Source organism: Kitasatospora sp. NPDC059146 (assembly GCF_042786665.1).
GTDB lineage: Bacteria > Actinomycetota > Actinomycetes > Streptomycetales > Streptomycetaceae > Kitasatospora.
On record NZ_JBHZCY010000048.1, the window covers coordinates 1 to 55,723 of the forward strand.

The following is a 55,723-nucleotide window of genomic DNA, read 5'->3' on the forward strand; positions in this document are numbered from 1 at the left end:
GCGCGTCCTGCCCTCCGGGTGGTCGGTGGACGCCGTGGACGCCGCCCGGCGCTCCGACTGGGTCCTGGTCGGCGCCTGCCTCGGCGGACTGCTCGCCCTGTGCGGGCTGCTGTTCGCCGCCTGGACGGCCCTGCTGGCCCGGCAGTTGGTGCGCGGTACGGCGGGGGGCGGACGGCCCGCCGGCCGTCGGCGCGGCCGCCCGCGGCTCCTCCCGGACACCCCAGGGGCCGCCGTTCTCGGCAAGGAGCTGCGCCTGTGGGCGCGCGACCCGCGCCGGGCCCGCTTCCTGCGGATCGCCCTGTGGACCGGCCTGTTCACCGGCCTGCTGCCGGTGCTCGGCGGCTTCCCGACCGTACTGCCGTGGACGGGCGTGGTCACGGCGCTGTACGCCGGTGCGCTCGGCTCCAGCCTGTACGGGCTGGACGCCGGCGCCCTCTGGCTGACCCTGGTCGCCCCCGGCGCCGAGCGGATCGACGTCCGGGCCCGGCAGCTGGCCTGGCTGCTGCTGGTCGGCCCGGCCGCGCTGCTGCTCACCGTCGCCGGGACGGTGGCCGTCCCGAACGGCTGGGCCTGGCCCTGGCTGCTGGCCGCCCTGCCGGCGGTGCTCGGTGCGGGCGCGGGGCTGGTGCCGCTGATGTCGCTGCTCGGCCCGGCGCCGTTCCCGGACCGGCCGGGCGGCAACCCGCTGGACGGATTCAGCGACGAGAGCGGCGACCAGGTCCGGATGCAGAGCCTCGCCGTCCTGCTGCTCCAGCTGTTCGCCGCGCTGCCGGCCACCGGCGTGGTGCTGGCCGGGACGCTGCTGCACAGCGCACCGCTGCGCTGGGGCGGCACGGCGGTCGGCCTGGCCACCGGGCTGCTGTTCGCCGGGTGGATGGGCCGGGCGGCCCGGCGCCGACTGGAGACCCGCGGGCCGGAACTGCTGGACGTGATGCGCAAGGGCGTCCGCCGGAAGGCCGGCTCGGCGGACCGCTCGCCGCGGGAGCAGGACCTGCTGGACCAGCTCTCCCGCCGCCGGACCGCGGTCGCCGGGCTGCTGGTGACGGCCGGGGTGCTGAGCACGGCCCCGCAGGGCGCAGTGGCGCTGGCCATGTCGCTGCTCGCGCCGGCCAACCGGAGCTGGTTCCTGGCCCTGTACCTGCCGCCCGCCTGGCAGGTGCCGGTCGCGACGGGGTTCATCCTGCTGGGCTCGGTGTGCTTCGTGGGGGTGTACCGGCTGATCCGCGCCAAGCAGGCGGCCGAGCGGGCGGCCGAGGGCGTAACGGGGGGCTGAGCCGGGCCCGTTGCGGGGCTGCCATCATGATCGTCCAGCACAGCACAGCACAGCACAGCACAGCCGCAGGGCAGCACAGCAGGACACCGCACAGCAGGACACCGCACAGAACCGTCGAGCCGACCGGAGGCCCACCCCGTGAGCACCCCGCAGTCCCGAGGCGCCGAGGCGCTGCGCACCGCCCTTTTGGCGCTCGGCCGCCTCGCCGTCCTCACCCTGCTGATCCCGGTCGGCGCGGTGATGGGCGTGCTCTTCGTGGTCTCGTTCCTGCTCTGGGTCGGCGCCGGGCTGGTCCCGTTGTTCCCGGTGACGACCCGGGTGGTCCGCTCCGCCGCCACGGCCGCCCGCTGGGCCTCCGGCCACTGGTCCCAGGTGCCCGTACCGGTGCCGTACGTGCCGCGCCCGGCGCTGGAACGCACCCTGCACGGCTGGTACTGGACCGGCCACGACTACCACAAGAACCGCTGGTTCGCGGGCTTCGCGCTCAAGCTCCGCTGGCTCTGGAACGACCCGGCGACCTGGCGGGACGCCGCCTGGCTGCTGGTCGACCCGCTGGTCGGCGGCGCCGTCGCGGCCGCGCCCGTCCTGCTGACCGGCTACGGCCTGTACGGGCTGGCGCAGCCCGTACTGCCCGAACCCGGCCCCGGCTACGGCCTGTTGCCGCTGCCCGGGCTGCTCGGACCGCTGCTCGGCCTGGTCCTGGTGGCCGCCGGACTCGCCCTCGCCGGGCCCGCACTGCACCTGCACGGCCGGTGGACCCGTACCCTGCTCGGCCCCACCGAGCGCTCCCGGCTGGCCCATCGGGTCGAGCAGCTCACCGAGATCCGGCTGGACGCCACCGAGGCCCAGGCCGCCGAGCTGCGCCGGATCGAACGGGACCTGCACGACGGCGCCCAGGCCCGGCTGGTCGCCGTCAGCCTGCGGCTCGGCGCGGTGGTACCGCTGATCGACCGGGACCCGGAGAAGGCGAAGCAGGTGGTGACGGACGCCCAGGAGAACGTCACCCAGGCCCTCCAGGAGCTGCGCGACCTGGTGCGCGGCATCCACCCGCCGGTGCTCGCCGAACGCGGCCTCGCCGAAGGGATCCGGGCGCTCGCGCTGGACGTGCCGTTGAAGGTCGAGGTCCGGGCCGAACTGCCCGGGCGGGCGGAGGCGCCGGTGGAGTCGGCGATGTACTTCGCGGTCAGCGAGGCGCTCACCAACGCGGTCAAGCACGGCGACGCCCGCCACGCCGGGGTGGAGCTCACCCACGCCGCCGGACTGCTCCGCGCCGAGGTCTTCGACGACGGTCGGGGCGGCGCCGACCCGGAGGGCGGCAGCGGCCTGCGGGGCATCCAGCGCAGGCTGGCGGTGTTCGACGGTACGCTCACGCTGACCAGCCCCCCGGGGGGCCCGACCAGGCTGATCATGGAGCTACCGTGCGTGTTGTCCTCGCCGAGGACCTCGTCCTGCTGAGGGACGGACTCGAACTCCTGCTGAGCGCCCACGGCCACGACATCGTCGCGGCCGTGGAGAGCGGGCCGGAACTGTCCGCCGCGCTCGCCGAGCACCGCCCCGACATCGCCGTGGTCGACGTCCGGCTGCCCCCCACCTACTCCGACGAGGGCCTCCAGGCCGCGCTGGCGGCCCGCCGCGAACAGCCCGGACTGCCGGTGCTGGTGCTCTCCCAGCACGTCGAGCAGCTCTACGCCCGGGAGCTGATCGCCGACGGCGCGGGCGGCGTCGGCTACCTGCTCAAGGACCGGGTCTCCAAGGCCGACCAGTTCGTCGACGCCGTCCACACCGTCGCCGCCGGCGGCACCGTCATGGACCCCCAGGTGATCACCCGCCTGCTGGCCCGCAACGCCTACGACGAGCCGCTCGCGATGCTGACCCCGCGCGAACGCGACGTGCTCGAGATGATGGCCGAGGGCCGTTCCAACGCCGCGATCGCCCTGCGGCTCCACTTCAGCGAGGGCGCGGTCAGCAAGCACACCTCCAACATCTTCGCCAAGCTCGGCCTCGGCGCCTCCGACGACGACAACCGCCGCGTCCTGGCGGTACTCGCCTACCTGAACGGAACCCGCGCGGAGTAGGGCACCGGAAGTCGGCGGGGCCGACTTCTGCTGCTGGGGCCGTACTGCCGGGGTGGGGGTGCTTGCCGGGGGTGGGGGCGGGGGCGGGCGTCGGTACGATCGGCGTATGGGCGGTGCGAAGGACGAGGCCTGGGACGCGGATGCGGCCGAGCGGGCGGTGGCGGTGTTGAAGGCGGTGGCCGACCCGTCGCGGTACCGGTTGCTGTGGGCGTTGAGCCGCCGGGAGCTGCCGGTCAGCGAGCTGGCCGAGCTGTTGGGCGCGCACGTGGCGGCCACTTCGCAGCACCTGGCGAAGCTGCGGGTGGCGGGGCTGGTGGTGGCCCGCCGGGAGGGGACGCGGATCTTCTACCGCGCCACCGAGGTGCGCGGGCTGCTGACCGAGGCGGCCGTGATCGCCAACGACCTGCCGGACCGCAGCGGTGGTGGCGGTGGTGTCGGCGGCGCGGCCGCGGCCGCCGACACGGCGGAGCAGCCCTTCGGCCGGGCCGCCCGGGCCGCCCGCGCCGTCCGGGGGGTGCGCGGCCGCCCGGCGGCCGGTCCGACGGGCTGAGCCGGGGCCGGCCCGATGGGCTGAGCCGGAGCCGGTCCGGGTTGTGCCGGAGCCTGTTCGGGTTGTGCTGAGCATGCCCAATTGGTCTGGACCACTGGCCGGAACGCGCGGGTCTCCCCGCCCTCGCCCCACCGGGTGACCGCTCCGCCCCGGGGGCCTGCGGGGCGGGGGAGGGTGCGGTCCTTCGCCGACGGACCGAGGGCTGGGGCCGTCGCGCCCCGGGAGTCCGCCGCCCAGGCGGCCCCGGCGGCTTCCGGCCGAATTGGTCTCGACCATTGCCCTCCGTCCACCGGTGCACGAGGCTGCTGCGCACCGGGCACCGGATCATCACGACCGGAGCCCTCGCCACCGGAACAGGAAGGCAGCAACACACCCATGCGCAAAGCGATTTCGACCCTGAGTCTGACCGGACTACTGGCTGCCGGCGCGCTGCTGGCCGCGCCGTCCGCGCAGGCTGCCAGTTTCGTCTACATCGGCATGTACCCGAGCGGCGCCGCGTGCGACGCGGCCGGCAAGGACTACGTGGCCCGGGGTGAGGCGATCACCTACTTCTGCGACGTCGCCCCGAACACCGCCCGGCTCTCGATCGTGCCCTCCTGGCGATAGGTCAGACCCCTTCGCCGAAAGGCCCGGTGGCCGCACGGTCGCCGGGCCCGCCACCACCACCGCGGATGACCTGGGCGCGGCGGAACAACTCGTCCGTCTCGGCGGCCAGCACCCCGCCCAGCAGCAGTCGCGGGTGGTAGAAGGAGTCGGCGGCCTTGGCCACGTCGACGGCGGACAGGTCGATCTGGTCCAGGCCGGCGCGGCGCAGCCCCTCGATCGAAGTGGCCCAGACGACCTGGCCGATGCCGGCCCAGGCGCAGGCGCTCATGCACATGGGGCAGGGTTCGGCGGTGGTGTACAGGGAGGTGCCCGCCCACTCGGGGCTGCCGTAGGGCTGCCCGAAGTCGTCGATGGCGACCATCTCGCCGTGGTAGGTCGGGCCGTCCTGCGCCGCGTTGACGCCCCGGGCCACCACCTCGCCGGAGCGCACCAGCACCGCCCCGAAGGGGTAGCGCTCGTTCCTGTGCCCCTCCTCGATCGCCGCCGCCATGAAGCGCTCGTGGTCGCTGCGCGCGGTGGCGGGTGCCGGGTGCGGCGCCGCACCCACTGCGCCCGCCGCACCCACTGCGCCCGCCGCGCCCACCGCTCCAGCTGCGCCGAGGAAGTGACGCCTGTTCAACACCACGCTGTGCTCCGTCCGGTCGGCGTACGGGGTTCCGGAGCATTCTCCCCGCCCTACGCCTCCTCCGACCGGTATTCCTGCCGGGCCGCGTCGTAGCCGAACAGGCCCGCGTAGCGGCCCCAGTCGGTGGCGGTCTCCAGCTGCCGGTCGACCTGTTCGCTGGTGTAGTGGTGGGCGAGGAGGTCGCGGAAGAAGCCGGCCCGGGCGGTGGCGCCGGGTTCGCCGCCGAGGCTGTTGGCGATCAGCTTGACCAGCGGGACGTCGAGGGCGGCGCCGGCGAAGAGGGCGCGGGAGTCCTGGACGTCGGCGTGGGCGAAGGCGGTGCCGTCCTCGGTGAGCAGGAGGTCGTCGCCGTGGATCTCGGCGAAGCCGAGCAGGTCGAGGGCGTCGACCTGGGGGAGCATGTCGTCGATGTCGAGGCCGAGTTGGTCGGCGAGGTCGGCGAGGTCGCAGCGGCCGGCGCGGTGGGCGATCATCTCGGCCAGGCCGGAGAGGCCGTCCACGCTGGCGCTGGGCAGCGGGGTGTTGGCGACGGTCCGGCGGTCGGGGCGGTCCGGGTCCGCGGGGTCCGGGTCCGTGCGGTCCGGTTCGGTGGGGCCGGGCTCGGTACGGTCCGGCTCGGGGCGCCCGGCCGCCCGGGGGTCCTTGGGCCGGCCGGTCATGATCCGGTAGACCCGGTCGACGAGTTCGTCGAAGGCGGCGGAGTCGCGGTCGCGCGGGCGTTCCAGGTCGACGTCGACGGTCTCCCGGATGGTGCCGTACGGGCGGGAGCCGAGGACGACGACGCGGTCGGCCATCAGCACGGCCTCCTCGATGTTGTGGGTGACCAGGACGACGGCGCGGGTGGGGAACTGGCCGGACTCCCACAGTTCCAGGAGTTCGCCGCGCAGGTTCTCGGCGGTGAGCACGTCGAGCGCGGAGAACGGTTCGTCCATCATCAGCACGTCGGGTTCGACGACCAGGGCCCGGGCGAAGCCGACGCGTTGGCGCATGCCGCCGGAGAGCTCCTTGGGGTAGGCGTTCTCGAAGCCGGTGAGGCCGATCAGGTCGATGGCCTGGTCGGCGGCGCGGGCGCGCTCGCGCGGGGGCACCCCGCGGGCCTCCAGGCCCAGTTCGACGTTCTGCCGGACGGTCAGCCAGGGCAGCAGGGCGAAGGTCTGGAAGACGAGCGCGGTGCCGGGGTTGGCGCCGGTGAGGGGGGTGCCGCGGTAGCGGACGGTGCCGGAGCTGGGCGGCAGCAGGCCGGCCAGGCAGCGCAGCAGGGTGGACTTGCCGGAGCCGGAGCGGCCGAGCAGGGCGACGATCTCGCCGGCCCGGACGGTGAGGTCGATCCCGGAGAGCACCGGGAGTTCGCCGTCGGCGCCGGCGTAGGACTTGGTGAGGCCGACGGTCTCCAGCAGGGTCGCGCCGTCCGCCACGGCGGGCTGGGTGACGGCGGGGGCGGGGCGGGAGGAGAACGGGAAGCGCATCGGGGGGAACCTCATTGGAGCGAGTAACGGCGTTCGGCCAGGCGGTACAACCGGCGCCAGACCAGGCGGTTGAGGGCGACGACGTACGCGCTCATCACCGCGACCCCGGCGAGCAGGTGCGGGTGGTCGCCGCGTTCGGTGGCGCCGGCGATGTACGCGCCGAGGCCGGTGGCGGTGAGGGTGGTGCCGCCGAAGGTGACCACCTCGGAGACGATGGAGGCGTTCCAGGCGCCGCCGGAGGCGGTGATGCCGCCGGTGACGTACGCCGGGAAGATGCCGGGGACGATGAGCCGCCGCCAGCGCTGCAGGCCGCGCACGCCGAGGTTGTCCATGGCCTCGCGCAGGTCGCTGGGGATGGCCATGGCGCCGGCGATGGCGTTGAACAGGATGTACCACTGGGCGCCGAGGGCCATCAGCAGCACGCCGCCGAGGTCGATCGACAGGCCGGTGCGCAGCAGCAGCCAGACCACCAGCGGGAACAGGAAGTTGGCGGGGAAGCTGGCGAGCACCTGGACCAGCGGCTGGGCGATCCTGGTCAGCCGGGGGGAGAAGCCGATCCGCACGCCGATCGGCACCCAGACGACGGTGGCGACCGCGACCAGCACCACCACCCGGGCCAGGGTGGCGAGGCCGAGCAGCAGGGGCTCGCCGAAGACGCCGAGGCCGGTGGTGCCGGCGAGGTAGCGGCCGAGGTCGACCAGGCCCCAGAGCACGATGCCGCCGGAGACGACGGCGAAGAGGAGGTCGCCGGTGCGCTGCCGGGCGCGGCTGACCGCGAGCGGCCGGTCGTCGGTGCCGAAGACCCGTCCGGCCCGGTCCAGGGCCCGGCCGAGGGGCCGCAGCACCCGGCCGAGCAGGCCGGGCAGCCGGGAGCGGCGCAGCAGGGCGAGCACGACGGAGCGCTGCACCTCGGTGGCCTCGGACTGCTCGTTCTTGAAGCGTTCGGCCCAGGCGGTGAGCGGCCGCCAGAACAGGAAGTTCACGCCGATGACCAGGACGGCCATGGTGGCGATCGCCCAGCCGACCCGGCCGAGGTCGCCGGCGGCGATGGCGGCGCCCGCGTAGGAGCCGACCCCGGGCAGGGCGTAGCGCTGGTTGTCGACGCTGATCGCCTCGGAGGCGACCAGGAAGAACCAGCCGCCGCCGAAGCTGAGCATGCCGTTCCAGACCAGGCCGATCATGCCGGAGGGCAGTTCGACCTTCCGGAACCGCATCCACCGGCTGAACCGGAAGGAGCGGGACAGCTCGTCGAGTTCGCGCGGCAGCGAGACCAGTGAGTGGTAGAAGCCGAAGGTCATGTTCCACGCCTGGGACGTGAAGATGGCGAACACGGCCGCGCACTCCAGGCCGAGCTCGGAGCCGGGGAACAGGGCGAGGAAGCCGGTGACGGCGACGGTCAGGAAGGCGAGCACCGGCACCGACTGGAGGATGTCCAGCGCGGGGATCAGCACCCGTTCCAGCCGGCGGCTGCGGGCGGCGGCGTAGGCGTAGCCGAAGGTGAAGCCGACCGAGAGGACCAGCGCCGCGAACATCCGCAGCAGCGAGCGCGCGGCGTCGTACGGCAGCCGGGCCGGGTCGGTGTCCACGGCGGCGTCGCGCGCGGTGGAGAACCGTACGGTGGTGCCCTGTCCGACCCGCAGTGCGAGGTAGAGCAGGACCAGGACGGCGGCGGCCACGACCACGTCCGCCCAGCCCGCCCGGGGGGCCCGGCCCGCCCGGGACGGGCGGCCCGCGGTCCGGGGCGGCAGCGGGCCCCGGGACGGGCCCGGGGCGGACTTCGGGAAGGACATGACGGGGACCTCCGGCGCAAACCCGGGCAGTCTGCTCCCTTCTGACGTCCGTACGCAAATGGACCGGTGTTTCGGTCCGGTGCTCAGGCCGGAGGGGGCCTACGCGGTTTCGACGAACTCCAGCAGGTTGCCGACCGGGTCGGTGGTGTAGAAGCGGCGCCGGGGCGGGAGGCTGTCGTCCCAGACGACCTGGGCGCCGAGTCCGGCGAGGCGTTCGGCAAAGTCCTCGATCTCGCAGACCGCCATCCCGGGGTGGGCCTTGACACTGGGGCGGAAGCGCTCCTCGATGCCGAGGTAGAGCCGGACCCGGCCGCCGTCGGCGGCGAACCAGCAGCCGCCGCGGCCGGTCAGCGGCTGGGGCTTGGGGATCTCGGCCATCTGCAGGACGTCGCCGTAGAAGGCGCGCAGCAGGGGCTCGCTGCCGGGTGGCGCGGAGAGCTGGACGTGGTCGAGGGCCGTGATCACTTCGGCTTCCTCTCGGAGGGGTCGGACGGGGTGGACGTGGCGTGCTGCCGGGCCGCGGTGACCAGCAGCCGGGCGGTCGGGGTGGGCAGGCCGAGGTGGTGGGCGATCCACTGGGGGTCGTGCCCGTGGGTGGCGAACACCCAGGCGGTGTAGAGCCGGTTGAGGCCGGGGGCGTCGGGGCCGAGCAGGAGCGGGCGGACCTGCTCCATCGGGAAGCCCTCCAGCGAGCGGGCGCTGAACCACTGGGCGTCGTCCTCCGGGGCGGGAGGTGCGGCCAGGCCCGCCCGCTGCCGGCTGTGGGCCAGCAGCAGGGCGAGCAGCAGCCCGACGGCCGAGCCGCCGATGAGCACGCCGGAGAGGAACAGGCGCAGCGGAGCGGGCGCGGCGCCGAGGGCGGCGACCTGGAGGGCGAGGAGGAGCACGGCGACGCAGAGCGCCGTACCTCGGCTCGTCCAGGGGAACAGGGCGGTCCGGGTCATGCGGTGTCCTCCTCCGGTTGGTGTCGGCGCTGTCGGTGGTGCCACTGGCGCTGCGGCGGGGCCGGCCTCAGGCGGCGCGGACCAGCCGGGGGTCGTACTTGTAGCCGATCTGCCGGACGGTGGCGATCGCCTCCCGGTGGCCGGGGCCGAGCTTGCGGCGGATCCGGGCGATGTGGGTGGCGATGGTGCGGGTGTCGCCGGTGTCCGGCCGGCCCCAGACGGACTCCATCAGCTGGCGGCGGGAGTGCACCCGCAGCGGGTTGCCGACCAGGTGGGCGAGCAGTTCGAACTCCAGGTACGGCAGGTCGAGGTGCTGGCCGTCGACGGTGACGGTGCGCTGCTCCTGGTCGACCACCAGGCCGGCCGAGTCGAGGACGGGCCGCGGGCCGGGGACGGTCCGGGCGGCGGGGACGGCCCGCAGGGCGGGGGCGGCGGTGTGGTCCGAGAAGATGGCGTCGAGCCTGCGGTAGCGCACGGCCATGGCGGATGCTCCTTCGGCTGGTGGGGTCGGTCGGGTCAGTGGCCGGGGTGCCAGGAGGCTTCCAGTCGGGCCGTCCCGTCCGGGCCGGTGACGGAGTGCCAGCTGGCCCGCATCCGGGTGGGCCGGTCGTTCGGAAGTCCCGGGGCCGGGCTCGGGGCCGGGGCGCCGACGGCGCGCAGCACGGTGTTGTCGAGCGGGCTGGCGGCCAGCCGTCGGCCCACCGCGGCGAGGGCGGCGCGCAGTCGGCCGCGATCGGTGGACGGGAGGGCGGGCTGGAAAGCGGCAACGATGGACATGGCTGGTCACCTCCGTGACAGGACAGGCAAGATCTGAACAAGTGCGCCGGTGCGCAGGGGAGTTGATGATTCAGGCGGCGGCGGGCGCGGGCGTGGTCGCGGCGGCGGCCCGGTGGCGGGCGGCGGCGAGGGCGATCCGGTGCGCGGCGGCCGGCGGAAGGTCCGCGGTGGGGGTCCCCCCGGCCGGAGGCTGGGGGAGGGCGAGCCAGTCCGGGCGGTGGCCCTGGCGGGCCAGCAGGTAGGCCAGGTGGACACGGGGCTCGTACGCGGAGGCCGGGGTGTTGCGGGTGCCCGAGCGGGGGCAGCTGCCGGGGTCGTCGAGGCGGTAGGCGCGCTCGACGCCGTCGTGCAGGGCGAGTCGGACGCTGGGGCAGTGGTGGAAGAGGTGGTGGAAGGGGGTGGTGGTGCGCATGGCCGTACTGCCTTCCTTACCCCGGGTGCGGGGTGGTCGAGGGTTCCGGGGCGGGGCCGGGGGCGGCGGGCCGTGGTGTGCGGCGCCGCCCCCGGCGTCCGGGTCAGTGGTTCAGTGCGGTCTGCACGATCTTGACGATCACCATCACCATCGCGACCAGCAGGTAGACGCGCAGGGCGCCCATGCCGAGCTTGCGGGTGGTGGACATCACCGGCTTCTCCAGGGTCTCCAGCGGGGGCATCCGCCAGTTCTCCCGGCCGGTGCGGTCGATCGGGTCCTCCTTGGTGCCGCGGCGGCCGGAGAGGAAGGAGTACCCGGCGACCAGGACGCCCGCCACCCCGCAGCCGGCCATGATCCGCAGGATCGCGTCCGAGCTGATGTCCGGCCAGACGACGGCCGCGGTGAGGATCAGCGACAGCGTGACCAGCACGCCGACCACGGCGGCGGTGAAGGCGTTGGTCTTGGGACCGTTCACCCAGGGGCCGAGCACCGCCTTGTCGTTGCAGAGCAGCAGCAGGAAGACGGTGGCGGAGGGCAGCAGCACCCCGGCCAGCACCTGGACGAACTGGGTCATCAGGCCCTGCATGTAGCCGGTGGACAGCAGGGTGATGGCGGCCGCGGCGATCACCAGGCCCGCGTAGATGCCGTAGAAGCCCTTGGCGCCCTTGACCCCGCGGTGCAGCGAGTGCTTGATGCCGAAGACGTCGCCGATGGCGTAGGCGGTGGAGAGCGAGACGGCGAAGGCGCCGATGATCGAGGCGTCCAGCAGGGCGATGGCGAACAGCACGCCCGCCAGGTGGCCGGCCTTGTCCTCGATGCCCTTGGCGACGGCCCCGGCGTCGGAGAACTGGCCGAAGCCGTCGGTGCCCGCGAAGGCGGCGGCGGTGAAGCCCATCATGGCGGCGGCGCCGATGATCACGATCGCGATGCCGATCCAGAGGTCGGCCTTCTCGTACTTCATGAAGCGCGGGGTGATCCGCTTGTCGATGACGTACGACTGCTGGAAGAACAGCTGCCAGGGGGCGACGGTGGTGCCGACGATCGAGATGATCACCAGCATGACCGCGGCCAACTCGCCCGCGCCGCCCGGCATCTGCGGCACCACGAAGTCGTGGGCCATCTGCGAGGTCTTCGGGTGGACCATGAAGTAGATCGGCACCAGCAGCAGCGAGCCTATGCACAGGGTCACCGCGACCCGCTCGAAGCGCTGGAAGGAGCCGGTGAAGGCCGAGGCGATGATGATCGCCGCCGCCAGCACCACCGAGGCGACCTTGGGCAGGCCCAGGTAGCCGGCCGCGAGCGTCACGCCGATGAACTCGGTGACCAGGGTGAGGGCGTTGAGCAGGAAGAGGTCGATGACGCTGAACGCGCCCCAGAACTTGCCGAAGCGCTCCAGGATCAGCCGGGCGTGGCCGACACCGGTGACCGCGCCCAGGCGCAGCACCATCTCCTGGTTGACGTACAGCACGGGCACCAGCATCAGCAGCGTCCACAGCAGCTGGGTGCCGTAGTTCTGGCCGGCCTGGCCGTAGGTGGAGAAGGCGCCGGCGTCGTTGTCGCCGACCATCACGATCAGGCCGGGGCCGACGATCGCCAGCAGGGTCTTGAGTCTTGCCGACAGGCCTTGGCGCGGTGCGTCGTCATCGAGCTTGATGGTGCCGAGCGCACCCTTGATGTCGCCGACGTGGGCGTCGTCCAGTACGGCCGAACGCTGCTTCTGCGGCTTGGAGTTGAGTGTGGCGTTGGTGGTCATGACGTTCCTCCCGTGGACCCCGGGACAGGCGGGGTGATGGGGGCGCGCAGCAGTAATTCCCCCTGCGTGCGGGCACGGCGCACCGGCCCGCGGCGGGGCGGTGCCCGGGCGGGCACGGCGGAGCCGCGTGCGTGCTGGCGAACGGTGCGACGACGTCGCCGCCATGACGTGACGGTGCGTCAGTTGTACGCGCAGGGAAGGTTGTTACCGCGTGCCGGAGGTGTACGAGGGCAGGCGGGGGCAGGGGCTACTGTGGCCCGGACTACTGCAATCCATGTCTCTCGCCTCCTCCCGGTCGACGCACCCCGTGGTGCGTGTCATCGACACGGCAAGGAGTTCACCGGCGCGCGCGACTGCCACCGGTTCACCCCAACTCGTCAGAGCTTTGGCACTCCACGGCGTGTCCAACCCGTTCGGGCCGGAAGCCACTTCGGATCAACCCTTAGGTCGGGAAGATCTGTCCTAACCCTGGGCGTCTCTCGACGTCGTCGGATCAGTGGCCTGTGTCCGTGAAGAAGCCTCACCGAACGAGGTGCCTTCTTCAAACCTCCAGAAGCATAGACCGACGGAAGCGCGATACTTGCGCACTTGGTAGAACCTTTACCTTTCGCGAGGCGTGACGTCCGTCCGGGTGACGCGGGTTTGAGCGCCACGTGACGACGGAACGACTTCCCGCCGGATCCGTACCCGCACACGCACACGCAGCTGAGGGGTGGCATGGCGACCGCAGGCTCCCAGACCGCAGGACCTCCGGGGGCTCCCCGGCGGGCGAGGGCGCTGGCACTCGCCCGGCGCCCGAAGCTCTGGCTCTTCCCCGGCGTCCTGTGCGCCCTGGTGGCCGCGCTGCTCTCGCTGCTCTACCTGGGCGGCATCGTCAACCCGACCGGGCACCTGCACCGGCTGCCGATCGCCCTGGTGAACGCCGACCAGGCCCCGCCCCCGCCCGGCCAGCCGGTCAACCTCGGCACCCAGCTGACCCGCGCCGTGGTGGCCGGGATCCCGGGCGACACCGTCCGCTGGCGCCAGACCGACGACGCGGGCGCCCGCGACCTGCTCGCCGCCGGCAAGGTCTACGGCGTGCTGCTCGTCCCCGCCGACTTCACCGCCACCGTCACCGCGCTCGCCGCCGGCGGGGCCACCCATCGGCCCACCCTCACCGTCCTCACCAACCCCGGCCTGGGCAGCCTCGGCTCCTCGATCGCCGCCCAGATCGCCCAGAACGCCGCCCACCAGGCCTCGGTCGCGGCCGGACAGCGGCTGCTGGCCGCCGTACCGGCCCAGGGCGGCCCGGGCGCCCAGGGGCCGGACACCGGCGCCACCGCCCGGCTGCTGCTCGCCGACCCGTTCGCCGTCGCCACCCAGGTCGGCCACCCGATCGGCAGCCACAGCGGCCTCGGCCTGAGCGCCTTCTACTTCACCCTGCTCGCCGTGCTGACCGGCTTCATCGGCGGCAACATCATCCACAACGGCGTCGACACCGCGCTCGGCTACAGCGACAGCGAGATCGGCCCCTGGCACACCCGCCGCCCGACCGTCCCGATCAGCCGCACCCAGACCCTGCTGCTCAAGATGCTGATGACCGCCGGGATCATGCTGGTCACCACCTCCCTGGTGCTGCTCTGCACGGCCGGGATCCTCGGCATGGACGCCCCGCACCAGGCCCTGCTGTGGGTGTTCGCCTACTGCGCCAGCCTCGCCGTCGGCCTCGGCGTGCAGGCGATCAACGCCGCGTTCGGCGGGATCGGGCAGCTGGTGTCCATGTTCGTGTTCATCGCGCTCGCCCTGCCGTCCTCCGGGGCGACCGTCCCGCTCCAGGCGGTGCCCGGCTTCTACCGCTTCCTGGCGGTCTTCGAGCCGATGCGGCAGCTGAGCGACGGCATCCGGGCGATCCTCTTCTTCGACGCCCGCTCGGACGCCGGGCTGGCCCGCGGCTGGGTCATGATCGCCATCGGGGTGGCGCTGGCCCTGGCCTTCGGCTTCGGGATGACCCGCTACTACGACCGCAAGGGCCTGCACCGCTGGACGCCCCAGCCCTCGGAGTAGGCCGGTCTAGCTCTTCGTCACGGTCACCTTGAGGTGCTTCATGATCGGCTGGTCGCTCTGGGTGCTGTGGTCGCCGATCGCGCACAGCACGTTCAGCTCCGGCATGTACCCGGCCGCGCAGCCGCGCGGGATGTCGTACGGGACGGCCAGGTAGCCGTGCACCGAGCGGGTGGAGCCGTCCCGGGCGGTGCTGGTGACGTCCACCGGGTCGAACTCGGCGATGCCGCGCTCGCGCATGTCGTCCCGGTTGAGGAAGACCAGGGTGCGCAGGTTCTGCACGCCCCGGTAGCGGTCGTCGTCCGAGTAGATGGTGGTGTTCCACTGGTCGTGCGAGCGCATCGTGCCGAGCGCCAGGGTGCCGGGCGCGGGGACGACGTCGGGCAGCGCGGCGGCGGAGAACTCGGCCTTGCCGGAGGGGGTGAGGAAGACCAGTTCGCGGGCGGGCTGCTTGATCCGGAAGCCCAGCGGCAGCCGCACCCGGCGGTTGAAGTCCTCGAAGCCGTCCAGGACTTCGGCCATGGTGTCGCGGATCCGGTCGTAGTCCTCGATGTACCACTCCCACGGGGTGGGGCTGTCCGGCAGGGCCGCGCGGGCCATCCCGGCGACGATCGCCGGCTCGGAGAGCAGGTGCGGTGAGGCCGGGCGCTTCATGCCGGCCGACAGGTGCACCATGCTCATCGAGTCCTCGACCGAGGTGGACTGCACCCCGGCGCGCTGGTGGTCCTTCTCGGTCCGGCCCAGGCAGGGCAGGATCAGCGCCCGGCGGCCGTGCACCAGGTGGCTGCGGTTCAGCTTGGTGCTCACCTGGACGGTCAACTCGCAGGTGCGCAGGGCCTGGTAGGTGTAGGGGGAGTCCGGGGCGGCGAGCGCGAAGTTGCCGCCCATGCCGACGAAGACGGTCACCTCGCCGCGCCGCATCGCCTCGATCGTCCCGACCGTGTCCAGGCCGTGGGCGCGCGGCGGGTCGATCCGGCAGACCGCGCCGAGCCGGTCCAGGAAGGCGTCGGCCGGCCGGTGGTCGATCCCGCAGGTGCGGTTGCCCTGCACGTTGCTGTGCCCGCGCACCGGCGAGGGCCCGGCCCCCTCCCGGCCCAGGTTGCCGCGCAGCAGCAGCAGGTTGACGATCTCCCGCACGGTGTCCACCCCGTGCTCGTGCTGGGTGACGCCCAGGCACCAGCTGAAGATCGAGCGGTCCGCCTCGCGGTAGACCCGCGCCGCCTTGAGGATCTCCGCCCGGCCCAGCCCGCTCTGGCGCTCCAGCTCCGCCCAGGGCGTCTGCTCGCAGACGCGCCGGTAGGCCGCGAAGCCGCTGGTGTGCCGCTCGATGAAGAGCCGGTCCAGTGCCCCGTCGTCGGCCGCCGACTGCTCCAGGAGCGCCTTCGCTATGCCGCGCAGCAGCGCCATGTCGCCGCCGATCCGCGGCTGGAGGTTGAGCGTGCTGGTGCGGGTCGCCCGGTTCAGCGCCATGTCGGTGAAGTCGTGCGGGATGATCGTCCGGGTCGCCGCCGCCTCGACCAGCGGGTTGACGTGCACGATCTGCGCGCCGCGCCGGAAGGCCTCGGCGAGCGAGGTGGGCATCCGGGGCGCGTTGGAGGCCGCGTTGACACCCAGGATGAACAGCGCGTCGGTGACCTCCCAGTCCTTGAGGTCGACCGTCCCCTTCCCGGTGCCCAGCGCCGCCTGGAGGGCCCGTCCACTGGCCTCGTGGCACATGTTGGAGCAGTCGGGGAGGTTGTTGGTGCCCAGCTCGCGGGCCATCAGCTGGTACAGGAAGGTCGCCTCGTTGCCGAGCCGGCCGGAGGTGTAGAACGCCGCCCGGTTCGGGTCGTCCAGCCCCCGCAGGGTGCGGCCGACCAGGTCGAACGCGTCCTTCCAGCCGATCGGCAGGTAGTGGTCGGTGTCCGGGTCGTAGACCATCGGCTCGGTGAGCCGGCCCTGGTCCTCCAGGGCGAAGTCGCTCCAGTCGGACAGCTCGGTCACCGAGTGCGCGGCGAAGAACTCCCGGCCGACCCGCTTGCGGGTCATCTCCCAGGTGACGTGCTTGATGCCGTTCTCGCAGATGTCCAGGTGCAGGCCCTTGGTGTCGTCCGGCCAGGCGCAGCCCGGGCAGTCGAAGCCGCCGTTCTCGTGGTTCATCCGCATGACGGCCCGCGGGCCGTCCAGGTACGCCCCCTCGCGGGCCATGAAACGGGTGACGCTCTTCGCCGCGCCCCAGCCGGCGGCGGGGTGGTGGTACGGCGCGTAGCGGGGCGGCGCGGCGGGGGAGGGGCCGACCTCCTCCGGCCGCTGCGGGGCGGCGGTGGCTTCGTCGTCGGAGGTGGTCACGGTGCTCGCCTTCCGTCGCGCGGCTGGGTCACTCGGGGGTCCGGGTCGACGCTACGCCGGGCCGTCGGCCCCCGCGCGTCGACCGCTACGGCCCCCGTGCACCGACCGCTACGGCTCCCGCGCGTCGACCGTTGCCGCTCCCGCGCGTCGACAGCTACGCCTTCGGCAGGGCGCCCAGCACCCCGGCCAGGTCCGTCCGCCGGGCCACCTCCCGCAGGGCGCGGGCCATCACCGACCCCGGCTCCCGGGCCGCGGTCACCAGCCCGATCGGCGTGCTGTGCACCGGCTCCACCAGCGGGACGGCCCGCATCCCGGGCGGCACCCCGAACACGTGCAGCCAGGCGTACGGCACCACGCTCGCCCAGTGGCCGGCGCGCACGTGCGCGAACAGCGAGCCCACCGAGTCCGTCTCCACCCGGGGCACCGGCGCCAGTCCGAGGCCCGCGAACACCCCGTCCAGCACCCGGCGGCCCTGCATGCCCGGGTGCAGCAGGCACAGCGGCAGCCGGGAGGCCTCCGTCCAGGTGGCGTGCGGCTGCCCGGCGAGACCGTCGGCGGGGCCGGTCAGCAGGACGTACCGCTCCTCGTACAGCGGGACGGTGCGCACGCCCTCGGCGCCCTGCTCCGGGAGGTAGCTGAGGCCCGCGTCGATCTCGAAGTCCCGCACCTGGCGCAGGAGTTCATCGGCGCGCAGGTCGGTGGACAGCTCCACGGCGGCCAGCGGGTGGGCGGTGCAGAACGGTCCGGTGAGCAGCGGGACGGCCCCCGAGGCGGTCGGCACCGAGCCGATCCGCAGCCGTCCGCTCAGCCCGGTGCGCAGCGCGTCCACCTCGTCGCGCAGGGCGTCCCGGTCGGCCAGGATGCGCTGCGCCCACCGCACGATCCGCTCGCCCTCGGGGGTCAGGCCCTCGTACGCCCGGCCGCGCCGCACCAGCAGCACCCCCAGTTCGTCCTCCAGCTTGCGCAGCGCCTCGGACAGCGCCGGCTGGGAGACCCGGCAGGCCTGGGCGGCGCGGGCGAAGTGCCGCTCGCGGGCCAGGGCGACCAGGTACTCGAGCTGGCGGAACAGCATCTACTCGGCCTCGGCCTCGGCGGCGTGCCCGGCCTCGGTCGGGTCGGTCAGGTCGATCCGGTCGGTGCGGGTGTACACGTTCATCGAGTCGCCGCGCAGGAAGCCGACCAGGGTCAGCCCGCTCTCCTCGGCCAGGTCCACCGCCAGCGAGGACGGCGCGGAGACGGCGGCGAGCGCGGGGATGCCGGCCATCACCGCCTTCTGCACCAGCTCGAAGGAGGCCCGGCCGCTGACCATCAGCACCGTGCCCCGGGCCGGCAGCAGGCCCTCGCGCAGCGCGTGGCCGACCACCTTGTCCACCGCGTTGTGCCGCCCCACGTCCTCGCGCAGGCAGAGCAGCCGCCCCTGGGCGTCGAACAGCCCGGCCGCGTGCAGGCCGCCGGTGCTGTCGAAGACCTTCTGGGCGGCGCGCAGCCGGTCCGGCAGCGCGGACAGCAGCTCGGGGGTGATCCGCAGCCCGTCCGCCGCGACGCTCCACGGCGCGGTGGTGCGCACCGCGTCCAGGCTGGCCTTGCCGCACAGGCCGCAGGAGGAGGTGGTGTAGAAGTTGCGCTCCAGCGAGGCGTCCGGGGCGGGCACACCGGCCGCGAGCACCACGTCCACCACGTTGTAGGTGTTGCCGCCGTCGGCGGTGGCCCCGGCGCAGTAGCGGATCCCGGCCAGGTGGTCGGCGGCGTGCAGCACGCCCTCGCTGACCAGGAAGCCGGCCGCGAGGTCGAAGTCGCTGCCGGGGGTGCGCATGGTCACCGTCAGCGGACGGCCGCCGACCCGGATCTCCATCGGCTCCTCGGCGGCCAGGGTGTCGGGGCGGTGCGAGGGCACGCCCTTGCGCAGCCGCAGCACCCTGCGGGGTACGGTCACTCGGCCCATGGTCGTCGGCTCCTCGGGTGGGTCGCGGGTCGCGGGTCGTGGGTCGGCCTCGCGGCCGGTCAGGTCTGTACGGATGAATCCTCGCGCGTTTCCGGGCCGGCCGGGTGCCCGGGCAGGTGGCGGCGGCTGTGCGCGCCGGTGACCGCCAGGCAGAGCACGCCGACGGCGGCCATGCCGACCAGCAGCGCCGGGTAGGACGCGCGCCCGGCCGTGCCGGCCAGCAGCAGCGGGGTGAGGAAGCCGCTGGAGGTGGTGCTCTGGTAGAGCGCGGCGGAGGTCGGTCCGGCGGGGTTGCGTCCGGTGGCGCGTCCGGCGCTGCGGGCGGTGAGCCGCTCCACCTCGTGCAGGCCCGCGCCGAGGGTCAGTCCGTACCCGGTGCCGAGCACGACGGCGGCCGCCAGCACCAGCCCCACCGAGTCGCGGTCGGCGGCCAGCGCGCCGAGCAGCAGTCCGGCGATCACCGTCGCCATCGCGGTGAGGGTGGCCCGGGCGCTGCCCGCGTCGTCCAGCCGGGCCGCGAAGGGCTGGGCGAGCACCCCCATGGCGAGCGTCAGGGCCGCCACCAGACCGCTGAACAGCGGTGCGTAGCCCGGCAGATGGTGGGCGACCAGCGGCGGCAGCACGACGTAGCCGACGGTCGCGGCGCCCAGCACGGCGGGGCTGGCGGGCAGCACGACGTAGCGGAACCGGGGGTGCTGCACGGCCGCGCGGTGGTGCTCCGCGGGCCGGACCGGGCGGCCCACCGGCGCCGCGTCCGGGAGCCGGCCGGTGGCCCGCAGGACCAGCAGACAGGCCGCGGCGTGGGCGAGGCAGGGCACGAGGGTCGGACCGGGCAGCCACTCCGAGAGGACGCCGGAGGCCAGCGCACCGGCCGAGAAGCCGATCCCGGTGGCGTACATCGCGCGGCGCGCGGCGGCCACCGGCGACACCCCGGGGCCGGAGAGCTCCCGCAGCCAGGTCGTCCCGGCCGGGAACACCAGCCCGGCCGCGAAGCCGGTCGCCAGCCGGGCGACGTACCCGGTGGGCTCGTCGCCCAGCGCCAGCAGCGCGCTGGCGGCCGCCGACAGGGCGAGCCCGGCCCGCACCGTGCGCCGGCGCCCGTACCGGTCCGCGGCCGGGCCGCCCAGCAGCAGCCCGGGCACCAGCCCGACCAGGTACACCGAGAACATCCCGGCCAGCGACACCGGCGACCAGTCCGTGTGCGCCCGGTAGACGCTCGCCAGCGCGGTGAACTGGTTCGCTCCCCAGGCGGCGACCGCCACGGCGGCCGCGGCCGGTATCCAGCGGGCGGTGCGCACGTGCGGGGTCTCCTCGGACGGTTCGCTCGGACGGGGAATCCGGCGGCGGTGGGCCGCCCGTCCAGTGTCCTGTCCGGCATCGTCGCAGGTCAAAGAGGTCGTACCAGTCGTCCGATCGGCGCGGCCTATCGAACGGGACGACCTCCGACGGCCCCGGTCAGCCGCTGCCGCCCACCGCCAGCACGACCGCGCTCGCCGCGCCGCCCGGCGTCTCGTAGTTCACCGTCTCCCCGGCGTGGCGGCCCAGCAGCGCCTTCCCGAGCGGGCTGTCGTACGTCACCAGGGTCAGCTCGCGCTCCTCGGCCAGCTCGGAGATCTCGACGGTCTCCTGCTCGCCGTCGGAGAACCGCACGGTGACCGTCGACCCCACCCCGATCACGTCCGTGGACGGCGCCCCGGCCACCTCGGCCTCCCGCAGCCGCCCCTCCAGCTCGACGATCCGCCGGTCCAGCCGCGTCACGTCCGAGGCCCGCTGCAACTCGTCCGCCGCGTCGGCGCGGTCCCCCACCGGATCCTCCCCGCGCAGGGTCGCGGCCACCTCCCCCCGCTCCGCCCGCAGCTGCGCCAACTCCTCCTGCACGGCACGCAGCCCCTCGGCACTGATCGGTTCCGGCCCACCGCTCATCGCACGCTCCCGGGTCTCTGAGGGAACACCCAAACACCGGTCGCCTCTCATTACCCCACCCCACCGAAGCCCGGGCAAATCCTCGGCGGACGCGGGCCGGGACGCGCGACGGGACGCAGGCCGGGACGCGCGACGGGGCACCGGCCCGGCCCGGCCGGGGGTCAGCGGGCGAGAAGTTCGGCCGGGACGACCGGTTCGAGGAAGCGGCTGGCGGCGCCGTGCCAGGAGACGGCGAGGGCCTCGCGGGCGCGGGTGCAGGCCACGAACAGCAGGTTCAGCTCCCCGTTGAGGTCCTCCCGGTGCTGCTGCCGGTCGGTGTCCTCCGGGGTGAGCGCGTTGCCGTTGGGCACCATGGCGTCGCCGACGCCCACCACGGCGACGCAACGGAACTCCAGCCCCTTCATCCGGTGCATGGTGCCGATCCGCACGCCGGGGGCCGGCGCGCTGCCGAGCAGGTGGGCCGGGGTGCCGGCCTGCTCCAGCGCCCGGGCCGTGTCGCGGCCGAGTTGGGCGGTGCGGGTGGCGACGCCGATGTCCTCCGGGCCGACCCCCGAGGCGGTCCACGCCTCGATCCGGGCGACCAGGGCCCGGAGCTCCTCGTCCTGGTCGGCGTGGCCGCGCGCCTCGGGCTGGGCGCCGTGCAGGGTCGAGTGGTAGCCGGCCAGCGACTCCTCGCCGCCGTCCAGGTCGTCCGGGCGTTCGCCGGTGAGCAGTGAGGCGGCCCAGCTCAGGATCTCCTGCGTGGTGCGGTAGTTGACGCGCAGTCGGGAGGAGCGGCCGACCACCTGGATGCCGAGCGAGCGCAGCGAGACCTTGTTGCCGTAGATCCGCTGGTGGGGGTCGCCGGCCAGGAACAGGTCGTCCGGTCCGGGGGCGGCGAGTGCGCGCAGGAAGCGCCACTGCGCGGGGTGGAGGTCCTGCGCCTCGTCGACCACCACGTGCCGGAACGGGCGTTCGTCCCGTTCGTCGAGGGACCGGGCGGCGTGCGCGCAGACCTGGAGGAAGGTCCGCTCCCCGCTCTGCCGCAGCTCCTCCTCGAACGCGGCCACCGTGCGCCACAGTTGGGCGCGTTGCAGCGGGCCGAGCGCGGTGCCCCGGCCGGTCCGGGGGGCCTTGAGGTACTGCTCGGGGCTCTCGATCGCCTGGGCCAGGACGACCTGCCGCCACTCCTGGTCCAGGAAGACGTCGGTGAAGTCGACCCCGAGCCGCTGCCCGACCCGGCGCCAACGGGCCAGCACCGCCCGCTGGTTGAACAGGATCTTCAACGGGGCGCCGCCGAGCGAGCGGCGCAGCACCTCGTTCGCCAGGGCGTCGACGGTGACCACCCGGACCTTGGCCCGGATCCGCCCGTCGGTGATCAACAGGCCCAGGCAGCGCTCCAGTTCGGCGGCGAGGTCCTTGGTGTAGGTGGTGAGCAGCACCGACCCGTCGGGGGCGTCGGCGGGCAGCCGGCGGGCCAGGTGGTAGGCCCGGTGCAGGGCGACCACGGTCTTGCCGGTCCCGGGGCCGCCGGTGACCCGGGCCGGGCCCTGGTACGAACCCCGGTAGGCGATCCGGTACTGGGCCGGGTGCAGGAAGATCCGCCAGGCGTCGAAGGGGCGCTCCAGGATCTCCTGGAGCTCCTCGGGCCCGGACACCAGGGCGACCCGGCCGCGGGCGTGGGCCATCGCCGAGACCAGTTCGTCCCCGGGGCGCCCGGTGCCCGCCGGGTCCGCCGCCCGCGCGTACGCCTGGACGATCTCGCGGTCGATCTCGGCCGGTTCCATCCCGCTGGCCAGGCCGATCAGCACGTCGAACTGCTGCTCCGGCAGGACCCGGTGGAGCGCCTCCAGGTGCGCCTCGTCGGGCAGCAGGCGGATGATCGGCAGGATCTCCTCCTCGATGCCCAGGCTGCGCAGGACCTTGTCGGAGCGGTCGGCGAAGAGCCGCTGGGGTTCGTCCGAGGCCCGGGCCCGCAGTGAGGCGGAGGCGCGCTCCAGGGCGACGTCGTTGCGGATCTCGACGCCCTGGGTGGCGGCGTTCACCGAGGCGCGGTGCTTGAGCGCCCAGTCGTTGGCCTTGTCGTGGGGGAGCACCTTGAGCAGCAGGTAGCCGTCGCCCCGGTCGGCCTTGAGGACGACCCCGCGCCAGAAGTCGGTGATCCGGATGGTCCGGATGCGCGGGTCCCGCTGGTGGGTGAGCTTCTCCAGGTGGGTGCCGGCGTGGGTGGCCCCGGTGAACTTCTCGAAGGTCTCGAAGACCCGCCGCTGCACCGACCGCTCCAGTGCCGCGAACTCCATCAGGAAGTCCCGGTGCATCCCCAACGTCGCCACCCGGGCCCCCTCACGCCTCTGTCCGGATCTTCGGTGTGCCCACTCTACTGGGGGACTTGGAGGTGGCGGTGGTCACCTCCGGGGGCGGGGAGGCGGGGGAAAGCGCAGGTCGCAGGGGTGGGGCGGAGCGGCGGGGGAGGGACCGGCCGTCGGGCCGGAAGCGGGCGAAGCTACCATGTGCGCAACACCCTCAGCTCGAAAGATGGACTTGTGACTGTCAACGACGACGTGTTCACGGACTGGAAGAACCGCGAGGAGATCGCGGAGTCGATGATCCCGATCATCGGGCGACTGCACCGGGAGAAGGACGTCACCGTCCTGCTCCACAGCCGTTCCCTGGTGAACAAGTCGGTGGTCAGCATCCTCAAGACGCACCGCTTCGCCCGGCAGATAGCCGGCGAGGAGCTCTCGGTCACCGAGACGATGCCGTTCCTGGACGCCCTGACCACCCTGGACCTCGGCCCCTCGCAGATCGACCTGGCGATGCTCGCCTCGGCCTACCGGGCGGACGACCGGGGCCTGTCGGTGGCGGAGTTCACCGCCCAGGCCGTCGCCGGTGCCACCGGTGCCAACAAGCTGGAGCGCCGGTCCGCGCAGGACGTCGTGCTGTACGGGTTCGGCCGCATCGGCCGGCTGGTCGCGCGGCTGCTGATCGAGAAGGCCTCGGGCAACGGCCTGCGGCTCAAGGCCATCGTCGTGCGCAACGGCGGCGGCGACGACCTGGTCAAGCGCGCCTCGCTGCTGCGCCGGGACTCGATCCACGGCCAGTTCCAGGGCACGATCACCGTCGACGAGGCGAACAACAAGATCGTCGTCAACGGCAACGAGATCACGGTGATCTACTCCAACGACCCGAGCGAGGTCGACTACACGGAGTACGGGATCAAGGACGCGATCCTGATCGACAACACCGGCCGGTGGCGTGACCGCGAGGGCCTGTCCAAGCACCTGCGCCCCGGCATCGCCAAGGTCGTGCTGACCGCCCCGGGCAAGGGCGACGTCCCGAACATCGTGCACGGCGTCAACCACGACATGATCAAGCCGGACGAGCAGATCATCTCCTGCGCCTCCTGCACCACCAACGCGATCGTCCCGCCGCTCAAGGCGATGGAGGACGAGTACGGCGTCGTGCGCGGCCACGTCGAGACCGTCCACTCGTTCACCAACGACCAGAACCTGTTGGACAACTACCACAAGGCCGACCGTCGCGGCCGCTCGGCGCCGCTGAACATGGTGATCACCGAGACCGGTGCCGCCTCGGCCGTCGCCAAGGCGCTGCCGGACCTCAAGGCGAAGATCACCGGCAGCTCGATCCGGGTGCCCGTTCCGGACGTGTCCATCGCGATCCTGAACCTCCAGCTCAAGCGGGAGACCACCCGCGAGGAGGTGCTGGACCACCTGCGCGGGATCTCGCTGACCTCGCCGCTCAAGCGGCAGATCGACTTCACCGACTCGCCCGACGCGGTGTCCAGCGACTTCATCGGGTCGCGGCACGCCTCGATCGTGGACGCCGGTGCGACCAAGGTCGACGGCGACAACGCGATCCTCTACCTGTGGTACGACAACGAGTTCGGCTACTCGTGCCAGGTGGTCCGGGTCGTGCAGTACATCTCGGGCGTCGAGTACCCGACGTTCCCGGTGTCGGCGGGCTGATCCGGCGGTTGACCGGTTTCGACGGGGCGGTGACCTTCTGGTCGCCGCCCCGTCGGCGTCGGGGTGGGGGAGGGGCCGTCAGGCCTTGGCCAGCCCCGCGTCCGGGACCTTGCCCGACTGCGCCTGCTCGATCCGGTTGACCAGCATCACGGCGAACCGCCGGGCGGCGGGCAGGTCCACCGGCCCGCCCTCGGTGGTCACGCTCGCCACCACGGTGCCCGAGCGCACCACGATGCTCACGCCGTCACCGTCCGCCAGCGGCCCCACGAAGGCCTGGCTCTCGCTGCCCACCGCCGGAGCCTCGACCTTCTTGAACGGCCCGACCGGGTAGGAGGCGTACGTCTCCTTCGCCCGGCTCTTCGCGGCGTCCCGGCTGGGCAGGGTCTCCACCAGGAAGCGGGTCACCAGGTCCCCCGAGGAGAACCGGACCGACCCGCTGAGCGGCTTGCCGCTGCACGGGGCCGAGGCCGTGCAGGTCACGGCGTGGTCGGCGGTGTCGACCTTGCGCTTCTCCTCCTGCCACCCGGCCATCGCCTTGGCGTCCGGCAGCACCTGCCCGACCACCTTGTCGTCCAGCAGCGGAGCCTCCAGGTCCGCGCTGGGCGCCGCCGCCGGCGCCGTCACCCCGCCGCCCGCCCCGGCCGCGGGCGCCGAGGCCCCGGCGGACCCACCCGGCGAGGGGGCCCCGGCCGCCGTCGGTGCCGACGCCGTACCGCCCGGGGCCGACGCCGTACCACTGGGGACCGCAGCGCCCGCAGCCGTCGAACCGGGCGTCCCCGCAGCCCCCTTGGCCGCCTCCGCCCCTCCGGACGAACACCCCGCCAGCACCCCGGCCAACACTCCGGCCGCCACCACGACGGTGACCCGCCGACCACCCATCCCCATGCGCCCACTCCCTTACGGCTGTCCGTGAACCCTCAAGATAGCGACCCCCCTGCACACGAACGGCCCCGGCCCGGGTCTCACGAGCCACCCCCGGCCCCACGACAACGCGGCGAGGTGCGTGCCCCGGCGTCGCGCGCCCGGCGGGAATCGTCAGACACGCCCCAGGGCGAGCAGGGTGTCCAGGGCGCAGTGGGGCACCAGCCAGCCGGGCAGCGGGCCGGTCGGGCCGGTCGCGGCGGCGCAGGCGGCGGTGAGGGCGGCCTCGGCGGCGAGCAGGCCGTCGGCGAGGACGAAGGCGACGCCGTCCACCGCGTCCGGTCCGACCAGGATCCGGGTGTGCTCGATCCGGGCCCCGGCGGGCAGGCCGCGGGTCAGCCCGTCCCGGACGGCCTCGGGGGAGGGCGGGTGCGGGGCCGGGCGGTCGGGGCGGTCCGGGGCGCGGAGGTGGAAGCGAATGGCGTGCACGTGACCCAGCCTGACGGATCGTCGGCGCCGACGGCACCCAGCCCGCTGTCAGAAAACTGTCAGGCAGCAAGATGTCACCCGTTCCCGGGCTCCGGCGCCCCCGGCTCCGGGCGGCGCTGGGCTGGGCAAACGGATGTCGGTCGGCCGTGATATGTACTCACCTGGGGCGGTCACTGTGCGGCCGTGCGATTGATGCCGATGATGTTCGAGGGGGCCACACACATGCCGCTGTTCCGACGCCGCTCGGGCGGGGAGGGCGAGCCCGGCGCGCAGGACCGCGCCGGTCGGCGCGGGTTCGGGCTGGGCCGGCGGGCCGCCTCGGCGGCGTCCGGGCCGGCCGCCGGCCCGGGGTCGGCGCCGCGGCTCGACCCGGCGTTCGGCGACGAGTCCGTGCGGGTGCTGCTCGGGCAGGCCGCCGCCGGGGACTGGACGGCGCTGCGCCCCGCGCTGGCCGCCGCGACCGGTGCCGAGCTGACCTTCCTGGTCGGCGCGGTCTCCGACGTCGCCGGGGTCGAGCAGTGGACGGCCCGCGCGGTGGCGGACGCCCCCGGCGACGCGCTGCCGCTGCTGCTCTCCGGCGCCCGGCACGTCACCTGGGCCTGGGAGGCGCGCAGCGGCGCCCGGGCCAAGCACGTCGGCGAGGAGCAGTGGAAGCTGTTCCACCAGCGGCTGGACGTCGCCGAGGAGCAGCTGCTGGAGGTCGCCGAGCGGGAGCCCGGCTGGCTCGCCCCCTGGTTCTTCCTGCAGATCAGCGCGCGCGGCGCCTCGCTCGGCGAGGAGGTCGCCACCGCCCGCTTCGAGGCGGCGGTGCGCCGGGAGCCGGGGCACCCGGGCTCGCACCGCCAGCGCCTGCAGCAGCTGTCCGCCAAGTGGGGCGGCTCGCACGACGCCATGCACGGGTTCGCCCGCTCCTCGATGCTGGCCGCCCCCGAGGGCAGCCCGCTGGGCGAGCTGGTGGCGCTCGCCCACCTGGAGCGCTGGCTGGACCTGCCGGACGGCGAGGACCACGCCTACCTGTCCGGCCCCGCCGTGGTGGCCGAGTTGCAGGAGGCCGCGTTCCGCTCCGTCCTCCACCCGGACTTCGTCCCGGACCGCGGCTGGCAGTCGAGCTTCAACACCTTCGCGATGGCCTTCTCGCTCGCCGACCAGCGCAAGACGGCGCGGCTGCTGTTCGACGCGCTGGACGGCACGGTCACCGAGTCGCCCTGGCACTACCTGGCCGGCGACCCGGTCAAGGCCTTCCGCGCCCACCGGGACCGCTGCGCCGCGTACTGACCCGCGCCCCCCGTACGTCACCCCTTCCGCATTCCGCGACCGAAAGAGCCTCCGGTGTCCCCAACCGACAACCCGACGAGTGCGCACACCTTCCAGGTGGACCTGCGCGGCCTGGTGGACCTGCTCTCCCACCACCTCTACTCCAGCCCGCGGGTCTACCTGCGCGAGCTGCTGCAGAACGCGGTGGACGCGATCTCCGCCCGCCGCGCCCTCGACCCCGGGGCGCCGGCCGCCATCACCGTCCGGGCCGACGACGGGCTGTCCGTCACCGACACCGGCATCGGCCTGACCGAGCAGGACGTCCACACCTTCCTCGCCACCATCGGCCGCAGCTCCAAGCGCGACGCCGACGGCGGGCTGGACGGCGACGGCCTGGCCCGGGCCCGCGGCGACTTCATCGGCCAGTTCGGCATCGGCCTGCTGGCCTGCTTCGTGGTCGCCGACGAGATCACCGTGGTCACCCGGCACGCGGGCAGCCCGGACGCGCCGGTGATCGAGTGGCGCGGCCTGTCCGACGGCAGCTACACCATCCGCACCCTGCCCGCCTCGGCCAAGCCCGAGCCGGGCACCACCGTCACCCTCGCCCCGCGCGCCGACGCCGCCGAGTGGACCCGCCCCGCCCGGGTGCTCACCCTGGCCCGGGACTTCGGCAGCCTGCTGCGCCACGACGTCACCGTGATCGACGCCGACGGCACCGAGCACGCGGTCAACCGCACCCCGCCGTGGGCCGAGCGGCACGGCTCCCCGCTGGCCCGGCGCGACGCGCTCGCCGAGTACTGCCGGAGCACCTTCGACTTCGTCCCGCTCGACACCATCGAGCTGGACCTCCCGCTGGTCGGCCTGCGCGGCGTCGCGTACGTGCTGCCCGACGCCGCCCCGCCCTCGCGCCGCCACGGCCACCGGGTGCACCTCAAGGGCATGCTGCTCTCCGACCAGGCCGACGAACTGCTGCCGGACTGGGCGTTCTTCGTCCGCTGCGTGGTGGACACCGACGGGCTGCGCCCGACCGCCTCGCGCGAGGGCCTGTACGCCGACGAGACGCTGGCCGCCGTCCGCGACGCGCTCGGCGCCCGGATCCGCGACTGGCTCACCGGCCTGTCCGCGAGCGACCCGGCGCTGCTGCACCGCTTCCTCTCCGTGCACCACCTGGCCGTCAAGGAACTCGCCCGCTACGACGACGAGTTGCTGCGGATGATGCTGCCCTGGCTGCCGTTCGAGACCACCGACGGCAACGTCACCCTGGACGAGTTCGCGCGCAGCCACCCGGTGGTGCTGGTGACCCGTACGGTCGAGGAGTTCCGCCAGGTCGCCCCGGTCGCCGGCGCGGCCGGGCTCGGCGTAGTCAACGGCGGCTACACCTACGACCGGGACCTGGTCCACCGGCTGCCCGAGATACGCCCCGGCGTCTCCGTCTCCGACCTCGACCCGGGCACCGTCACCGCGCACCTGGACACCGTCGACCCGGCCGCCGAACTGGCCGCCGCCACCTTCCTGGCGATCGCCCGCGAGGTGGTCGGCCGGTTCGACTGCGACGTCGCCCTGCGCAGCTTCCACCCGACCAACGCGCCCGCCCTGCTGCTCGACAACCGGGAGGCCCGGCACGAGCGCACCCGCGCCCAACTCGCCGACGAGGCCGACGGGTTGTGGGCGGACATCCTGGGCTCGCTGCGCGCCGAGGCGCCCCGCGCCCAGCTGGTGCTGAACCACCTCAACCCGCTGGTGCGCCGCGCCGCCGGCGTCACCGACCACGACCTGGCCGTCACCGCCGTGGAGGCGCTGTACGGGCAGGCCGTGCTGATGACCCGCCGCCCGCTCAAGGCCAGCGAGTCGGCGCTGCTGAACCGTTCGTTCATCAGCCTGCTCGACCACGCGATGCTCGGCCACGAGGCGGCCGGCCCGGACCACGACGGCCCGAAGGGGGCGTGATGCTGGACACCCCCGGCGCGGTGATGGCCGCGCTGCGCGAGAACGACGCCCGCCCGTATGGCCGCACCCGCACCGTCACGGCCGAGGAACTCGTCGACGCCGCCGAACAGTTCGAGGACACCGAGGTCCGCTCGATGGCCCTGCTCGAACTCATGGAGGCCTACGAGTACGACGGCGAGAGCAACAAGAGCCCGGTCGTCTTCGCCCGCATCCTCAAGCTGTGGGACCAGGACCCGGACGGCTTCGGCGACTGGGCCGCGCAGCAGGTGTTCTGGCGTTTCAAGTGGGTGGCCGGCTCGCTGCGGGACAACCCGGACGTCCCGCTGCCCGCCGTCGAGCGCTGGCTCACCGAACTGCGCGACCGCTACCGGGCGGCCGGCCACGGCCTCCAGCCGTACTACGCCCAGCGCTACCACCTGGCCCGGCACACCGGCGTCGGGGTCCAGGACGCCTACGAGCTGTGGACGGCCCGCCCGCGCACCGAGCTGAGCAACTGCCACGCCTGCGAGACCCGCGCCCGCGCCCGGCACTTCCTCGACCTCGGCGAGGACGCCCGCGCCCTGGAGACCCTCGTCCCGGTGCTGAGCGGCCGCAGCAGCTGCGCCGAGGAGCCCTGCCTCAGCCAGTCCGTCGCGCTGCTGCCGCTGCTGCGCCTGGGCCGCCTCGACGAGGCCCGCTCCACCCACCTCACCGGCTACCGTGCGGCCCGCGGCAAGGCCTCCATGCTGGCGGCGGTGGCCCGGCACATCGAGTTCTGCGCGCTCTCCGGCAACGAGCCGCGCGGGCTGGAGCTGCTCGCCGAGAACCGCGACCTGTTCGCGGTCACCGGTGAGCCCGGCGCCCGGCTGGACTTCCTGACCGGCGTCGAGGTGCTGATCGCCGCCCTGGCCGCGGCCGGCCACGGCGAGCTCGCGGTCAGCGGCCCGGCCGGCCGCGGCTGGACGGTCGACACCCTGCTCGCCCACCTGCGCACCGAGGCCGACGCCCTCGCCGCCCGCTTCGACGCCCGCAACGGCACCGACACGGTCGGCGCCGCCCGGCGGGCCCGGCTGGCCGTCCGGCCGCTGCTGGCCGAGCCGCTGGCACTGGGCGTACGGGCGGTCGCCGCATCGGAGTTGGCGGGCGCGGCCCCGGCCGTGGCCCCCGCGCCGCGGCGCACCGTCGAGGCCGTACCGGAGGACTTCGCCGCCCTGGTGCTGCGCGCCCGCGAGCTGGAGCTGCTCGGCCACCCGGACGGCGACCGGCTGTGGAAGCGGGTCGCCGAGCGGGCCGCCGCCGCGGACTTCACCCACCCGGAGCACGCCGAACTCGGCGGCCCGGAGCGGCTGCGCGCCGAACTCGCCGAGCAGCGCGCCCACGAGGCGCTGCAACGGGACGACCACGCCGAGGGCGCGGCCGGCCTGCTGGCGGCCGCCGAACTGTTCGAGCGGGCCGGGCTGCCCGGCCCGGCCCTGATGGTCCGCACCCGGACGCTGATCGTCGAACTCGGCGAGGTCGAGGGCGCGGTGGCCGACTGGCCGGCGCTGGACGCCGCGTCGGCCCGGGCCGAGGAACTGCACGCCACGGGCGACATGACGGACGACGACTACCTGATCGTCCTGCAGTCGCTCGCCTACGCCGCCCACCACGACCTGGTCGAGGCGCTGCCCGAGCCGTCCGCCGGGACGACCGCGCGCTTCGAGGCGGCCGTCGGCGGCTACCGGCGCGCGGCCGTCGAGCTGGGCTCGGCCCGCCGGGCCGCGACCTCCCGGCAGTACCTCGCCGACGCCGCCGCCCGGCAGGGCCGGTCGGCCGAGGCGGCGGCCGAACTGCGCGAGGTGCTGGCCCAGTTGGAGGCGGCCGAACTGCCCTGGCACACCCCGCGGGTGCTCGGCCTGCTCGGCCAGGTGCTGCTCCAGGGCGGCGAGCCCGGCGAGGCGGTCGAGGTGTTCCACCGGGCGCTGGCCGAGGCCGTGCGCTGGGGCGACGACGCCTACCCGTACGCGCCGACGTACATGCTGCTCGGCCACGCGGCCATGCAGGTCGAGGACTTCGGCGGGGCGGTCCGGGCGCTGTCCGAGGCCGCCGCGCGCTTCGACCGGCTGGGCGCCGGGGCGGTCGAGGACGCCGCCCGGGTACGGCTGCAGCTCGCCGACGTGCTGCGCGGCACCGGCCGGGACGCCGACGCGGTGGCCGTGCTGGAGTCCGTCCTGGACGCCTCGGCCTCGACCGCCGGCCTGGACGCCCGGATGGTCGCCCAGGCCCGGCTGGACCTCGCCCGGGGCCTGGTCGAGCTGGAGGAGTACCGGGACGCCGCCGAGGAGTACCTGCGGCTGGCCGAGCTGGTCGCCGACTGGGAGGACCAGGAGACCCACACCATGGTCGCCTGCGAGGCGGCGCTGACGCTGGCCCGGGCGGGCAGCTGGGACGCCGCCGAGGCCGCCCTCGGGCGGGCCCGGGAGGCGCACGAGGAGGCTCCGCAGGTCGACCAACTGGCATCGACCCTGCGGGAGTTGGCCCAGCTCACGGTGTGCGAGCGGGGCGGCCCGGAGTGGCTGGACGCCGCGCTCGCCCTGCTGGCCGAGGCCGACGCGCTGGGCGAGGCCGCCGAGCGGGGCGGGCAGCAGTACACCGCCTGGTACCTGCGCGGCGGTTCGCACTACGCCCGGGCGCGCTGCCTGGCCGTCGCCGACCGCTTCGAGGAGGCGCTCGCCGAGGCCGAGCGGGCCGTCGAGGTCTACGGCGAGCAGGGCGAACCGGCCGGGGCGCCGCAGCCGGAGTCGCTGCGGGCCGAGTCGGTCCGGCTGGCCGCGCTGATCGAGGGCGGCGACCTCGACCGCCCGAAGGCCGCGGTGCAGCGGCTGACCGCGGCGATCGCCCGCGCCGAGGCGGCCGGCCTGACCGAGGCGCCGCGGGTGCTCGCCGAGCTGCGGGGGCGGATCGCGGGCGACTGAGCCGGGGCGTCACCGGTACCGGAAGAGGGGCGGGCGTCCTGGACGCCCGCCCCTCACCGCTGTTCCGGCGGGGTCAGCAGGGGCCGTCGTCGCCCCAGACGCCCCACTGGCCGCTGGCGCTCGGTACCTCGTTCAGCGTCCACCACTTGGCGTGGTAGTTGTGGCCGTTGTACGAGACCTTGGCGCCCGCGGTGTACGTGGTGCTCGCGCTCCACGCCGGGGCGGTGCAGGTGCCCGGGTTGCCGGTGGGGCTGCCGGTCGGCGTGCCCGGGCCGGTGGGCGGGGTGGTCGGGGGCGTGGTCGGCGGGGTGGTGGGCGGGGTCGCCCCGGCGAACTTCACGGTGTACTTGGTGAAGTCCCAGTCGCTCTGCGCCACGCTGGAGCAGGAGCCGGACAGGCCCGGGTCCACCGGCCCGGTGCACTGGCGGTCCCGGTTCACCGACCAGAAGGTGTAGCGGGCCAGGCCGTGCGCGGTGGCGAAGTCCAGCACGCTCTGGAAGTCGGCCTGGCGGAAGTACTCGGCGGCGTCGGTGCGGCCGTTCATCATCGACACGCCCTCGTGGGCGTACGCGGTGGCCTCGCTCCAGCCGAAGGTGGTCTGCAGGATCTGGTTGAACTTCACCAGCGCGTCGGTCTGCGCCGCGGCGCCGTTGAAGCCGCCGTCGAACGGCATGATCGAGTAGTTGTTCGGCGTGAAGCCCTGCGACTTGGCCTCGTTGAGCATCTGGGTGCCGAACCAGCCGGTGCCGGCGTTGGTCCCGGCCGTGGTGATCGAGACGTACAGGCCGGGGTTGTTCTGCTGGAGGATCCGGGCCGCGCCGATCTCGTTGTGGATGGCGGCGGTGTTCTCGTACTCCGGCTCCTCCAGGTCGAAGTCGATCGCCTTGAGGCCGTACTTGGTGATGACCTGCTGGTACCCGGCGGCGGTCGCCTCCGGGGTGCCGCAGACCTGGCCGAGCTTGGTGCCGCCGTACCCGCCGACCGACACCGAGACGTCCCCGCCCTTGCCGCGGATGGTCTGGATGACGGCGGGCATGGCGGTGTCGGAGTCGATCGAGGAGGTGCCGCCCCAGGCGGGCGAACAGTTGTTGCCCTGGGCGAGGACGAAGGCCAGCTGGAAGGCCTTCTGGCCGGTGGCGTCCATCACGGCGGCGGCGTCCGGCGGGCTGTTGTCCTCGGGCATCAGGTACGGCGCCGAGGCGTACCAGTTGCTGCCCAGGCCGGCGGCGGTGGTGCCGGTGGTGGAGGCGGAGGCCGGGCCGGTGCCGGCCAGGGCGGCGAAGCCGCCGGCGACCAGGCCGAGCACGCCGGCCACGGCGAGGGCGGCCCGGGATCTGCGGGTGGTCGGTGCGGTGCGTGGCTGTGGGGGAAGTACGCGGTGCATCGGGGGGCCTTTCCGGGAGGCATGCGTGGGGGAGGGCCCGTGCGCGCCGGAGGTGGGGGTGGCGCGGGCAGGCCGAACTGTCCCGGGGCGTGGGGTGGTTGCCCAGAGCTCCCACTGGTATAGACCTTTCCCGGAGGGTCGGTCAAGGGTCCGGTCGAGGGCCCGGCCGGGCGGGGGCGGGCGCGGGTGTGGCGGAGGCGCGACGCAGGCGTGACGGCGGCGGAGCGGGGCCGCGGAAAGGGAATCGGCTCGTCCGGATCAAAGCTCGATGATCCTCGAATTTGGTCTAGACAGGTTCTCGAACGGTCGGTTAGCTTTCGGACCACGAGATCTCGTGGGTAACCGCACAGCCTCTCCAGTCCACCTTCCCGAGCGGAGGAAAAAATGGTTCAGGCGATTCTCAACCTGGTCGACCGGGCGGTTTCCGGCGGACGCAAGGCGCAGGCCGCCGACGCGTATTGCCAGTGCCCGGCCGGCACCACCACCAACTGCGTCGGCGAGACGCTCTACGTCCGGGAGTGCTGCTCCTGGAACTGTGCCGTCGCCCCCAGCTGCATCACCTACGCGATCGTGGGCGGCTGCTGACCCGACCGGCTCGGCCGACTGATCCGGCCGGCTGACACACGGCCGCCGGTGTCCCCGCCCTGCGTCGGCGGGGGCACCGGCGGAGGGGGAGTCATGACCGCATACCTCTTGCTCGGCTGCCGCGCCGTCATCGCGGTGGTGTTCGCCCGATCCGCCTGGGCCAAGCTCCGCGCCCGCCGCGACTTCCGGTCCGCGCTGCGCGCGATGGCCGTCCTGCCACCCCGGCTGACCGGCGCCGCGGCGATCGGCGTACCGCTCGCCGAAGCCCTCCTCGCCCTGCTGGTCTGGGTGCCCGCACCCGTCACCAGCTGGGCCTTCGCCGCGACCGGCGGACTGATCGCGCTCTTCGCCGCCGTGCTGGTCCGGCTGCTGCGGCGGGGCGCCGACGTCTCCTGCCCCTGCTTCGGGGCCTCCGGCGTACCCGTCACCCGGGCGCACGTGGCGCGCAACCTGGTGCTGCTCGCCGTCGCCGCGGCGGGCCTCGTCGCGGGCGCCGCACCCGACCCCGGCAGCGGTCCGGGCACGGCCGGGGCGGCGGTGGTGCTGCTGGCCGCCGGCTTCCTGAGTGCCCTGATCATCGCCACGGACACCCTGATCGAGCTCTTCTCGACGGCCCGCTGAGCCGCCGCACCGAGTCACCACCTCCCCGCATCCCCGCAATCCGGAACGAGGCGCGAAACCGTCATGTCCACGCTTTTCATCGTCCTCATCGGCGGCATTTCCCTGGTCAATCTGATGCTGACCCTGGCGCTCGCCCGGAAAATCAACAACAACGGTTCGTCGACCTCCTTCGGAAATGTCCGGGTCGGTGTTTCCATGCCCGAGAACCGACTTCCCGACGGCACCCCGGTACCGGAATTCCGGGCGGTTTCGGAAACGGACGGAGAAGTCACCCGGGCGGACCTCGCCGGGGCGCCGGCGGTGGTCGGCTTCTTCTCCGGCAGCTGCGGACCCTGTCTGGAGCAGGCCCCCGACTTCGTCAAGGCGGTCACCGGCTTCCCCGGCGGCCGCGGGCGGGTCCTGGCCGTGGTCAAGGGCAGCGGCCCGGTGGTCGCCGAACTGCGCACCCTGCTGGAGCCGGTGGCCCGGGTGGTGGTGGAGCCCGCCGGAGCCCAGCCCGGCTCCACCGCCGAGGCGTTCGGAATCGTCCGCTGGCCCAGCTACGTCGACGTCTCCGCCGACGGCCGGATCACCAACCACCTCGCCCCGGGCGAGCTCGTCCTCCCGACCGCCGCGCGATGAGCACCCCCTGGTCCGCCGACCCCGGGGCCGAGCCGCCCGGGGCCGGCCGGGCCCTGCGCTCGGCCCTGGCCGCCTGCGCGCTGGCCTGGCGCTCCGGCCGGGCGGCCCTGCTGCTCTCGCTGCTCTGCGGGGTGACGGCCGGTCTGCTGCCCGCCGTCGCCGCCCTGCTGGTGAGCCGGCTGTTCGACCAGCTCGGCGGCGCCGCCCCCGGCTCGCCGCCCGGCCCGGCCGCCGGCTCGCTGACCGGCACCTGCCTGCTGCTGATCGCGGCCGGTCTCGGCCTGGCGCTCGCCCCCGCGCTCAGCGAGTACACCCGCGCCCGCTCCGGGCGGGCGATCCGGCTGCGGGTGCAGGAGGAGCTGTTCCAGGCCGTCAACCGGCTGCCCGGGCTGCGTCCCTTCGAGGACCCGCGGTTCCAGGACCGCCTGCGGCTCGCCCAGCAGGCCGGCGGCGCCGCCCCGGACATCCTGGTCGGCGCGGCCTTCGGCAGCCTCCAGGCGCTGATCACCGTGCTCGGCTTCCTCGGCACCGTCTTCGTCGTCGGCCCGCTGCTCGGCCTGCTCACCCTGCTGCTCACCCTGCCCCTGGTGCGCAGCCAGCTGGCGGCCGGGCGCCGCCGGGCCGCCGTCCTCGGCGAGACCATGGCCCGCAGCCGCCGCCAGTCCTTCTACGGCAGCCTGATCGCCGACGTCGACGCGGTGAAGGAGATCCGGCTCTTCGGCCTCCAGGACTTCCTGCGCGGGCGCGCCCGGCGCGAACTGCTGGCCGTCAACGGCGCGGAGGAGCGGACCGACCGGCAGAACCTCGCCCGCCGGCTGCCCGCCTCGCTGCTCGGCGTCGGCGTCTACGCGCTCGGCCTGCTGTGGGCGGTGCGCGCCGCCCGGCACGGCGAACTCTCCCTCGGCCAGGTCTCGATGTGCCTGGCCGCGGTGGCCGGCATCCAGACCGGCGTCGGCCAGCTCGCCGCCGGCGGCGCCTCCGCCTACCAGGCCGCCCTCACCTTCGACCACTACCGGGCGCTCGGCCAGGCCCCGCCCGACCTCACCCCGGCCGCCGACCCGCGCACGCCCGGTGCGCTCACCGGCACCGTCGAGTTCCAGGACGTCTGGTTCCGCTACCACCAGGACGCGCCGTGGATCCTGCGGGGCGTGGACCTGACCCTGCGGGCCGGCGCCGTCACCGCCCTGGTCGGCCTCAACGGCGCGGGCAAGAGCACCCTGGTCAAGCTGCTGTGCCGGCTCTACGACCCGGACCGCGGCCGGATCCTCTGGGACGGCGTCGACATCCGCGCCTTCCGGCCCGAGGAGTACCGGCAGCGGATCGGCGTCGTCTTCCAGGACTACTGCCGCTACGACCTGACGGCGGGCGAGAACATCGGCCTCGGCCGGCTCGCCCACCTCGACGACCCGGACCGGATCACCGCCGCCGCCCGCGCGGCCGGCATCCACGAGCGGGTGCAGCGCCTCGACGGCGGCTACGGCGCCCTGCTCAGCCGGATCTTCCTGCCGGAGGGGACGGACGCCGGCTGGGGCCGCTCCCTCTCCGGCGGGGAGTGGCAACGGCTCGCCGTGGCGCGGGCGTTCATGCGACGCGACGCCGACCTGATGATCCTGGACGAACCCAGCGCCGGGCTCGACGCCGCCGCCGAACAGGAACTCCACGACAATCTGCGGGAGTTGCGCCGGGACACCGGCAGCCTGGTGATCTCGCACCGGCTGAGCACGGTGCGCGAGGCCGACCTGATCGTGGTGCTCGGCGCGGGGCGGGTGGTCGAGGAGGGGACGCACCGGGCGCTGATGGCGCGCGGCGGCCCGTACGCGGAACTGTTCACGCTGCAGGCGTCCGGCTACCAGGACGCCGCCGTACCGGCCCCGTCGGCCGGCTGACCGGAGGAGGCGGAGCGATGCGGCTGTTCCTGGTGCTCGCCCTCGCGGGGCTCGCCGCCGCGGCGGCCGGACTGGTGCTGCTGCGCACCGCGCTGTCCGTGGTCGTGGTGGCGGGGCCGAGCATGAGCCCGGCGCTGCGGCCCGGGCAGCGGGTCCTGGTCCTGCGGCGCGGCCTGGCCCGGCTGCGGGCGGGGCGGATCGTGGTGGTCGCCCCGGCCGGGCTCGCCGCCAGGGGTGGCGGGGCGGTGGGCGGCGGGCTGGCGGGTGACGGCCCGGTGGGCGGTGGTCCGGCGGGTGACGGCCCAGCGGCCGCCCGGCCCGTCCGGCTGCTGGTGAAGCGGCTGGCCGCGCTGCCCGGGGAGCCGGTGCCGCCGCCGGTCCGCCCGGTGCTCCCGGCCGGCACCGTGCCGGGCGGGCACGTGGTGCTGCTGGGCGACAACCCGGATTTCAGCACCGACTCCCGGCTGTGGGGCGCGGTGCCCGCGGACCGCGTGGTCGGGGTGGTCCTCGACCGGGTACGGCTGCGGGGCTGAGCGTCGGCCCGGACAGGTTCGCTCAGGCCGGGTTCGCTCGGGCCGGGTTCGCTCAGGCCGGTGCGGCCACCGTCGGGAGCAGGCCCGCCCGCACCCCGGCGAGCAGCCCGCCGACCGCCGGGGACCAGGGGCGCCCGGTCGGCCCGGTGAGGGTGAGGGTGCGGTGCACGGCGGGCCGGATCGGCACCAGGACGCACTCCGGCGGCAGCATGGTCACGGCCAGCGCGGGCATCACCGAGACGCCGACGCCCGCGTGGACCATGCCGATCAGGGTGTTGAGGTCGCGGATCCGGTGCCGGGGCGTGAAGCGGGTGCCGGCCCGCCGGTAGGCCTCCCGGATGTGGCGCTCGCAGCCGCCCTCCGAGAGCAGGAAGTCGTCGTCCTCCAGCTCGCCGACGTGGACGGTCGGCCGGCCGGCCAGCGGGTGGTCCCGGCGCAGCAGCGCGTGCATCGAGTCGGCGCCGAGCGCGACCGCGTCGGGCGGCAGCGGCCCGGCGTCGACCAGGACGGCGGCGTCCACCGTGCCCGCCTCCAGCCACGTGGTCAGTTCGACGTCCTCGCCCTCGAAGACCCGCACGGTGACCTGGGGGTGCGCCGCCTTCCAGTCCCGCAGCAGCCCGGGCAGCAGGGCCTGGCAGACCGTGGTCGGCGCGGCCAGCCGCACGGTGCCGGTGAGGCCGCCGCAGTGCCGGGTCGCGATGGTGCGGACGGCCGCCGCGGAGGCGACGGCGGTGCGGGCGTGCGGCAGCACCTGCTCGCCGAGCGGGGTGGGGCGGCAGGGGGCGCCGCGCCGCAGCACGGGGGCGCCGAGCGCGCGTTCCAGGGCGGCGACGGCGTGCGAGACGGCGGACTGGCTGATGCCCAGTTCGTCGGCGGCCGCGCCGAAGCCGCCGGTGTCGGCGACCGCGACCAGCGCCCTGAGCTGGGCCAGGTTGACCTCCGGTGCCATGAGACTTCCTTATCCCCCAAGCATCGTCACTTGTTGGACTCATGTTCCGTCGGTGGGCCACCCTCTGTCCAGAACGCGGGAACGGGCCGCGCGGCGGACACGGGAACGGACGGGGAGGTGGTCGGGGTGCGGCGCTGGTGGCCGGGCTTCGTGGCACTGTCGGCGATCTGGGGCGCCAGCTTCGCCCTGATCAAGGTGGCGGTCGACGCGGGGGTGCCGCCGGTGTGGGTGGCGCTGTGGCGCAGCCTGCTGGGCGCCGCCACGCTCTGGGCGGTCCTGCTGCTGCGCGGCGAGCGGGCCCCGCGCGACCGGGCCCTGTGGGGCCACTCGGCGGTCGTCGCGGTGCTGCTCAACACGGTGCCGTTCACCCTGTTCTCGTTCGGCGAGACCAGGGTGAGCTCGGTGCTCGCCGGAGTGCTGAACGCGACCACCCCGCTGTTCACCCTGCTGTTCACGGTGCTCACCGTCCCCGAGGAGCGCCACCCGGGAGCCCGCCGGCTGGCCGGCCTCGGGCTCGGCTTCGTCGGCGTGCTCACCGTGCTCGGGGTGTGGCGCGGCCTCGGCCCGGGGGCGGGCGCCGGCGCCCTCGCCTGCCTGGCCGCCGCGTGCTGCTACGGCGCGGGCTTCGCCTACCTGCGCCGCTTCCTGTCCGGCCGCCCGGAGTCGGTCACCACCCTCTCCGCCGTCCAGATCACCTGCGCCACCGCCGAACTGGCCATGGTCGCCCCGCTCGCCGCCGGCGCCCCGCACTGGCCGGGCGGGTCGGCGGCCACCGCCCTGCTGGTGCTCGGCGCGCTCGGCACCGGGCTCGCGTACCTGCTCAACCTCGGCCTGGTCCGCACCGCCGGGACGGCCGTGGCCTCCGCCGTCACCTACGTCATGCCGCTCTGGTCCACCGCGCTGGGCGCCGCCCTGCTCGCGGAGCCGGTCGGCTGGAACGCCCTGGCGGGCGGCGTCCTGGTGATCGCCGCCGTCGCCCTCACCCGCCCGCCCAGGACCCCGGCGGCCGCGCCCGCCCCGTCGGGCACCCCCGCCCCGTCGGGCCGGGCCGTCCGGACCACCAGCGCGGCGCCGGGCGGGGCGACCCGCCGCCCGGCCGGGTGACTCCGGCCGCTCCACCCCCTGCGCCCTGGGTCTCGGCCCCGCCGCGCGGTCGGGCTGACGTTCGGTGGCCGGTGGATTACGGGTCGTGCCCGGAGGGCCGCTAGGGTGGCCCCCGTGGTGAGGTCGTGGGATGCGGCGGTCGAGCGGGCGCAGGACCGGTTGGCGGCGGGGGTGCGGTTGCGGGCCATCGCCGACGGGGAGGAACGGCGGTTCGCCCGCTGGGACTTGGCGTCCCTGCTGGAGGGCGGTCCGGGCGAGCTGGTGGACCCGGACGGGCTGGACCTGCCCGCCGAACGGACCTGGCGGGAGCGGCTCGGGGAGAGCGGCCGGGACTGGCCGGGCGGTGAGCTGTACCGGCGCCGGTACTGGATCCTGGACGCGCGGGGCGAGGTCGCCGGGACGGTCGCGGTGGACAACTGGACCAAGGGCCCGAGCCAGCTCGCGGTGTCCTCCCTCTACCTGCGGCCGCAGGCGCGCGGGCAGGGGCTGGCCGCCGCCGCGCTGGACGAGGTGTACGCGGCGGCCACCGCCGAGGGCCTGCCGGGCTTCCGGCTGGAGGCGCACTGGGGCTGGCAGTCGGCGGTCCGCTACTACCTGCGCCGCGGGCTGTGGGTGGTGGGCTGGAAGCGCTCGCTGTCGTTCGCCCGGATGCCCCAACTCCCCTCGCACCGGGTGCGGGAGGAGGACGGACGGCTGCTCCTGCTGGTCGCGGACCGGCAGCGCGGCTGGGTGCCGATACTGGCCGCAGGGCAGGAGGGCCGCTGGCTGCGGCTGGACGAGACGGCGCACTACCGGGGCTGTGACGGCTGGGTGCACGAGTACGCCCGGTCGACGCTGGCGCTGTACCTGGCGCTGGCGGGCCGGCCGCTGGTGCGCGGACCGCAGTGGTGGGCGGAGGCCTGGCGCTGGGCGGAGGCGGGCGAGCCGGAGGGCCTGGCGGCCAGGATCGAGGAGTTCGAGCGGACCGAGCGGGCGGCGGGCCGTGCCGTGGCCGGGCCGTACCGCCCGGTGGTGCTGCCGGAGGCGCCACCGCTGGTGTCGCCGCGGCTGGCAGACTCGGGGGATGGCTGAGATCGAGATCGACGGCGCGCCCGCGGACCCGGCGCGGCTCGCCGCGCTGGGACTGCTCAACTACGGGCACTTCACCACCCTGCGGGTCGAGGCGGGCGCCGTCCGCGGTCTGGAGCTGCACCTGGACCGGCTGGTCCGGGACTGCCGGGTGCTGTTCGCCGCCGAGCTGGACCGGGCGGTGGTCCGGGAGCGGATCCGTGCGGCGCTGCCGTCCGACGGCGGGCCGGGGATCGTCCGGGTGACCTGCTACGACCCGGCGCTCGGCCTGGAGCGCCCCGCCGCCCCGGCCGCCCCCGTCCTGCTGGTGACCGCCCGCCCGGTCGGCGCCGCGCAACCGGCCCCGCTACGGGTGCGCACGGTGGCCCACCGGCGGGAGCTGCCGGCGGTGAAGCACGTCGGCCTGTTCGGCCTGGTGCACCACCGCCGCGCGGCCCAACTCGCGGGATACGACGACGTGTTGCTGACCGACGGGGACGGCCTGGTGACCGAGGGGGCGACCTGGAACGTCGCCTTCCTGGCGGGGGAGCGGCTGGTGCTGCCCGCCGGCCCCGCGCTGCCCGGCGTCACCGAGGCGCTGCTGAGCGGTGCGTACGACGGTCCGCGGTCCCGCGAGCCGGTCCGCGTCGACGAGCTGGCGCGCTTCGACGCGGCCTTCGCGCTGAACGCGGGCGTCGGCCTGCGGCCGCTCGCTGCCGTCGACGGCACCGCCTTCGACCCGGACCACCCGCTGCTCGCCGACCTGCGCGCCGCCTACCTCGGGATCGCCGCCGACCCGGTGTAGGCGTTGGGCGGGTGCAGGCGCCGGGTGGGCGCGGACGGCGGTTCGACGTGGGCGGCGGGCCGGGGCGGACCGGGGGGCCGGGGCGGGCCGTACGAGCGGATCGCCCGAACGGGTGACAAACCTCGGGTGAACCGGTGCAAAGGCGCGGCCGACCTGCCCAAAACCCTTGGGTGCGGCCGTTTGTGAGGTGAGATCAGCTACGCTCTCGCCCGCCCCGCCCGAGCCGTCGAAGCAGAGAGTAGCCACCCCATGAGCAGTCCTCCTGCCGCCCCCGCGCCCCGTTGGCCGCTGGTCCTCCTGCGCGCCACCGCCACCACGCTGGCGCTGCTGGCCCTGCTCCAGGCCATGCTCGCCGGCAGCTTCCTCAACGGCACCTACGACTCCCTCAAGGACCACGAGGACAACGCCATGCTGCTGGCCACCGTGGTGGTGCTCCAGCTGGTGGCGGCCGCGCTGGTGCTCCGGCCCGGCGGCGGGCCGCGCTGGCCGCTGTGGACCACCGCCCTGCTCGCCGTCGCCGTGACCGGCCAGATCGGCGCGGGCTACGCCCGGTCGATCGGGCTGCACGTCACCCTCGGCGTGCTGCTGGTCAGCGGCATCCTGTTCGGCCTGGTCGGCGCCTGGCGGCTGCCGCTGCCAGCCCGGGCGGCCCTGCCCGAGCCGGGCCCGGACGGCGGCGGACGGCTGCCGCGCCCCGGCGGGCCGGTGGCGGTGGAGCGGTGAACCGCCGCCGGTTCCTCGGCCTCGGCGCCTCCGTGCTCGGTGCGGGCGCGGTGGCCGCCGTCGCCGTGCCGTCGGCGGCGTACCTGTTCGCGGAGGGCCGCCCCGGGCGGCTGCTCGGCAGCGACCTGGCCCTGCCCGCGGCCTTCCAGGTCCCGCTGCCGGTGCCGGCCGTGCTCCAGCCGGTGCGCAGCGACGACGGCGGCGACCACTACGAGATCACCCAGCAGGTCGCGAAGCTGGAGATCCTGCCCGGGGTGCGGACCGAGGCCTGGACCTACGGCGGGACCTTCCCCGGTCCGACGGTGGTCACCCGCTCCGGCCGGGCCGCGGTGGTCAAGCACCGCAACCAGCTGCCGGTGCCCTCGGTGGTCCACCTGCACGGCGGGCACACCCCGGCGGACAGCGACGGCTACCCGGTCGACCTGCTGCTGCCGGTCGGCTCCCCCGACCCCGCCGCCTCCGCGATGGACGGCATGGCGGGGATGGCGGGGATGGCGGGCATGGCGGGAACGCCGGGGATGGCGGGGATGCGGCACATGAGCGGCCACACCCTGGTCGGCGAGCGCACCCACACCTACCCGGGCAAGCAGCGCGCCGCCACCCTCTGGTACCACGACCACCGGATGGGCTTCACCGGCCCCGGCGTCTGGCGCGGCCTGGCCGGGTTCCACCTCGTCCAGGACGACGAGGAGGCCGCCCTGCCGCTGCCCCGCGGCGAACGCGACCTCCCGCTGATGCTCGCCGACCGCTCCTTCGCCGCCGACGGCTCCTTCAAGTACCCGGCCGCGGACGCCTCGTCGACCAAGCCGGGCGTCACCAACGACTTCATGAACGGCGTCCTCGGCGACGTCATCCTGGTCAACGGCGCCCCGTGGCCGCGCCTGGACGTCGACCGCGCGCACTACCGGCTGCGCCTGCTCAACGCCTCCAACTGCCGGCTCTACCGGCTCGAACTGGACCCGCAGCCCGCCGGCGGCGACGCGCTGGTCCAGATCGGCTCCGACGGCGGACTGCTCCCCGCCCCGGTCACCCACGACGGGATTGAGATCGCCCCCGCCGAGCGCTTCGACGTGGTCGTCGACTTCTCCCGCTACCAGCCGGGCACCCAGGTCCGCCTGGTCAACCGCTTCGGCAGCGGGCGGACCACCGAGGTGATGCGCTTCGACGTCTCCTCCCGGGCGGTGGACGACGGCGCCACGGTGCCCGACAAGCTGTCCACCGTCGAGCAGTTGGACCCGGCCGCGGTCGTCGCCACCCGCGACTTCGCCTTCCGGCGCAGCGGCGGCGACGGCTGGACGATCAACGGCGACCCGTACGAGCCCGGGCGCAGCCTCGCCGCCCCCGCCCTCGGCCGGGTCGAGCGCTGGCGCTTCTCCACCGACGTGCACCACCCCGTGCACGTCCACCTCGACCCCTTCCAGGTGGTCGCGCGCAACGGCAAGGGCCCGGGCCCGTGGGACGCGGGCTGGAAGGACACCGTGGACCTGCGGCCGGCCGAGACGGTGGAGGTGCTGGTGCGGTTCGGCGACTACGCGGGGACGTACATGCTGCACTGCCACAACCTGGAGCACGAGGACATGGCGATGATGGCGGACTTCACGGTGGGCTGAGCCCTCCCCGTCCCGCCCCGCCCCGCCCCGCTGGGGTGTCCCTGTTCCCCCCGGTTCGTTCCGGCTCCTCCGTTCGGCCCAGTGCCGGAGGGCGCGCGCCGCGCCCTCCGGCACGCTGGTCCCAGCGCCGCGCCGACGGGTGCGGCCGCCGGGTGACGGACGGAGCCGCCGCATGACCACCCCCGCCGAACGCCGCCGTACCGGCCGGGCCGCCCGTGAACGGGTCTCCCGCTCCGAGCACGGCCGGTGGATCCCGGCCGCGGACCGGCCCGATCCGCTCGGCCTGCTGGAGGCCCAGGGCGCGGACCGGGTCGCCCGGCTGCTGCCGATCCGCTACGGGCGGATGGCCGACAGCCCGTTCGGCTACCTGCGCGGCGCCGCCGCCGTGATGGCCGCCGACCTCGGGGCCGTCCCCGACACCGGGCTGACCGTCCAACTCTGCGGTGACGCGCACCTGTTGAACTTCGGGGTGTACGCCTCGCCGGAACGCGCGCTGCTCTTCGACGTCAACGACTTCGACGAGACCCACCCCGGGCCCTTCGAGTGGGACGTCAAACGCCTCGCCGCCAGCATCGCGGTCGCCGCCCGGGACCGCGGCCAGGACGACGACCGCGCCCGGCGCGCCGCCCGCACCGCCGTCCTGGGCTATGCCGCGGCGATGCGCCGGCTGGCCGGCCTCGGCGAACTCGACGTCTGGTACAGCCGGATCGACACCGCCGACCTGCTGGCGCTGGTCCGCAGGACCAAGCGGCGCAAGGCCGTCGAGGCCGGCCTCGACCGCGCCCGGCGCCGCACCAGCCTCCAGGCCTTCGGCAAGCTCACCGAGGAGCGCGACGGCCGGCGCCGGATCGTCAGTGCGCCGCCGCTGGTCGAGGAGCTGGAGCGGAGCGAACTGCGCGGCGTCGGCAAGGTGTTCAGCGACTACCGGGCCACCCTCGCGGAGGACCGGAGGGTCCTGCTCGACCGGTACCGCTTCGTCGACGCGGCGATGAAGGTGGTCGGCGTCGGCAGCGTCGGCACCCGCTGCTACATCGTCCTGCTGGAGGGCCGGGACACCCGCGACCCGCTGTTCCTACAGCTCAAGGAGGCCGGCCGGTCGGTGCTGGAGGACCACCTGCCGCCCACCCGGCTGGAGGCCGAGGTCGCCGCCCACCACGGCGGGCGCCGGGTGGTCACCGGGCAGCACCTGATGCAGGCCGCCAGCGACATCTTCCTCGGCTGGACCACCGGCCCCGCCGGGCGGCACTTCTACGGCCGCCAACTGCGCGACATGAAGGGCTCGGTGGAGGTCGACACGATGACCGCGTCCGGCCTGCGCGCCTACGCCGACCTGTGCGGGCGCGCCCTCGCCCGGGCCCACGCCCGCACCGGCGAACGCCTCGCCGTCGCCGGCTACCTGGGCGGCGCCGACACCTTCGCCGACGCCGTCGCCGACTTCGCCCTGCACTACGCGGACCGGACGGCGGCCGACCACCGGGAACTGGTCGAGGCGATCGCCTCGGGCCGGATCAGGGCCACGCGGGGGGTGTGAGGGCGAAGAGGCCGCCCGGCCCGACATCGGCCACCTCCGGGGCGGGATCGTGTTCCGGGTCCGCGACCGACCCTTTCGGGCTGTCGGGCTGTCGGATTCGGTGTCAGTGGGGTGTGCCAGGGTGACCGCATGCTGGCGATCACGGTGCAGACGAACGACGAGCGGCTCCCGAGGGTGACCGCGGACGAACTGGCGGGGTTGGTCCGGCGCATCGGCGCCGGGGCCGACACCTTCCTCGTCGTGCAGCGGATACCGGACCTGCCGGACGTCTACATCCAGGTGTGGCACAAGGCGGGTGGCCACTACGCGCTGGAGCACCGCGACGGCTCCGCCGCCCGGCACTTCGAGGTGCGGGTGGACGGGCCGGAGGCCGTGGTCGCGGCGATGACGGGCTGGGCGCGGCACGAGCCGGGCTGGGGCGAGGGCCTGGCCTGGGCGCCGCTGGACTTCGGTCCGGCGCCCGAGCCGGTGCCCGCGCCGGAGCTGGCGGCCGAGGAGCGGCGGCAGTTGGAGGAGCAGCTGCGGCTGACCCTCGCCGGCGGCTACACCGACCGTGCCCGGCTGGCCGAGCAGGCCGAGGAGTACCTGGTGTCGGGCGACCGCCGCCCGCTCTCCCGGGCCCAGGCCGAGCAACTCGCCGACCGGCTCTGGCTGGAGCGGGTCGGCGTGCAGAGCGGCTGGATCGGCGAGACGGATCCGGAGCGCCTCGCCCGGGCCTTCGCCGCGCTGGAGGCGGGCGGCATCACGGCGCGGGAGGACTTCGCCTGCTGCCGTTCCTGCGGGGAGGCGGAGATCGGCGCGGCCGGGGTGCCGGAGGCCCGGGGCTTCGTCTACTTCCACTCCCAGTGCACCGAGTCGGCCGCCGCCGGCCGCGGCCTGTCCCTGCTCTACGGCGGCTTCGACGGCTCCGCGGCGACCACCGCGGCCGTCGGCCGGGAGGTGGTGGCCGCCCTCGCGGCCGTCGGCCTGCCGGCGGTGTGGAGCGGCGACCCGTCCGACGCGATCGAGGTACGCCCGCTGCTCTGGCGCCGGCGGCTGGTCGGCTGACCACGGACGGAGCCGGCCACGGACGGAGGGGAGGACCGAACGATGAGCGCTGATGTGCTGTCGGTGATCCCGACCGACCCGTACTGGCAGCCGGACGCGGCGGCGGCCGAGCGGGCCCGGGCGCTGGCGGCCGAGTTCCTCGGCGAGGACGACGGCGCCGAGCTGGAGTCGACCTGGCACGAGCGCACGACCCTGGTCGACTGCGGCGCGAACCTGGAGCGGATCGGCTGCCCGCACTGCGGCGGCGCCGTCCCGCTGGGGTGGTGGTCCGAGCTGATGGAGGAGCACGCCGAGGGCGGCTTCGCGACGCTCGCCGTGACGGTGCCCTGCTGCGGTGCGGCGACGACCCTGGACGCCCTGGACCACGACTGGCCGTGCGGCTTCGCCCGTTTCGAGCTGGAGGTGTGGGACCCGGAGCGACCCTGGTTCACCGAGGCCCAGGCGGCGGCCCTGGCCACCGCCCTCGGCCACCCGGTCCGGCAGATCAGGGCGCATCTGTGACGACGGGCCCGTGGGCCCCGGGCGGCCGCCGCCGCCCGGGGGGTTCCGGGGGCCTCAGGGCACCAGCAGGTGCAGGGCCTCGGGTCGGACCGTGACGTCGGCGGGGAGGGCGGTGATGAACTCGCCGTCGGCGTAGGCGGTGATGCCGGGGGACTCGATCCGCAGGGAGGCGGTGCGCAGGGTGGTGACCTCCGGGTGGCTGGTGTGGGTGCCCTTGAAGAGGGTGGGGAAGAAGCGGGCGATCCGCAGCCGGGGCATGGCGTCGACGAGGGTGACGTCGAGCAGGCCGTCGTCGGGGAGGGCGGCGGGGCAGATCAGCATGCCGCCGCCGTAGCTGCGGGTGTTGCCGACGGCGGCGAGGGTGAGGTCGCGTTCGATGACGGTGCCGTCGGCGAGGGTGATCCGGAACGGCAGCGGTTTCAGGTTGGCGAACTCGGCGAGGATGGCGAGGTTGTAGCGCATCCGGCCGCGCGGCCAGCGCAGCCGGTTGGCGCGGTCGCTGACCAGCGAGTCGAAGCCGCTGGCGAGGACGGAGCCGTACCAGCGCACGGAGCCGTCCGGGCCGGTGATCCGGCCGAGGTCGACGGCGCGGGTGCGGCCGGCGGCGATGACGTCGGCGGCGGCCTCGGGGTCGCCGATGGGCAGGCCGTACTCGCGGGCGTGGTCGTTGCCGGTGCCGGCGGGTATGACGCCGAGCGGGACGGCGGTGTCGGCCAGGGCCTGGAGGGCGAGGTTGATCATGCCGTCGCCGCCGACCACGGCCACCGCGTCGGCCCCGCCGGCCGCCGCCTCGCGGGCGAGGCGGACGGCGTCGTCGGCGGAGCGCCCGGCCTGCGGGTCGACCTCGATGCCGAGGGCGCGCAGCCGGGCGACGGCCCGGTGGGCGGCGGGTTCGGCGTGGCCGGTGCCCGCCGCCGGGTTGGTGAGAACGGTGACCCTGCGGATGACGGTTCTCGGCGCGGTCACGGGATCAGCTTGCCGGGGTTGAGGATGCCCGCCGGGTCGAGTTCGGCCTTGACGGCGCGCAGGACGCGCACGCCGAGGTCGCCGATCTCGTCGGTCATCCAGGGCCGGTGGTCGGCGCCGACCGCGTGGTGGTGGGTGATGGTGCCGCCCGCGCCGAGGATGGCGTCGCCGGCGGCCTGCTTGGCGGCGCCCCAGCGGGTGAGCGGGTCCTCGCCGAGGGCGGCGACGACGGTGAAGTAGAGCGAGGCGCCGGTCGGGTAGACGTGCGAGATGTGGCACAGCACGAGCGAGCCGGGCAGGGCGGTGGTGAGGGCCTCGGTGACGGCGGTGCGCAGGCCGGCGAGCCGGCTCCAGTCGGTGGCCGTCTCCAGGGTCTCGCAGAGCGCGCCGGCGTTGAGCAGCGAGTCGCGCAGGTAGGGCGCGTTGAACCGGCCGTGCTCCCAGGCCTGGGCGGGCGCTTCGCCGAGCGAGGTGCCACCGGCGGCGAGCAGGACGGCGCGGGTGAGGTCGTGCCGGGCGGCGACCTGTTCGGCGGTGCCCTCGAAGACGGTGACGGCGAGGCAGCCGCTGACGGCGGGGGCGCCGCCGATCTGCTCCGTGAGGGCGAGGTTGATCATGGTCTCGGCCTCGTCGGAGAGCCGGATCACGGTGGGGCCGGTGCCCTGCTGCTCGACGGCGCGCAGCGCCGCCGCCCCGGTGGCGAAGTCGGGGAAGCTCCACGCCTCGTACGCCTTGACGGCGGGCAGCGGGTGCACGCGCAGGCGCACGGCGGTGATGACGCCGAGGGTGCCCTCGGAGCCGAGGAAGAGCTGGCGCAGGTCGGGGCCCGCGGCGGAGGCGGGGGCGCGGCCGAGGTCGAGCGTCCCGCTGGGGGTGACCACGCGCAGGCCGCGGACCATGTCGTCGAAGCGCCCGTGGCCGGCCGAGTCCTGGCCGGAGGAGCGGGTGGCGGCGAAGCCGCCGATGGTGGCGTACCGGAAGCTCTGCGGGTAGTGGCCGAGCTCCCAGCCGCGCTCGGCGAGCAGGGCCTCGGCGGCGGGGCCGGTGAGGCCGGCGCCGAGCACGGCCTCGCCGGAGGTCTCGTCCAGGTCGAGGAGCCGGTCGAGGCGGCGCAGGTCGAGGGAGACGACGGCCCGCAGGCCGCCGCGCTCGGGGTCGAGCCCGCCGACCACGCTGGTGCCGCCGCCGAACGGGACGACGGCGAGGCGGCGCTCGGCGCAGACGGCGAGGACGGCGGCGATCTCCTGCTCGCTGCCGGGCAGCAGGACGGCGTCGGGCGCGTCCTGCTCGGCGCGGCTGCGGCGGCGCAGCAGGTCGGGGGTGGACTTGCCGCCGGCCCGGGGCAGCCGGTCGGCGTCGGCAGTGCTGACGTGCTCCGCGCCGACGGCTGCGGCGAGCGCCGCGACGTCCTCGGCGGTGGCCCGGGTGGGGCGCAGCACGACCTCGGCGGCGCTCGGCCCGGGGGCGGCGTCGCCGGTGACGCCGAGGGCGGCGGCGAGCAGTCCCTTGATGTCCGCGGACAGCTCCTTGGCGAGGGCCGGGTCGCCCCAGGCGTTCCACTTCATCGGGGGGAGCGGCAGCGCGGCTGCGGCCGCTCCCGCTTGCGTCTCAGGTGCCATGCGTTACAGTTTCACACATCATGTCAAGTAGTAACGCCACGGCCGGAGCGCCGCGCAGTACCGATGACGCGATCCTGGACGCCGCCGCCGACCTGGTCGTGCACCTCGGCGTCCGCCGCACCCAGCTGGCCGAGATCGCGCGCCGCGCCGGGGTCAGCCGCCCGACCGTCTACCGGCGCTGGCCGGACGTCCAGGCGGTGATCGGGGCGCTGCTCACCCGAGAGATCATGGCCACCCTGGAGAGCACCTCGCTGGGCGTACCCGACCGGGGGACCCCGGGGGACCGCGGGACCGCCGTGGACCGGGAGACCGCCGTGGACCGGGAGACCTCCGTGGACCAGGAGGTTTTTGCGGGCCGGGAGGCCTTCATGGGCCGCGAGGCCTTCGTGGACCAGGTGGTCGAGGTCGCCGTCCGGCTGCGCGACCACCCCGTGCTCGGCGCCCTGCTCCACTCCGACGACTCCGACCTGCTGCTCCAGTACGTGGTGGAGCGGCTCGGCGAGAGCCAGCGCGGCCTGCTGGAGGCGCTGCGCACCGGCATCGCCCTCGGCCAGGCCGACGGTTCGGTCCGGGCCGGGGAGCCGACCGAGCTGGCCGCCATGGTCCTGCTGATCGCCCAGTCCACCGTCCAGTCGCACCGCATGGTCGCCTCCCTGCTGCCCGAGGCGGCCTGGCGGCGCGAACTGGCCAGAGCGCTGAACGGATACCTCGCGCCATGACCTCCAAGGCCGACCGCTTCGCCGGCACCGCCCAGCTCAACGGCGTCCGACGGACGCACGAACTCGACGCGCTCGCCGCCGACCCGCGGATCGACCTGCTGGTGATCGGCGGCGGGGTGACCGGCGCCGGGGTGGCGCTGGACGCCGCCGCCCGCGGCCTGCGGACCGTCCTCGTCGAGGCCCGCGACCTGGCCTTCGGGACCAGCCGCTGGAGCTCCAAGCTGGTGCACGGCGGCCTGCGCTACCTCGCCTCCGGGCGGGTCAAGGTCGCCCGGGAGAGCGCCGTCGAGCGCGGCGTGCTGATGACCCGCACCGCCCCGCACCTGGTCCGCGCGCTGCCCCAACTGGTGCCGCTGCTCCCGGACCTGCTGCGCCCGGGCCAGGCCGCGCTGATCCGCGCGGGCTTCCACGCCGGGGACGCGCTGCGGCTGAGCGCCGGGACCCCGGGCGCCCTGCTGCCCCGGGTCCGCCGGATCGACGCGGCCCGGACCAGGCAGCTGGTGCCGGGCGTGCGGACCGACGGCCTGCGCGGCGCGCTGGTCGCCAACGACGGCCAACTCGTCGACGACGCCCGGCTGGTGGTCGCGCTGGCGCGCACCGCCGCGCAGTACGGGGCGAGCGTGCTGACCCGGGTGCGGGCCGAGTCCGTCACCGGGGCCTCCGCCGAGCTGGTCGACGCGCTCAGCGGTCAGTCGGTGACCGTCACCGCGGGCGCGGTGGTCAACGCCACCGGGGTGTGGGCCGGCGAGGTGGACACCTCGATCAAGCTGCGCCCCAGCCGGGGCACCCACCTGCTGGTGGACGCCGCGACCCTCGGGTACCCGGTGGCCGCGCTCACCGTGCCAGTGCCCGGCTCCACCAGCCGCTTCGTCTTCGCGCTGCCGCAGCAGCTCGGCCGGGTCGCCGTCGGCCTGACCGACGAGGACGCCCCGGGCCCGGTCCCGGACGAGCCGCAGCCCACCGAGGCCGAGCTGGACTTCCTCCTCGACACCGTCAACGCGGCCCTCGCCACCGCGCTGACCAGGGCGGACGTACGCGGCGCCTACGCCGGGCTGCGCCCGCTGATCGACACCGGGGGCGGGAACACCGCCGACATCTCCCGGGAGCACGCGGTGCTGGAGTCCCCGTCCGGGGTGATCACCGTGGTCGGCGGCAAGCTCACCACCTACCGGCGGATGGCCGAGGACGCGGTGGACACCGCCGTCCGGCTGCGCGGCCTGCCCGCCCGCACCTGCTGGACGGCCCGGCTGCCGCTGGTCGGCGCCCCCGGCCACCGGGACAGCCGCCCGCTGCCGATCCAGGGGGTGCCCGCCTCGCTGGTCGCCCGGCACGGCGGACTGTCCCACGAGGTCATGGCGGCGGGGGAGTCGGCGCCGGTGGCGGAGGGCCTCGACGTGACCCGCGCCGAGATCGCGTACGCGGTCACCCACGAGGGCGCGCTGGACGCCGCCGACGTGCTGCACCGGCGGACCAGGATCGGGCTGGTGGCGGAGGACGCCGAACGGGCCCGGAAGGCGGTCGAGGAGATCGTCGGGGAACTCGCCGCCGCGGAGTAGCGGGGCAGCGGGGTGTCGGGGACGCGCTGGGCGTTCAGCCGCCCTGGGGGAAGGGAGCGAGGTCCGGCTCGACCCAGGCGGTGCGGGCCCGGTCGCCGGCCAGGGTCTCCGGTCGGTAGTGGCGGCCGAGCAGATCCCGGTCGAGCAGCTCGGGGTGGTGCGCGCAGAACTCCTCGAAGTCGGCCGCGCCGCCCTCGGCGTGGTGGGCCACCAGCTCGACCCAGGCCCTGGTCATGGTGACGTGGAACTTCTGCGGCGCCCCGGCCTTCGTGGCGGTGCGGCGGATGCCCTCGCCGACCAGGTCGAGCGCGGCGGCGTCGCCGTACCGGCGGACGGCGAGCCAGGTGAGCCGGACGTGCTGCGGGTGGCCGAAGCGTTCGGCGCCGGCCATCACCTCGCGCAGCAGCTCGTCGAAGGCGTCGGGGGCGGCGGGGGCGGTGGGGGAGGTCATCGGGAGGCCTTCGGGCGGGCGGCGGTGGACGGGGGATTGTAGTGTTCCACGGCATTCCTCCGCACATGCCCCTTGTGGGCCGGATCAGCGCGCGGTGTGCTCCGGCATCGGGTGTTCGGCGCCCGCCAACTCCAGCACGCAGGCCAGCGGGTGCTCCGCCCGGCCCGTCCGGTCCAGTCGGACGGCCAGGGGCCGCGGCGGTTCCTCGGCGAGTTGCCCGGACAGCGTCAGCGGGTAGCCGCCGTGGCCGTGGGTGCGGTGGAAGGCGCACTCCTTGCCGTCCACCAGCAGTTCGGTCTCGGTGATCCAGCCGGAGCGGACGTTGACGGTGACCGAGTGTCCGTCCCGGTCGAGGTGGAAGCTGTACCGCTGGCGCATGGAAACCTCCCGCGAGGGGCCTCGGAACGGGGACGGCCAAGGGGATCCACCGCCAGTCTAGGGCCTGTCTCTTGGATTCTGCCGGGTCAGGCCGCGGCGTTGGGGTGCGTGCATCGCAAGGCGGAGGAGGGAGCCACTGCGGAGCATTGGTGACCGACGACAACGCGGCGAGGTGCGTGCCCCGGCGTCGCGGACCCGGCAGAATCCAAGAGACAGGCCCTTTGGTCGGACGTATCCTCTCGGCGCTCCGGCCGGTACCGTGATCGGGGTTCGGAGTTCGGAGTTCGCAGGGACCGGGCGGTGGGGATCGGGGGGGGCGATCGGTTCCCGCCGCGGCCCCTGAGAAATCCCCGGGGCGGGGCCCGCCTGCAGGCGGATTCTCGTGATCTCTACAGTGTTGTAGATTCGTCCGCAGGGAGAGATCCGAGGAGGGCATTGTGGGAGTTTCGCTGGCCAAGGGCGGCAACGTCTCGCTGAGCAAGGAGGCGCCCGGACTGAGCGCCGTGATCGTGGGTCTCGGTTGGGACGTCCGCACCACCACCGGAGCCGACTACGACCTGGACGCCAGCGCGCTGCTCTGCAACGCGCTCGGGAAGGTGGTCTCGGACCAGCACTTCGTCTTCTTCAACAACCTCCGCAGCCCCGAGGGTTCGGTCGAGCACAGCGGCGACAACCTGACCGGTGGCGGCGACGGCGACGACGAGCAGATCAAGATCGACCTGGACCGGGTGCCGGCCGACGTCGCCAAGGTGGTCTTCCCGGTGTCGATCTACGACGCCGACGCCCGGCTGCAGAACTTCGGCCAGGTCCGCAACGCCTTCATCCGGGTCGTCAACCAGGCCAACGGCCAGGAGATCGCCCGCTACGACCTCACCGAGGACGCCTCGACCGAGACCGCGATGGTCTTCGGCGAGCTGTACCGCAACGGGGCCGAGTGGAAGTTCCGCGCCATCGGCCAGGGGTACGCCTCCGGTCTGCGCGGCATCGCCACCGACTACGGCGTGAACGTCTGATCGTCTGAAAGCCTTCGGGGCCGGTGCGGCCCCTGCCCGGGCGGGTCGGCTCAGCCGGCCCGCCCGAGCGCGTGCCCGCCGAACCCCGGGCCGCCGCTGAGCTGGCCCTGCCACCAGTCGGCCATCGCCGCTCCGTCCATGACCGACCAGTCCGGCGCCGCGGTGACCTGGGCCCGGCCCAGTGACCGGCCCAGGTCCACCAACTCCCGCCCGGCCGGGGTCCGTTCCCGGTCGTACGCGGCCAGCAGCGGCCCCCAGGAGCGGCCGCCGAGCCGCCGCCCGGCCAGCTCGAAGGTGTGGGCGTCCTGCAGCGCCTTCACCGCGCCGCTGGTGTTGTGCGGGCGGACGACGGTCGCCGCGTCCCCGCCGATCAGCAGGCGTCCGGCGGTGCGGTACGGGACCGCCAGGTCGTAGACGGGCTGCAGCAGGGTCCGTTCGCGCGGGGTCCGCGCGATCACGGCGGCCCAGTACGGGGGCAGCTGGCGTGCGGCGAACTCCCGCATGCCGTCGAGCTGTTCGTCGCTGAGGGCGCCGGCGGCGACGGCCGTCGGGCCGTCCAGGCGCAGCCAGTCCGGGGTGGGTGCGTAGAAGACCCAGTTCACCAGGGTGCTGCCGGGGGCGAGCCCGGGGATGCGGTAGAGCACGACCTGGCCGCCGGGGTAGCAGACGGTGGCGCACTCCTCCTCCGGCCAGGCCGCCGCCCCGCCGGGCAGGTCGTCCAGCAGCGCGGCGTCGTAACTGCCGCGCCAGCACACGTAACCGGCGTACTCGGGCGCGGCCTCCGGGCAGACTGCGGCCCGGACCACCGAGCGGTAGCCGTCCGCGCCGATCACCAGGTCGTACGGGGTGCGGGTGCCGTCGGCCTGTTCCGTCCAGGCGCCGCCGCGGTCGCCGCCGACGGCGGTCACGGTGGTGCCCGGCCGGTACTCCACGACCTCCGGGGTCCGCTCGCGCAGGGTCTGCCAGAGCACCGCCCAGTGGTGCGAGTGGAACGGGAACGGCTGGACCCAGAGCGGCCGTCCGCGGCCGTCCGGTCCGCCGGCCCCGCCGGTCCCGCCGGCCGGACCCCGGGTGACCCAGCGCCGCACGGTGAGCCGGTGGCGGCGGGTGTCCGGGGGCACGTGGCCGGCGTCGACCAGTTCGGCGAAGCGGTCGTTGTGGGTGCAGATCCCCAGGCCGCGGTCCTCCAGCCGTCCCGGGCTGCGTTCCAGCACCACGACCCGTTCGGCGCCCAGCCGGGCCGCCGCCCCCGCGAAGGCGCTTCCGGCGATGCTGCCACCGACCACGGCCACCGAGCCACCCCGCACGGGCGTCCCCTTCCACGAGCCCCGTGAGGCCGGGAAGGGTCTTCCGGGCCCTTTGCGCAGGGAGTCGACGATACGCGGCGCGGCGCGAGTGCGGAGGGTAATGCGGCCGTTACGGCGGAGCTGCCGGTTGCCGGGCTATGCAACTAGTTGCATAGCCCGGCGAACGTCCCCTACTCTGCGGTAACAATCCGGGAGACCCTCCCGCCGGCCGCCCCCACAGGAGACGTCGATGAGCTCGACCCCCGGCAGCAGCCGCTACCCGCACCTGCTCAGCCCGCTCGACCTCGGTTTCACCACCCTGCCCAACCGGGTGATCATGGGCTCGATGCACGTCGGCCTGGAGGAGGCCCCCGGCGGCTACCAGCGGATGGCCGCGTTCTACGCCGAACGGGCCCGCGGCGGCGTCGGCCTGATCGTCACCGGCGGCATCGCCCCCAACGAGGCCGGCCGCCCCTGGGACGGCGGCGCCATGCTGACCACCGAGGCGGAGGCCGACGAGCACCGGGTGGTCACCGACGCCGTGCACGCCGAGGGCGGGAAGATCGCCCTCCAGATCCTGCACTTCGGCCGCTACGCCTACCACCGCGACCTCGTCGCCCCCAGCGCCCTCCAGGCCCCGATCAGCCCCTTCGTGCCCAACGAGCTCACCGCCGAGCAGGTCGAGCAGACCGTCGAGGACTTCGCCCGCTGCGCCGAACTCGCCCGCCGGGCCGGCTACGACGGCGTCGAGATCATGGGCTCCGAGGGCTACCTGATCAACGAGTTCGTGGTCGCCGCCACCAACCACCGCACGGACGAGTGGGGCGGCCCCTAC

General features: G+C 74.7%; 50 protein-coding genes, 1 pseudogene and 1 riboswitch (1 of these 52 cut by a window edge). Of the genes and pseudogenes, 27 read left to right on the forward strand and 24 right to left on the reverse strand.

Annotated features, from left to right (window positions below):
• The 5 genes and pseudogenes from ACFXPX_RS21165 to ACFXPX_RS21185 all read left to right on the forward strand — a co-directional run.
• Positions 1–1,273, forward strand: a pseudogene (locus ACFXPX_RS21165) (hypothetical protein); the annotation flags it as partial.
• A 138-nt stretch (positions 1,274–1,411) separates the two neighbouring features.
• The gene (locus tag ACFXPX_RS21170) at positions 1,412–2,728 is read left to right on the forward strand and encodes a sensor histidine kinase (RefSeq protein WP_380526369.1); all 1,317 of its coding nucleotides are present in this window, start codon (positions 1,412–1,414) and stop codon (positions 2,726–2,728) included.
• A complete protein-coding gene (locus tag ACFXPX_RS21175; RefSeq protein ID WP_380526367.1) occupies positions 2,692–3,348 on the forward strand; it encodes a LuxR C-terminal-related transcriptional regulator in 657 nt (218 codons plus the stop codon). The genes ACFXPX_RS21170 and ACFXPX_RS21175 overlap by 37 nt, the downstream gene beginning before the upstream one ends.
• Before the next feature lie 106 nt (positions 3,349–3,454).
• The gene (locus tag ACFXPX_RS21180; protein WP_380642744.1) at positions 3,455–3,898 is read left to right on the forward strand and encodes an ArsR/SmtB family transcription factor; all 444 of its coding nucleotides are present in this window, start codon (positions 3,455–3,457) and stop codon (positions 3,896–3,898) included.
• A gap of 375 nt (positions 3,899–4,273) precedes the next feature.
• Entirely contained in the window at positions 4,274–4,504 is a 231-nt protein-coding gene (locus ACFXPX_RS21185) for a hypothetical protein (RefSeq protein ID WP_380590212.1), read from the forward strand.
• A gap of 1 nt (position 4,505) precedes the next feature.
• Here the strand turns inward: ACFXPX_RS21185 and ACFXPX_RS21190 are convergent, their stop codons facing one another.
• From ACFXPX_RS21190 to ACFXPX_RS21230, 9 genes are all read right to left on the reverse strand, one after another.
• Positions 4,506–5,129, reverse strand: coding sequence for a nucleoside deaminase (locus ACFXPX_RS21190; protein WP_380590215.1), 624 nt, complete (start codon positions 5,127–5,129; stop codon positions 4,506–4,508).
• A 50-nt stretch (positions 5,130–5,179) separates the two neighbouring features.
• Positions 5,180–6,610: a nitrate/sulfonate/bicarbonate ABC transporter ATP-binding protein gene (locus tag ACFXPX_RS21195; RefSeq protein ID WP_380642746.1), complete on the reverse strand. Its 1,431-nt coding sequence runs from the start codon at positions 6,608–6,610 to the stop codon at positions 5,180–5,182.
• The gene (locus ACFXPX_RS21200) at positions 6,607–8,385 is read right to left on the reverse strand and encodes an ABC transporter permease (protein ID WP_380590218.1); all 1,779 of its coding nucleotides are present in this window, start codon (positions 8,383–8,385) and stop codon (positions 6,607–6,609) included. The genes ACFXPX_RS21195 and ACFXPX_RS21200 overlap by 4 nt, the downstream gene beginning before the upstream one ends.
• Before the next feature lie 99 nt (positions 8,386–8,484).
• Positions 8,485–8,850, reverse strand: a complete 366-nt coding sequence (locus tag ACFXPX_RS21205; protein WP_375894320.1) for a glyoxalase — start codon at positions 8,848–8,850, stop codon at positions 8,485–8,487.
• Positions 8,847–9,329, reverse strand: a complete 483-nt coding sequence (locus tag ACFXPX_RS21210) for a hypothetical protein (protein ID WP_380526357.1) — start codon at positions 9,327–9,329, stop codon at positions 8,847–8,849. The genes ACFXPX_RS21205 and ACFXPX_RS21210 overlap by 4 nt, the downstream gene beginning before the upstream one ends.
• A gap of 67 nt (positions 9,330–9,396) precedes the next feature.
• Complete coding sequence (locus ACFXPX_RS21215; RefSeq protein WP_380526355.1) at positions 9,397–9,810, reverse strand: winged helix-turn-helix domain-containing protein; 414 nt, start codon at positions 9,808–9,810, stop codon at positions 9,397–9,399.
• Between the two features lie 35 nt (positions 9,811–9,845).
• Positions 9,846–10,106, reverse strand: a complete 261-nt coding sequence (locus tag ACFXPX_RS21220; RefSeq protein ID WP_380526354.1) for a hypothetical protein — start codon at positions 10,104–10,106, stop codon at positions 9,846–9,848.
• Positions 10,107–10,176: 70 nt separating this feature from the next.
• Positions 10,177–10,518 (reverse strand): hypothetical protein, encoded by a 342-nt coding sequence (locus ACFXPX_RS21225; protein ID WP_380526352.1) that lies wholly within the window; start codon positions 10,516–10,518, stop codon positions 10,177–10,179.
• A 103-nt stretch (positions 10,519–10,621) separates the two neighbouring features.
• Positions 10,622–12,271 carry an NRAMP family divalent metal transporter gene (locus tag ACFXPX_RS21230; RefSeq protein ID WP_380526350.1) on the reverse strand — a complete coding sequence of 550 codons (1,650 nt, stop codon included), beginning with the start codon at positions 12,269–12,271 and terminating at the stop codon, positions 10,622–10,624.
• Between the two features lie 361 nt (positions 12,272–12,632).
• Positions 12,633–12,810, reverse strand: a riboswitch (M-box (ykoK) riboswitch).
• Between the two features lie 178 nt (positions 12,811–12,988).
• On the opposite strand from ACFXPX_RS21230, the gene ACFXPX_RS21235 reads away from it, so the two are divergent.
• On the forward strand, positions 12,989–14,314 hold the full coding sequence (locus ACFXPX_RS21235) for a YhgE/Pip domain-containing protein (RefSeq protein ID WP_380642748.1): 1,326 nt from the start codon (positions 12,989–12,991) through the stop codon (positions 14,312–14,314).
• 6 nt (positions 14,315–14,320) lie between these two features.
• Here the strand turns inward: ACFXPX_RS21235 and ACFXPX_RS21240 are convergent, their stop codons facing one another.
• From ACFXPX_RS21240 to ACFXPX_RS21265, 6 genes are all read right to left on the reverse strand, one after another.
• Positions 14,321–16,639 carry an FdhF/YdeP family oxidoreductase gene (locus tag ACFXPX_RS21240; protein WP_380642750.1) on the reverse strand — a complete coding sequence of 773 codons (2,319 nt, stop codon included), beginning with the start codon at positions 16,637–16,639 and terminating at the stop codon, positions 14,321–14,323.
• Positions 16,640–16,793: 154 nt separating this feature from the next.
• Positions 16,794–17,711, reverse strand: coding sequence for a LysR family transcriptional regulator (locus ACFXPX_RS21245; RefSeq protein WP_380642752.1), 918 nt, complete (start codon positions 17,709–17,711; stop codon positions 16,794–16,796).
• Positions 17,712–18,581 carry a formate dehydrogenase accessory sulfurtransferase FdhD gene (gene fdhD, locus ACFXPX_RS21250; RefSeq protein WP_380590226.1) on the reverse strand — a complete coding sequence of 290 codons (870 nt, stop codon included), beginning with the start codon at positions 18,579–18,581 and terminating at the stop codon, positions 17,712–17,714. It lies immediately after the preceding gene.
• 59 nt (positions 18,582–18,640) lie between these two features.
• Complete coding sequence (locus ACFXPX_RS21255) at positions 18,641–19,879, reverse strand: MFS transporter (protein WP_380642754.1); 1,239 nt, start codon at positions 19,877–19,879, stop codon at positions 18,641–18,643.
• 157 nt (positions 19,880–20,036) lie between these two features.
• Complete coding sequence (locus ACFXPX_RS21260) at positions 20,037–20,504, reverse strand: GreA/GreB family elongation factor (RefSeq protein ID WP_375894288.1); 468 nt, start codon at positions 20,502–20,504, stop codon at positions 20,037–20,039.
• A 161-nt stretch (positions 20,505–20,665) separates the two neighbouring features.
• The gene (locus ACFXPX_RS21265; protein WP_380642787.1) at positions 20,666–22,801 is read right to left on the reverse strand and encodes a UvrD-helicase domain-containing protein; all 2,136 of its coding nucleotides are present in this window, start codon (positions 22,799–22,801) and stop codon (positions 20,666–20,668) included.
• Positions 22,802–23,026: 225 nt separating this feature from the next.
• Here ACFXPX_RS21265 and ACFXPX_RS21270 point away from each other — a divergent pair, with 225 nt between their 5' ends.
• A complete protein-coding gene (locus tag ACFXPX_RS21270) occupies positions 23,027–24,469 on the forward strand; it encodes a glyceraldehyde-3-phosphate dehydrogenase (RefSeq protein WP_375894285.1) in 1,443 nt (480 codons plus the stop codon).
• Positions 24,470–24,547: 78 nt separating this feature from the next.
• On the opposite strand, the gene ACFXPX_RS21275 is transcribed toward ACFXPX_RS21270, so the two are convergent.
• Positions 24,548–25,093, reverse strand: coding sequence for a hypothetical protein (locus tag ACFXPX_RS21275; RefSeq protein ID WP_375894283.1), 546 nt, complete (start codon positions 25,091–25,093; stop codon positions 24,548–24,550).
• Positions 25,094–25,504: 411 nt separating this feature from the next.
• On the reverse strand, positions 25,505–25,819 hold the full coding sequence (locus ACFXPX_RS21280; protein ID WP_380526338.1) for a hypothetical protein: 315 nt from the start codon (positions 25,817–25,819) through the stop codon (positions 25,505–25,507).
• A gap of 222 nt (positions 25,820–26,041) precedes the next feature.
• Between ACFXPX_RS21280 and ACFXPX_RS21285 the strand changes: the two genes are divergently transcribed.
• The 3 genes from ACFXPX_RS21285 to ACFXPX_RS21295 are packed head-to-tail and all read left to right on the forward strand — an operon-like array spanning position 26,042 to position 31,953.
• Positions 26,042–27,094, forward strand: a complete 1,053-nt coding sequence (locus ACFXPX_RS21285) for a hypothetical protein (RefSeq protein WP_380526336.1) — start codon at positions 26,042–26,044, stop codon at positions 27,092–27,094.
• Between the two features lie 54 nt (positions 27,095–27,148).
• A complete protein-coding gene (locus ACFXPX_RS21290) occupies positions 27,149–29,020 on the forward strand; it encodes an HSP90 family protein (protein ID WP_380526334.1) in 1,872 nt (623 codons plus the stop codon).
• A complete protein-coding gene (locus tag ACFXPX_RS21295; RefSeq protein WP_380642756.1) occupies positions 29,020–31,953 on the forward strand; it encodes a hypothetical protein in 2,934 nt (977 codons plus the stop codon). Before ACFXPX_RS21290 ends, ACFXPX_RS21295 begins: the two co-directional genes overlap by 1 nt.
• 73 nt (positions 31,954–32,026) lie before the next feature.
• On the opposite strand, the gene ACFXPX_RS21300 is transcribed toward ACFXPX_RS21295, so the two are convergent.
• Positions 32,027–33,337 (reverse strand): carbohydrate-binding protein, encoded by a 1,311-nt coding sequence (locus ACFXPX_RS21300; RefSeq protein ID WP_380524229.1) that lies wholly within the window; start codon positions 33,335–33,337, stop codon positions 32,027–32,029.
• 384 nt (positions 33,338–33,721) lie between these two features.
• On the opposite strand from ACFXPX_RS21300, the gene ACFXPX_RS21305 reads away from it, so the two are divergent.
• The 5 genes from ACFXPX_RS21305 (at position 33,722) to ACFXPX_RS21325 (ending at position 37,583) form a co-directional block, all read left to right on the forward strand.
• A complete protein-coding gene (locus ACFXPX_RS21305; protein WP_375894266.1) occupies positions 33,722–33,922 on the forward strand; it encodes a hypothetical protein in 201 nt (66 codons plus the stop codon).
• 93 nt (positions 33,923–34,015) lie between these two features.
• Entirely contained in the window at positions 34,016–34,543 is a 528-nt protein-coding gene (locus ACFXPX_RS21310) for a MauE/DoxX family redox-associated membrane protein (RefSeq protein ID WP_380524231.1), read from the forward strand.
• A gap of 63 nt (positions 34,544–34,606) precedes the next feature.
• Entirely contained in the window at positions 34,607–35,164 is a 558-nt protein-coding gene (locus ACFXPX_RS21315; RefSeq protein ID WP_380524233.1) for a TlpA family protein disulfide reductase, read from the forward strand.
• Positions 35,161–37,050 (forward strand): ABC transporter ATP-binding protein, encoded by a 1,890-nt coding sequence (locus ACFXPX_RS21320; protein ID WP_380642758.1) that lies wholly within the window; start codon positions 35,161–35,163, stop codon positions 37,048–37,050. Before ACFXPX_RS21315 ends, ACFXPX_RS21320 begins: the two co-directional genes overlap by 4 nt.
• A gap of 17 nt (positions 37,051–37,067) precedes the next feature.
• Positions 37,068–37,583, forward strand: coding sequence for a S26 family signal peptidase (locus tag ACFXPX_RS21325; protein WP_380642760.1), 516 nt, complete (start codon positions 37,068–37,070; stop codon positions 37,581–37,583).
• 52 nt (positions 37,584–37,635) lie between these two features.
• Here the strand turns inward: ACFXPX_RS21325 and ACFXPX_RS21330 are convergent, their stop codons facing one another.
• On the reverse strand, positions 37,636–38,532 hold the full coding sequence (locus ACFXPX_RS21330) for a LysR family transcriptional regulator (protein WP_380642761.1): 897 nt from the start codon (positions 38,530–38,532) through the stop codon (positions 37,636–37,638).
• A 126-nt stretch (positions 38,533–38,658) separates the two neighbouring features.
• Here ACFXPX_RS21330 and ACFXPX_RS21335 point away from each other — a divergent pair, with 126 nt between their 5' ends.
• The 8 genes from ACFXPX_RS21335 to ACFXPX_RS21370 all read left to right on the forward strand — a co-directional run bounded on the left by ACFXPX_RS21335 (position 38,659) and on the right by ACFXPX_RS21370 (position 46,900).
• A complete protein-coding gene (locus ACFXPX_RS21335; RefSeq protein WP_380642763.1) occupies positions 38,659–39,636 on the forward strand; it encodes a DMT family transporter in 978 nt (325 codons plus the stop codon).
• Between the two features lie 114 nt (positions 39,637–39,750).
• On the forward strand, positions 39,751–40,707 hold the full coding sequence (locus tag ACFXPX_RS21340; protein ID WP_380642765.1) for a GNAT family N-acetyltransferase: 957 nt from the start codon (positions 39,751–39,753) through the stop codon (positions 40,705–40,707).
• The gene (locus ACFXPX_RS21345; RefSeq protein WP_380642767.1) at positions 40,700–41,488 is read left to right on the forward strand and encodes an aminotransferase class IV; all 789 of its coding nucleotides are present in this window, start codon (positions 40,700–40,702) and stop codon (positions 41,486–41,488) included. Before ACFXPX_RS21340 ends, ACFXPX_RS21345 begins: the two co-directional genes overlap by 8 nt.
• A 249-nt stretch (positions 41,489–41,737) precedes the next feature.
• Entirely contained in the window at positions 41,738–42,211 is a 474-nt protein-coding gene (locus ACFXPX_RS21350) for a hypothetical protein (RefSeq protein ID WP_375894240.1), read from the forward strand.
• Positions 42,208–43,821 carry a multicopper oxidase family protein gene (locus tag ACFXPX_RS21355; protein ID WP_380642769.1) on the forward strand — a complete coding sequence of 538 codons (1,614 nt, stop codon included), beginning with the start codon at positions 42,208–42,210 and terminating at the stop codon, positions 43,819–43,821. Before ACFXPX_RS21350 ends, ACFXPX_RS21355 begins: the two co-directional genes overlap by 4 nt.
• Before the next feature lie 172 nt (positions 43,822–43,993).
• Entirely contained in the window at positions 43,994–45,352 is a 1,359-nt protein-coding gene (locus ACFXPX_RS21360; RefSeq protein WP_380642771.1) for a DUF2252 domain-containing protein, read from the forward strand.
• A 129-nt stretch (positions 45,353–45,481) separates the two neighbouring features.
• Positions 45,482–46,399, forward strand: a complete 918-nt coding sequence (locus tag ACFXPX_RS21365) for a DUF6891 domain-containing protein (protein WP_380524248.1) — start codon at positions 45,482–45,484, stop codon at positions 46,397–46,399.
• Positions 46,400–46,441: 42 nt separating this feature from the next.
• Entirely contained in the window at positions 46,442–46,900 is a 459-nt protein-coding gene (locus ACFXPX_RS21370) for a hypothetical protein (RefSeq protein WP_380524250.1), read from the forward strand.
• A gap of 54 nt (positions 46,901–46,954) precedes the next feature.
• Here the strand turns inward: ACFXPX_RS21370 and ACFXPX_RS21375 are convergent, their stop codons facing one another.
• Both ACFXPX_RS21375 and ACFXPX_RS21380 read right to left on the reverse strand, forming a co-directional pair.
• The gene (locus tag ACFXPX_RS21375) at positions 46,955–47,866 is read right to left on the reverse strand and encodes a diacylglycerol kinase (protein ID WP_375894223.1); all 912 of its coding nucleotides are present in this window, start codon (positions 47,864–47,866) and stop codon (positions 46,955–46,957) included.
• Complete coding sequence (locus ACFXPX_RS21380; protein WP_380642773.1) at positions 47,863–49,485, reverse strand: FAD-binding oxidoreductase; 1,623 nt, start codon at positions 49,483–49,485, stop codon at positions 47,863–47,865. The genes ACFXPX_RS21375 and ACFXPX_RS21380 overlap by 4 nt, the downstream gene beginning before the upstream one ends.
• Before the next feature lie 20 nt (positions 49,486–49,505).
• Between ACFXPX_RS21380 and ACFXPX_RS21385 the strand changes: the two genes are divergently transcribed.
• Positions 49,506–50,204, forward strand: coding sequence for a helix-turn-helix domain-containing protein (locus tag ACFXPX_RS21385; protein ID WP_380642775.1), 699 nt, complete (start codon positions 49,506–49,508; stop codon positions 50,202–50,204).
• Positions 50,201–51,760 carry a glycerol-3-phosphate dehydrogenase/oxidase gene (locus tag ACFXPX_RS21390; RefSeq protein ID WP_380642777.1) on the forward strand — a complete coding sequence of 520 codons (1,560 nt, stop codon included), beginning with the start codon at positions 50,201–50,203 and terminating at the stop codon, positions 51,758–51,760. The genes ACFXPX_RS21385 and ACFXPX_RS21390 overlap by 4 nt, the downstream gene beginning before the upstream one ends.
• Positions 51,761–51,794: 34 nt before the next feature.
• Here the strand turns inward: ACFXPX_RS21390 and ACFXPX_RS21395 are convergent, their stop codons facing one another.
• Both ACFXPX_RS21395 and ACFXPX_RS21400 read right to left on the reverse strand, forming a co-directional pair.
• A complete protein-coding gene (locus ACFXPX_RS21395) occupies positions 51,795–52,211 on the reverse strand; it encodes a hypothetical protein (RefSeq protein WP_380642779.1) in 417 nt (138 codons plus the stop codon).
• Positions 52,212–52,295: 84 nt separating this feature from the next.
• The gene (locus tag ACFXPX_RS21400; RefSeq protein ID WP_375894208.1) at positions 52,296–52,589 is read right to left on the reverse strand and encodes a hypothetical protein; all 294 of its coding nucleotides are present in this window, start codon (positions 52,587–52,589) and stop codon (positions 52,296–52,298) included.
• 437 nt (positions 52,590–53,026) lie between these two features.
• On the opposite strand from ACFXPX_RS21400, the gene ACFXPX_RS21405 reads away from it, so the two are divergent.
• Complete coding sequence (locus ACFXPX_RS21405) at positions 53,027–53,602, forward strand: TerD family protein (RefSeq protein ID WP_375894205.1); 576 nt, start codon at positions 53,027–53,029, stop codon at positions 53,600–53,602.
• Between the two features lie 50 nt (positions 53,603–53,652).
• Here ACFXPX_RS21405 and ACFXPX_RS21410 read toward each other — a convergent pair whose 3' ends face one another.
• The gene (locus ACFXPX_RS21410) at positions 53,653–54,909 is read right to left on the reverse strand and encodes an FAD-dependent monooxygenase (protein WP_380642781.1); all 1,257 of its coding nucleotides are present in this window, start codon (positions 54,907–54,909) and stop codon (positions 53,653–53,655) included.
• Between the two features lie 229 nt (positions 54,910–55,138).
• Here ACFXPX_RS21410 and ACFXPX_RS21415 point away from each other — a divergent pair, with 229 nt between their 5' ends.
• Positions 55,139–55,723, forward strand: the 5' portion of a protein-coding gene (locus ACFXPX_RS21415; RefSeq protein ID WP_380590319.1) for an FAD-dependent oxidoreductase. The gene runs 1,458 nt beyond the window's last position; the window shows 585 of its 2,043 coding nt (coding positions 1–585); the start codon lies at positions 55,139–55,141; the stop codon falls past the right edge of the window.

What these genes read in the sequence shown, in the direction of transcription:
- ACFXPX_RS21180 (WP_380642744.1), top strand. Translation starts at nt 3,455, where the DNA reads ATGGGCGGTGCGAAGGACGAGGCCTGGGACGCGGATGCGGCCGAGCGG.
- ACFXPX_RS21185 (WP_380590212.1), top strand. Translation starts at nt 4,274, where the DNA reads ATGCGCAAAGCGATTTCGACCCTGAGTCTGACCGGACTACTGGCTGCC.
- ACFXPX_RS21195 (WP_380642746.1), bottom strand. Translation starts at nt 6,610, where the DNA reads ATGAGGTTCCCCCCGATGCGCTTCCCGTTCTCCTCCCGCCCCGCCCCC.
- ACFXPX_RS21200 (WP_380590218.1), bottom strand. Translation starts at nt 8,385, where the DNA reads ATGTCCTTCCCGAAGTCCGCCCCGGGCCCGTCCCGGGGCCCGCTGCCG.
- ACFXPX_RS21210 (WP_380526357.1), bottom strand. Translation starts at nt 9,329, where the DNA reads ATGACCCGGACCGCCCTGTTCCCCTGGACGAGCCGAGGTACGGCGCTC.
- ACFXPX_RS21215 (WP_380526355.1), bottom strand. Translation starts at nt 9,810, where the DNA reads ATGGCCGTGCGCTACCGCAGGCTCGACGCCATCTTCTCGGACCACACC.
- ACFXPX_RS21220 (WP_380526354.1), bottom strand. Translation starts at nt 10,106, where the DNA reads ATGTCCATCGTTGCCGCTTTCCAGCCCGCCCTCCCGTCCACCGATCGC.
- ACFXPX_RS21225 (WP_380526352.1), bottom strand. Translation starts at nt 10,518, where the DNA reads ATGCGCACCACCACCCCCTTCCACCACCTCTTCCACCACTGCCCCAGC.
- ACFXPX_RS21230 (WP_380526350.1), bottom strand. Translation starts at nt 12,271, where the DNA reads ATGACCACCAACGCCACACTCAACTCCAAGCCGCAGAAGCAGCGTTCG.
- ACFXPX_RS21235 (WP_380642748.1), top strand. Translation starts at nt 12,989, where the DNA reads ATGGCGACCGCAGGCTCCCAGACCGCAGGACCTCCGGGGGCTCCCCGG.
- ACFXPX_RS21245 (WP_380642752.1), bottom strand. Translation starts at nt 17,711, where the DNA reads ATGCTGTTCCGCCAGCTCGAGTACCTGGTCGCCCTGGCCCGCGAGCGG.
- fdhD (WP_380590226.1), bottom strand. Translation starts at nt 18,581, where the DNA reads ATGGGCCGAGTGACCGTACCCCGCAGGGTGCTGCGGCTGCGCAAGGGC.
- ACFXPX_RS21260 (WP_375894288.1), bottom strand. Translation starts at nt 20,504, where the DNA reads ATGAGCGGTGGGCCGGAACCGATCAGTGCCGAGGGGCTGCGTGCCGTG.
- ACFXPX_RS21265 (WP_380642787.1), bottom strand. Translation starts at nt 22,801, where the DNA reads ATGCACCGGGACTTCCTGATGGAGTTCGCGGCACTGGAGCGGTCGGTG.
- ACFXPX_RS21285 (WP_380526336.1), top strand. Translation starts at nt 26,042, where the DNA reads ATGCCGCTGTTCCGACGCCGCTCGGGCGGGGAGGGCGAGCCCGGCGCG.
- ACFXPX_RS21295 (WP_380642756.1), top strand. Translation starts at nt 29,020, where the DNA reads ATGCTGGACACCCCCGGCGCGGTGATGGCCGCGCTGCGCGAGAACGAC.
- ACFXPX_RS21300 (WP_380524229.1), bottom strand. Translation starts at nt 33,337, where the DNA reads ATGCACCGCGTACTTCCCCCACAGCCACGCACCGCACCGACCACCCGC.
- ACFXPX_RS21305 (WP_375894266.1), top strand. Translation starts at nt 33,722, where the DNA reads ATGGTTCAGGCGATTCTCAACCTGGTCGACCGGGCGGTTTCCGGCGGA.
- ACFXPX_RS21310 (WP_380524231.1), top strand. Translation starts at nt 34,016, where the DNA reads ATGACCGCATACCTCTTGCTCGGCTGCCGCGCCGTCATCGCGGTGGTG.
- ACFXPX_RS21315 (WP_380524233.1), top strand. Translation starts at nt 34,607, where the DNA reads ATGTCCACGCTTTTCATCGTCCTCATCGGCGGCATTTCCCTGGTCAAT.
- ACFXPX_RS21320 (WP_380642758.1), top strand. Translation starts at nt 35,161, where the DNA reads ATGAGCACCCCCTGGTCCGCCGACCCCGGGGCCGAGCCGCCCGGGGCC.
- ACFXPX_RS21325 (WP_380642760.1), top strand. Translation starts at nt 37,068, where the DNA reads ATGCGGCTGTTCCTGGTGCTCGCCCTCGCGGGGCTCGCCGCCGCGGCG.
- ACFXPX_RS21330 (WP_380642761.1), bottom strand. Translation starts at nt 38,532, where the DNA reads ATGGCACCGGAGGTCAACCTGGCCCAGCTCAGGGCGCTGGTCGCGGTC.
- ACFXPX_RS21345 (WP_380642767.1), top strand. Translation starts at nt 40,700, where the DNA reads ATGGCTGAGATCGAGATCGACGGCGCGCCCGCGGACCCGGCGCGGCTC.
- ACFXPX_RS21350 (WP_375894240.1), top strand. Translation starts at nt 41,738, where the DNA reads ATGAGCAGTCCTCCTGCCGCCCCCGCGCCCCGTTGGCCGCTGGTCCTC.
- ACFXPX_RS21360 (WP_380642771.1), top strand. Translation starts at nt 43,994, where the DNA reads ATGACCACCCCCGCCGAACGCCGCCGTACCGGCCGGGCCGCCCGTGAA.
- ACFXPX_RS21365 (WP_380524248.1), top strand. Translation starts at nt 45,482, where the DNA reads ATGCTGGCGATCACGGTGCAGACGAACGACGAGCGGCTCCCGAGGGTG.
- ACFXPX_RS21370 (WP_380524250.1), top strand. Translation starts at nt 46,442, where the DNA reads ATGAGCGCTGATGTGCTGTCGGTGATCCCGACCGACCCGTACTGGCAG.
- ACFXPX_RS21380 (WP_380642773.1), bottom strand. Translation starts at nt 49,485, where the DNA reads ATGGCACCTGAGACGCAAGCGGGAGCGGCCGCAGCCGCGCTGCCGCTC.
- ACFXPX_RS21385 (WP_380642775.1), top strand. Translation starts at nt 49,506, where the DNA reads ATGTCAAGTAGTAACGCCACGGCCGGAGCGCCGCGCAGTACCGATGAC.
- ACFXPX_RS21390 (WP_380642777.1), top strand. Translation starts at nt 50,201, where the DNA reads ATGACCTCCAAGGCCGACCGCTTCGCCGGCACCGCCCAGCTCAACGGC.
- ACFXPX_RS21395 (WP_380642779.1), bottom strand. Translation starts at nt 52,211, where the DNA reads ATGACCTCCCCCACCGCCCCCGCCGCCCCCGACGCCTTCGACGAGCTG.
- ACFXPX_RS21400 (WP_375894208.1), bottom strand. Translation starts at nt 52,589, where the DNA reads ATGCGCCAGCGGTACAGCTTCCACCTCGACCGGGACGGACACTCGGTC.